At 54.4% G+C, this 57,671-nt stretch carries 46 protein-coding genes and 1 pseudogene (2 of these 47 running past the window's edge); 16 read left to right on the top strand and 31 right to left on the bottom strand.

The annotated features are described in order from the left end of the window. The 3 genes from ACP4CD_RS09100 to ACP4CD_RS09090 all read right to left on the bottom strand — a co-directional run. Positions 1–43, bottom strand: partial view of a PASTA domain-containing protein gene (locus ACP4CD_RS09100; protein WP_426994320.1) — the 5' end (the start) only. 2,207 nt of this gene lie to the left of the window's left edge; only the first 43 of its 2,250 coding nucleotides appear in the window; the start codon lies at positions 41–43; its stop codon lies off the left edge, out of view. 1,332 nt (positions 44–1,375) lie between these two features. Next, entirely contained in the window at positions 1,376–1,585 is a 210-nt protein-coding gene (locus ACP4CD_RS09095) for a type II toxin-antitoxin system RelE/ParE family toxin (RefSeq protein ID WP_313728495.1), read from the bottom strand. Continuing rightward, on the bottom strand, positions 1,582–1,767 hold the full coding sequence (locus ACP4CD_RS09090) for a hypothetical protein (RefSeq protein WP_426994319.1): 186 nt from the start codon (positions 1,765–1,767) through the stop codon (positions 1,582–1,584). Before ACP4CD_RS09090 ends, ACP4CD_RS09095 begins: the two co-directional genes overlap by 4 nt. A 374-nt stretch (positions 1,768–2,141) precedes the next feature. Between ACP4CD_RS09090 and ACP4CD_RS09085 the strand changes: the two genes are divergently transcribed. After that, positions 2,142–2,417: a hypothetical protein gene (locus tag ACP4CD_RS09085; RefSeq protein WP_426994318.1), complete on the top strand. Its 276-nt coding sequence runs from the start codon at positions 2,142–2,144 to the stop codon at positions 2,415–2,417. On the opposite strand, the gene ACP4CD_RS09080 is transcribed toward ACP4CD_RS09085, so the two are convergent. After that, positions 2,414–2,683: a hypothetical protein gene (locus tag ACP4CD_RS09080; protein ID WP_426994317.1), complete on the bottom strand. Its 270-nt coding sequence runs from the start codon at positions 2,681–2,683 to the stop codon at positions 2,414–2,416. The genes ACP4CD_RS09085 and ACP4CD_RS09080 overlap by 4 nt on opposite strands. Positions 2,684–2,695: 12 nt before the next feature. Here ACP4CD_RS09080 and ACP4CD_RS09075 point away from each other — a divergent pair, with 12 nt between their 5' ends. The 3 genes from ACP4CD_RS09075 to ACP4CD_RS09065 all read left to right on the top strand — a co-directional run bounded on the left by ACP4CD_RS09075 (position 2,696) and on the right by ACP4CD_RS09065 (position 6,672). After that, the gene (locus tag ACP4CD_RS09075; RefSeq protein WP_426994316.1) at positions 2,696–5,107 is read left to right on the top strand and encodes an RHS repeat domain-containing protein; all 2,412 of its coding nucleotides are present in this window, start codon (positions 2,696–2,698) and stop codon (positions 5,105–5,107) included. A 7-nt stretch (positions 5,108–5,114) separates the two neighbouring features. Beyond that, entirely contained in the window at positions 5,115–5,558 is a 444-nt protein-coding gene (locus ACP4CD_RS09070) for a hypothetical protein (protein WP_426994315.1), read from the top strand. Between the two features lie 604 nt (positions 5,559–6,162). Next, a complete protein-coding gene (locus ACP4CD_RS09065; RefSeq protein ID WP_426994314.1) occupies positions 6,163–6,672 on the top strand; it encodes an REP-associated tyrosine transposase in 510 nt (169 codons plus the stop codon). A gap of 90 nt (positions 6,673–6,762) precedes the next feature. On the opposite strand, the gene ACP4CD_RS09060 is transcribed toward ACP4CD_RS09065, so the two are convergent. The 15 genes from ACP4CD_RS09060 to ACP4CD_RS08990 all read right to left on the bottom strand — a co-directional run bounded on the left by ACP4CD_RS09060 (position 6,763) and on the right by ACP4CD_RS08990 (position 25,037). Further along, on the bottom strand, positions 6,763–7,527 hold the full coding sequence (locus ACP4CD_RS09060) for a hypothetical protein (RefSeq protein ID WP_281022770.1): 765 nt from the start codon (positions 7,525–7,527) through the stop codon (positions 6,763–6,765). Between the two features lie 387 nt (positions 7,528–7,914). Next, entirely contained in the window at positions 7,915–9,504 is a 1,590-nt protein-coding gene (locus tag ACP4CD_RS09055) for an esterase/lipase family protein (RefSeq protein WP_426994313.1), read from the bottom strand. 176 nt (positions 9,505–9,680) lie between these two features. Continuing rightward, the gene (locus tag ACP4CD_RS09050; protein ID WP_426994312.1) at positions 9,681–11,042 is read right to left on the bottom strand and encodes a lipase family protein; all 1,362 of its coding nucleotides are present in this window, start codon (positions 11,040–11,042) and stop codon (positions 9,681–9,683) included. After that, positions 11,026–11,415 (bottom strand): hypothetical protein, encoded by a 390-nt coding sequence (locus ACP4CD_RS09045; protein WP_426994311.1) that lies wholly within the window; start codon positions 11,413–11,415, stop codon positions 11,026–11,028. The genes ACP4CD_RS09050 and ACP4CD_RS09045 overlap by 17 nt, the downstream gene beginning before the upstream one ends. Next, positions 11,334–12,248, bottom strand: a complete 915-nt coding sequence (locus tag ACP4CD_RS09040; protein ID WP_426994310.1) for a hypothetical protein — start codon at positions 12,246–12,248, stop codon at positions 11,334–11,336. Before ACP4CD_RS09040 ends, ACP4CD_RS09045 begins: the two co-directional genes overlap by 82 nt. A gap of 775 nt (positions 12,249–13,023) precedes the next feature. Next, positions 13,024–13,656, bottom strand: a complete 633-nt coding sequence (locus tag ACP4CD_RS09035; RefSeq protein ID WP_426994309.1) for a glycoside hydrolase family 19 protein — start codon at positions 13,654–13,656, stop codon at positions 13,024–13,026. Between the two features lie 35 nt (positions 13,657–13,691). Beyond that, positions 13,692–15,317, bottom strand: coding sequence for a DUF2235 domain-containing protein (locus ACP4CD_RS09030; protein WP_426994308.1), 1,626 nt, complete (start codon positions 15,315–15,317; stop codon positions 13,692–13,694). A 523-nt stretch (positions 15,318–15,840) separates the two neighbouring features. After that, positions 15,841–16,653, bottom strand: a complete 813-nt coding sequence (locus ACP4CD_RS09025) for a lipase family protein (RefSeq protein WP_426994307.1) — start codon at positions 16,651–16,653, stop codon at positions 15,841–15,843. A gap of 174 nt (positions 16,654–16,827) precedes the next feature. Beyond that, entirely contained in the window at positions 16,828–18,900 is a 2,073-nt protein-coding gene (locus ACP4CD_RS09020; RefSeq protein ID WP_426994306.1) for a S8 family serine peptidase, read from the bottom strand. Between the two features lie 198 nt (positions 18,901–19,098). Further along, complete coding sequence (locus tag ACP4CD_RS09015; protein ID WP_426994305.1) at positions 19,099–19,980, bottom strand: hypothetical protein; 882 nt, start codon at positions 19,978–19,980, stop codon at positions 19,099–19,101. Between the two features lie 21 nt (positions 19,981–20,001). Further along, complete coding sequence (locus tag ACP4CD_RS09010) at positions 20,002–20,196, bottom strand: hypothetical protein (protein ID WP_426994304.1); 195 nt, start codon at positions 20,194–20,196, stop codon at positions 20,002–20,004. A gap of 150 nt (positions 20,197–20,346) precedes the next feature. Next, a complete protein-coding gene (locus tag ACP4CD_RS09005; RefSeq protein ID WP_426994303.1) occupies positions 20,347–22,425 on the bottom strand; it encodes a hypothetical protein in 2,079 nt (692 codons plus the stop codon). 289 nt (positions 22,426–22,714) lie between these two features. Further along, positions 22,715–23,467 (bottom strand): hypothetical protein, encoded by a 753-nt coding sequence (locus ACP4CD_RS09000; protein WP_426994302.1) that lies wholly within the window; start codon positions 23,465–23,467, stop codon positions 22,715–22,717. Then, positions 23,401–23,868: a hypothetical protein gene (locus ACP4CD_RS08995; protein WP_426994301.1), complete on the bottom strand. Its 468-nt coding sequence runs from the start codon at positions 23,866–23,868 to the stop codon at positions 23,401–23,403. The genes ACP4CD_RS09000 and ACP4CD_RS08995 overlap by 67 nt, the downstream gene beginning before the upstream one ends. A 371-nt stretch (positions 23,869–24,239) precedes the next feature. Next, the gene (locus tag ACP4CD_RS08990) at positions 24,240–25,037 is read right to left on the bottom strand and encodes a hypothetical protein (protein WP_426994300.1); all 798 of its coding nucleotides are present in this window, start codon (positions 25,035–25,037) and stop codon (positions 24,240–24,242) included. Positions 25,038–25,177: 140 nt separating this feature from the next. Between ACP4CD_RS08990 and ACP4CD_RS08985 the strand changes: the two genes are divergently transcribed. Then, on the top strand, positions 25,178–25,858 hold the full coding sequence (locus tag ACP4CD_RS08985; RefSeq protein WP_426994299.1) for a response regulator: 681 nt from the start codon (positions 25,178–25,180) through the stop codon (positions 25,856–25,858). On the opposite strand, the gene ACP4CD_RS08980 is transcribed toward ACP4CD_RS08985, so the two are convergent. The 7 genes from ACP4CD_RS08980 to ACP4CD_RS08950 all read right to left on the bottom strand — a co-directional run bounded on the left by ACP4CD_RS08980 (position 25,803) and on the right by ACP4CD_RS08950 (position 35,674). After that, a complete protein-coding gene (locus tag ACP4CD_RS08980) occupies positions 25,803–27,695 on the bottom strand; it encodes an ATP-binding response regulator (RefSeq protein WP_426994298.1) in 1,893 nt (630 codons plus the stop codon). The two genes, ACP4CD_RS08985 and ACP4CD_RS08980, sit on opposite strands and share 56 nt — an antisense overlap. 528 nt (positions 27,696–28,223) lie before the next feature. Next, positions 28,224–28,445 (bottom strand): DUF1289 domain-containing protein, encoded by a 222-nt coding sequence (locus ACP4CD_RS08975; protein WP_064029905.1) that lies wholly within the window; start codon positions 28,443–28,445, stop codon positions 28,224–28,226. 254 nt (positions 28,446–28,699) lie between these two features. Continuing rightward, positions 28,700–29,014, bottom strand: a complete 315-nt coding sequence (locus ACP4CD_RS08970) for a DUF190 domain-containing protein (RefSeq protein ID WP_281022783.1) — start codon at positions 29,012–29,014, stop codon at positions 28,700–28,702. After that, the gene (gene crcB / locus ACP4CD_RS08965) at positions 29,002–29,703 is read right to left on the bottom strand and encodes a fluoride efflux transporter CrcB (RefSeq protein ID WP_064029902.1); all 702 of its coding nucleotides are present in this window, start codon (positions 29,701–29,703) and stop codon (positions 29,002–29,004) included. Before crcB ends, ACP4CD_RS08970 begins: the two co-directional genes overlap by 13 nt. 10 nt (positions 29,704–29,713) lie before the next feature. Then, positions 29,714–30,454 (bottom strand): sulfate transporter CysZ, encoded by a 741-nt coding sequence (gene cysZ / locus ACP4CD_RS08960; RefSeq protein ID WP_168033065.1) that lies wholly within the window; start codon positions 30,452–30,454, stop codon positions 29,714–29,716. Then, positions 30,451–31,479: an S-methyl-5-thioribose-1-phosphate isomerase gene (gene mtnA / locus ACP4CD_RS08955; protein WP_426994297.1), complete on the bottom strand. Its 1,029-nt coding sequence runs from the start codon at positions 31,477–31,479 to the stop codon at positions 30,451–30,453. The genes cysZ and mtnA overlap by 4 nt, the downstream gene beginning before the upstream one ends. 343 nt (positions 31,480–31,822) lie before the next feature. Further along, the gene (locus ACP4CD_RS08950) at positions 31,823–35,674 is read right to left on the bottom strand and encodes a PAS domain S-box protein (protein WP_426994296.1); all 3,852 of its coding nucleotides are present in this window, start codon (positions 35,672–35,674) and stop codon (positions 31,823–31,825) included. Positions 35,675–35,887: 213 nt separating this feature from the next. Between ACP4CD_RS08950 and ACP4CD_RS08945 the strand changes: the two genes are divergently transcribed. From ACP4CD_RS08945 to ACP4CD_RS08925, 5 genes and pseudogenes are all read left to right on the top strand, one after another. Beyond that, positions 35,888–37,207 (top strand): TRZ/ATZ family hydrolase, encoded by a 1,320-nt coding sequence (locus ACP4CD_RS08945; protein WP_426994295.1) that lies wholly within the window; start codon positions 35,888–35,890, stop codon positions 37,205–37,207. A 566-nt stretch (positions 37,208–37,773) separates the two neighbouring features. Continuing rightward, positions 37,774–38,511: a class I SAM-dependent methyltransferase gene (locus ACP4CD_RS08940; RefSeq protein ID WP_064029892.1), complete on the top strand. Its 738-nt coding sequence runs from the start codon at positions 37,774–37,776 to the stop codon at positions 38,509–38,511. 84 nt (positions 38,512–38,595) lie between these two features. Further along, a complete protein-coding gene (locus ACP4CD_RS08935) occupies positions 38,596–39,402 on the top strand; it encodes a glycosyltransferase (RefSeq protein ID WP_313728470.1) in 807 nt (268 codons plus the stop codon). A 115-nt stretch (positions 39,403–39,517) separates the two neighbouring features. Further along, entirely contained in the window at positions 39,518–40,975 is a 1,458-nt protein-coding gene (locus ACP4CD_RS08930; RefSeq protein WP_426994294.1) for a glycosyltransferase, read from the top strand. 2 nt (positions 40,976–40,977) lie between these two features. Beyond that, positions 40,978–41,565: pseudogene (locus tag ACP4CD_RS08925) on the top strand (ArnT family glycosyltransferase); the annotation flags it as partial. Here ACP4CD_RS08925 and ACP4CD_RS08920 read toward each other — a convergent pair. Continuing rightward, the gene (locus ACP4CD_RS08920; protein WP_426994731.1) at positions 41,551–41,778 is read right to left on the bottom strand and encodes a hypothetical protein; all 228 of its coding nucleotides are present in this window, start codon (positions 41,776–41,778) and stop codon (positions 41,551–41,553) included. The pseudogene ACP4CD_RS08925 and the gene ACP4CD_RS08920 sit on opposite strands and share 15 nt — an antisense overlap. Positions 41,779–41,943: 165 nt before the next feature. On the opposite strand from ACP4CD_RS08920, the gene ACP4CD_RS08915 reads away from it, so the two are divergent. Continuing rightward, entirely contained in the window at positions 41,944–42,552 is a 609-nt protein-coding gene (locus ACP4CD_RS08915; protein ID WP_426994730.1) for a hypothetical protein, read from the top strand. A gap of 95 nt (positions 42,553–42,647) precedes the next feature. On the opposite strand, the gene recG is transcribed toward ACP4CD_RS08915, so the two are convergent. The 4 genes from recG to ACP4CD_RS08895 all read right to left on the bottom strand — a co-directional run bounded on the left by recG (position 42,648) and on the right by ACP4CD_RS08895 (position 48,926). Beyond that, positions 42,648–44,765: an ATP-dependent DNA helicase RecG gene (recG, locus tag ACP4CD_RS08910; protein ID WP_426994293.1), complete on the bottom strand. Its 2,118-nt coding sequence runs from the start codon at positions 44,763–44,765 to the stop codon at positions 42,648–42,650. A gap of 80 nt (positions 44,766–44,845) precedes the next feature. After that, positions 44,846–45,967: a HupE/UreJ family protein gene (locus ACP4CD_RS08905; RefSeq protein WP_426994292.1), complete on the bottom strand. Its 1,122-nt coding sequence runs from the start codon at positions 45,965–45,967 to the stop codon at positions 44,846–44,848. Beyond that, a complete protein-coding gene (locus ACP4CD_RS08900; RefSeq protein ID WP_426994291.1) occupies positions 45,954–47,177 on the bottom strand; it encodes a hypothetical protein in 1,224 nt (407 codons plus the stop codon). The genes ACP4CD_RS08905 and ACP4CD_RS08900 overlap by 14 nt, the downstream gene beginning before the upstream one ends. An 81-nt stretch (positions 47,178–47,258) precedes the next feature. Next, the gene (locus tag ACP4CD_RS08895; protein ID WP_426994290.1) at positions 47,259–48,926 is read right to left on the bottom strand and encodes a DUF4331 family protein; all 1,668 of its coding nucleotides are present in this window, start codon (positions 48,924–48,926) and stop codon (positions 47,259–47,261) included. Positions 48,927–49,745: 819 nt separating this feature from the next. On the opposite strand from ACP4CD_RS08895, the gene ACP4CD_RS08890 reads away from it, so the two are divergent. The 5 genes from ACP4CD_RS08890 to ACP4CD_RS08870 form a co-directional block, all read left to right on the top strand. Continuing rightward, on the top strand, positions 49,746–52,283 hold the full coding sequence (locus ACP4CD_RS08890; RefSeq protein WP_426994289.1) for a hypothetical protein: 2,538 nt from the start codon (positions 49,746–49,748) through the stop codon (positions 52,281–52,283). Between the two features lie 14 nt (positions 52,284–52,297). Continuing rightward, positions 52,298–54,175 carry a GMC family oxidoreductase gene (locus tag ACP4CD_RS08885; protein WP_426994288.1) on the top strand — a complete coding sequence of 626 codons (1,878 nt, stop codon included), beginning with the start codon at positions 52,298–52,300 and terminating at the stop codon, positions 54,173–54,175. 431 nt (positions 54,176–54,606) lie between these two features. Beyond that, positions 54,607–55,488, top strand: a complete 882-nt coding sequence (locus ACP4CD_RS08880; protein WP_426994287.1) for a hypothetical protein — start codon at positions 54,607–54,609, stop codon at positions 55,486–55,488. Between the two features lie 492 nt (positions 55,489–55,980). After that, entirely contained in the window at positions 55,981–57,441 is a 1,461-nt protein-coding gene (locus ACP4CD_RS08875) for a hypothetical protein (RefSeq protein WP_426994286.1), read from the top strand. Beyond that, on the top strand, positions 57,420–57,671 hold the 5' portion of the coding sequence (locus tag ACP4CD_RS08870) for a hypothetical protein (RefSeq protein ID WP_426994285.1). Its footprint extends 3,207 nt past the window's final position; the window shows 252 of its 3,459 coding nt (coding positions 1–252); its start codon is at positions 57,420–57,422; the stop codon falls past the right edge of the window. Before ACP4CD_RS08875 ends, ACP4CD_RS08870 begins: the two co-directional genes overlap by 22 nt.

The raw sequence follows: 57,671 nt of genomic DNA, 5'->3' as shown, positions 1-57,671 counted from the left end.
GGGTTACGCCCATTCCGACACAATAGCTCGAAAGATTGGCCATCCATGAGACTTCTACGGACTCTCCCCAGACTACGCTAGGCCGAGACAACGTTACCGAGCCGCCGGATAGCCTCAGGCACTCGTTCATGTCGAGGGCTTGGTCGGCGCGGGTTTGCTGCCAGTTTGCGAGTGTACCAATCGCCAAGAGCGTTACTGCGGCGGCACGCCAGGGATTTGGCCTCTTCGTTCTCGAGGTAAACATTTTTATGACGCTCGTCCCGCCGAATTTAAGCTTGCTCAACCGGAAATTATTTCCTTTCACCAGGACTTCTTCAGGTCGATCGGTTGGACAGACTGAATTAACAGGTAGCGGCCACACTCTAACGTAGAGCGGGATAAACCTTGGATGGAAGTAAATCATGACTCCTCCTTCAAAAAAATAGGGGGTAATGCCCTATGCCGCCCGGACCGTTCTAACTAGTCCAGGATTAAAAACTGTCATTCGATATGAAAGGTCGTTTGTTCGCGAGCAAGTCCGGCTGCTAACAGAGCTGTACACAGCTTGTCTAATGTTCGAACACGCTTATTAAAAACGTAGTAGCGGCGGCTTTAAGGCAAGCGCCGTAACTCAGTGTGCTCTAGCTTACACAAGGTGTTGTTTGTTAAATATCCTCTGTGTGGGGGGTATTTAATCGTGGGGCCGGCAAGGGTTTTAGGTATTTGAATGGCCTTTGTCGGCCGATGGGGGAGCAGGAACGCAACATTTCCGACTTGTTTTGTCGCGGAACTAAAAATTCGCTAAAACCGGGGAAATATGTCGATTCAACTCAACGTTGTGGTGAATTTCGGCGGGTAGAAAGGAGCATTACGCCGCAGGTCATGTAGTTGTTGAATTTGATAGCCAAATTACGATTGAAGGTTGCCGGGTGACGCCGCTGAATCGCGATGACGCTCGAATAAGCAAGGGTTCGCACGGCGGTACAGCGGATAAATCGCGCGGTGACGTGTCGTAAGGTGGATTCGCGAAGCAATCCACCATTGATGGCTTTTAATTTGCTTGCGCCCTTGCTATGCGGTTGGCTTGGGTTTTGGCGGATTGTCGCTGCGCTCCGAATCCGCCCCACGCCATTCCCATGGAGTTTTGCATGGCGGTGCACTTCGTGGATTGATTTTGGGAGGGGTTGTGCCGAACTATCGACGGAATTTTGTGGCAGGCGGCTGCTATTTCTTCACGATGAACTTGCTGGAACGCCACGGCCGTACCGTGGATCGATTTTATGGTGAGGTCAGGCGTGGCGGAACGCATCGCGGTTCAGCCGTTACCGCTGTAAATCCTCCGGCTTGAAATGTCGCCGTCTATGAATGACGCCGTGGATGTAGATCGTGTCGCCGATCAATTCATATAGGAATACAAACCGATTTCCCGCACATTCTCTTCGCCGATTTCCGGCACCATCCGGCCTAATTTGGGCAACTCCCGCAGCACTTCGATTTTCTCGGTGATGTCCTGTACCACGCGGGCGGCGCAGTGTTTGGAATCGTGGGCAATATACTGGTGGATCAGACGCAAGTCTTCGCGGGCTGGTTTTGACCATACGATCACCACTGCTCGATCTCGCGTTTCAGTTCCTCGTGGCTGATGACCTCGCCTTTTTCGACGGTCTCGCGGCTCTTGCGCAGTTTGTCGATCACGTAGAGGCGATGCATGATTTCGTCGATGTCGGCATCGTCGGGCAGATGTCGCAGGGACTCCAAGGCTTCCTGTTTAAGCGATTGCGTTTGCATGATCGGTCTCCTCAGTAAGTGGTAGTGGCTGGCTCGTCGGAACAGGCGAGCTGCTGAAAGCGGCTCTTGAAAGTGAAAAATCCAATCAACTCCGAACAACGAAATCCATTTGGAGGAAAGAAGGCGATAAATTCGTCCGATTACATTTTGCTAATCGGGCATAGCTCTAATAACAACGTCATAGAGTTTACGAATAATCCATTGCCGAATGCAAATACGCCATAACCCCAGGGGCGTCCAAGGAAGTGGTTTAGAAGCAAAAATCACTCAACGAATAACACTATCGCCAATGCGCCTGCGGACTGATGTTCCATTTCCAAGTCCCCCGGCCAGACGGCAGGCATGGTGCGCGTGATCGGCCGAACGGCAACGTCATGCAGTTCGAGTATTACGCCAACGGCAAGACCTTCCGCCGCACCGACAGCCAGGGCCATAGCTACACCTTCCGCTACAACAAATTCCGCCGGGAAACCACCACCGTGGATGAGCGCGGGAATAGCCAGACCCATTTATTCAACGAATACGGCCAGCCGCTGCAGCAATTGCAAGGCGACGGTTCGCGGCTGGTCTACGAGTACCAGGATACCGCCAACCCGCTCAGCGAAACCCGGCGCCGCGACGCCCTCGGCCACGCGGTGCAATATACTTAATCGGCACCAGCCTGGCCGGCTTCGATGCCCAGGGCAATTACCGCCTGCTGCAACAACAAGTCGCCGAATACGACAACCTCGACCGGCCCATCACCCAGCGCGACACGGCCGGCAACGCCACCCGCACCGTCTACGACGCCACCGGCAACGTGGTCAAAATCACCAACCCCGACGGCTACAGTGTCGGTTTCGAATACGACGCCGCGAATCGGCCGACCCGCGCCTTCGACGCCCAAGGCAACGCCGTCGCCACCGAATACGACCAAGCCGGCCGCCCGGTGAAAACCACCGACCCCAACGGCCTTGTCACCCAATACGCTTATTACGATAAAACCGGTAACGGCCGTCTGCGACGCCTCACCACCCCCGATCGCCGTTACACCGACTTTTACTACGACCATAACGGCAATGTCACCCGTAGCGTCGATAACGGCGGCCGCGAAACCCTGACCGACTACGACGCCCTGGGCCGCCCGGTTAAAACCGTCGGCCCCGTCCACGATGCCTTAGGGTTGGCCGGTATTCGCCAGGTCACCGAAACCCAATACACCGCCCTGGGCGATGTCCAAAAAATCCGCGCCGGCTATCGCAGCGCCACCGGCGTCGAAACCCTGACCGATCAGGCCATCTACGCCTACGACGACTTCGGCCGGGTTATCGAACAAACCGACGCTCTCGGCCACACCACCCGCTGGGTCTACGACGCCCACGGCCAGCCCGTCCGCCGCGAGTCCGCCAACGGCCATATCGTCGAATGGGAGTATGACCATAGCCGCAACGGCCTGTTGACCCGGCAAACCGCCAAGCTCAACGCCACCGACCCCGCGCCCCACGTCACCGACTACCGCTACGACGAACTCGGCCAAGTCACCGGCGTCGACGCCCCCGAAGTCAGCTACGACTACAGCTACGACAACGCGCAGCGTCTGGCATCGGTCACCGACAGCCGCGGCGGCAAGACCATTACCTATCGCCACAGCCCCGGCGGCTTGCTCGACAGCCTGGAAGACAACGAAGGCGGGCGGCAAGACTACCTCTACGACGCCGTCGGCCGCCTCAGCGCCATCCAAAGTGCCGGCGAGCGCATCGATTTCCTGTTCGACGCCGGCGGCCGGCTCCAGGAAACCGCCATGGCCAACGGCTACCGTAGTCTTTACCGTTATAGCGCTGACGGCAACCTCCAAGAACTCATCAACCGCACCGCCGGCGACAACCCCGTCAGCCGCCACCAGTACGGCTACGACAGCCTGGGCCGGCGCAATAGCCACCTGGAAACTATCGCCGGCACGGTCACCGACTACCGCTACCAGTACGATACCCTGGACCGGCTACGCACCGTCTCCACTCAAAACGGTACCACCCTGACGCAGGTCGAAGCCTACGCCTACGACGCCTACGGCAACCGCCGCCAGCGTACCGCCCAGGACAGCAGCGTCCGTCGTTACCTGTACGACACCGCCCAGCAGCTGACCCAAGTTCGCAGCGGTAGCGACACCGGCACGTTGCTGACCAGCTATAGCTACGACAACGCCGGCAACCAAACCCAACGCAGCGGCGGCGTCAATCTCACCCTGGCCTACGACGCGCTGGACCGCCTGGCCTCCGCCAGCGGTGCCGGCCTCGCCGAAAGCTACCGCTACGACCACCAGGGCCGGCGCATCGAAACCGTCAGCAACGGCACCCCGACCCGCTTCGTCTACAGCGGTCGGGACATCCTCAGCGAATACGGCGCCAACTGGAACGCCGCCCAGGCCCACTACGCCTACGCCGGCCTCGACCAGCCGCTATTGAGAAACACGCCCAGCGGCAACGCCTACTACCATGCCGACGGCTTGGGTTCGGTGGTCGCCACCAGCAACGCCGCGGGCGCCGTGACCGCCAGTGCGCGATACGACGCCTTCGGCCAGACGATCAACAAAACCGGCACGATTCCCCGCTACGGCTACGCCGGCCGCGAACCGGACGCAACGGGTCTGATCCACTACCGCGCCAGAAGCTACGACCCCAGCCTCGGCCGCTTCGGCCAACGCGACCCGGCGGGCTTTGCCGATGGGATTAATCCTTATGCGTATGTGGGGAATAATCCGATTAGTTTTAGTGATCCGTTGGGGTTGATGAAGTCGGTGCCGAGTATTTGGACTGCGCCGTCGTATCCGGGGAGTGGTCAGGTTGTTAGCGTGAATGCACCATCGGGATTAAGTTCAACGAAAGCAGGCGGGATTGCCGGTTCAGGTTCGGCGCTTGCTATTGCGGGGGCAATTGCTAGATCACCCACAAGTGGGCCTGGTGATTATCTGCTTGCGGGAGGTGTAGCGGCTTATGGCGTATATAACGCTGCAATGAATAATTCGGCGTTAATGGATAAAATGGCGAAGGAAGTAGAGAAGATTACGCAACGTCCAACAGGGCCGGATACAGAGCAATATTCGCTACGAGCTGTCTTTTCGGGTAGTTATCCCAACGTTCGTGGAGGCACCGTATATTTAAATGCTGGTGATGTTTGGAAATATGGACAAACATCTAATCCAGAAAGTAGATATCCTGCAAAGCAGTTAGCTAAAGCTGGATTGGAGTATGTTCCTGAGTTCCGTGGCAGCAAAGTTACTGCGTTAATTCAAGAGAAATTGAAAATATACAGTTATGCGATTGAAAATGGCGAATTGCCGCCCGGGAATAAGATATTTAGGTGATTTTAAGATGAATGTTGGATTGGCTATTGAAAGAGATGCATCGTTAGAAAACTATGCTCACTTAATTAGGGAATTTTATTCAAAAATAAAAGAATATTTTTCTGATAAAGACTACGGGGAAGATTTAAAAGACTTGGCGATAGGTCTTGTTCTTACAGGGCCTGGCTCTGAAAGGCTTCATCCCGTTCGGCTATTTAAATATGAAAAGGAATCATCTTATAAAGATTTATTTACGAATAAACGGGTCACAATAAGAAATGCCGCCTCCTACGATATTAAGCCGGATTTCGACAAATTTTCTCAAATGACCTTAGAAGATGCACAAAATTACTTGGCAAAACTTCTATATGAATCAACTGAGGTTTTAGAATGCCATCATGAAAAATTCCCAAATTTTGATGTTAAACAATTTCGTGAGGATTTTGCCGTTTGTGTGAACTATCGGCTATAAGCCAAGTAGGGCACGCACGCCGACGACCCAGCGCCCCACGTCACCGACTATGCCTACGACGCCCCGGAATGGCCGTATGGCGGATACGGCCGTACAGCGGATAAATCGCGCGGTGACGTGTCGTAAGGTGGATTCGCGAAGCAATCCACCATTTTGATGGCTTTTAATTTGCTCGCGCCCTTGCTATGCGGTTGGCTTGGGTTTTGGCGGATTGTCGCTGCGCTCCGAATCCGCCCTACGCCATTCCCATGGAGTTGCATGGCGGTGCACTTCATGGATTGATTTTGGGAGGGGGCGTGCCGAACTATCGACGGAATTTTGTGGCAGGCGGCTGCTATTTCTTCACGGTGAACCTGAGCGGGACGGGGTTTGCACCCCGTCCTGAACGTTTCGACAATGTGGACAGGCAGGATGAAACGTTAGGAGCGGGTTTCCCCTCGTTCCCACGCGCCGTGTTGGAACGCCGGGCTTGACCGCGCGGCGGTCATTATCATAACGAGCCAACGGCCGTATGGCGGGTCATTTTTTCTGGGCGTAAGGTGGATTCGCCGATAGGCAATCCACCATCGATTGCTTCCCTACGACGATAGCCTGTCCTATTGCGATGATTTTTGGGTCGTGGGCGGGGTGTTTGGCGGATTGTCGCTGCGCTCCGAATCCGCCCTACGCCATTCCCATGGCGTTGCATGGCGGTGCACTTCATGGATTGATTTTGGGAGGGGGCGTGCCGAACTATCGACGGAATTTTGTGGCAGGCGGCTGCTATTTCTTCACGGTGAACTTGCTGGAACGCCAACGGACGTTGTTAACCGATCACATCGATTTGCTACGCGACGCGGTGCGTAGGGTCAAAAGGCGGTATCCGTTTCATATCGACGCCTGGGTGGTGCTTCCGGACCATATGACCTTGCCGCCCGATACCGACGATTTTCCCGTGCGTTTGCGCTTGATGAAATTGTTGTTTGCCAAAGGATTGCCGCGCACCGAACGTCTATCGGCCACGCGCCGTAAACGTCGCGAGCGCGGTGTTTGGCAAAGACGCTATTGGGAACATACCGTCATCGACGAATTGGACTATGTCCGGCATATTGATTACGTGCACGTCAACGCATAAGGCGGAACACAACATGGTTTCGCCGGATGCCGGCTTCGATTGCGAATGACGGTTGAATTGGCCGGCTTTCGCGTCGGTTTGGCGGAACGCCTACCGGCTACGCGGGCTAAAACGGCGCACAACACCACCCCAGGCTAAGCCGCTTAACAAAAGCAACCACGCTGCGGGCGCGGGAACCGGCATCACACCGTAAGTGATGCGAGACACATCCCAACCCGACCATGCCTTCACGGTGCCGCCCATGTATCTATTACCTCCGGTCAAAGTTACGCTGGAAAAGGGGGTGTCCGAAACCAAGCCCAGAAATGCGCGTTGGTTCGAGCCGGTCAAATCTCCATACGAATTTATGCCATTTGTCGAAGCGGAAACACCGGCCACATCAGTGCTGATATTGAAGGTTGAATTCAAGGCAATTACTACACTGACTCCGAATGAATTAATCGGGGTTGAAAATGTGAGTGTGACGGAATCGTTGCGTTGAGTTAAGCCGCCCGGTTGGAATGCCGTGCCGTCGCCTGGAGGGGTCAATACAGGGTTGAAACCCGACCAGGCATTGTTGACAACCTGCCCCGTCGTATCGTTTGGCAAGTTAGGATTGGCACGATTAAAAATACTAAAGGCATAGGTAATGCCATTGATGATGTCACCTGAATGAATAGTGCCAACCGGCATATTGGCTAATTCATTGACGACCATGGTTTGATTGGCGGTGGCATCGGTGAATCTGGCGCTGACGGGTAGGTAAGGATTATTAGAGACTATGTTGTAGTTTGAGAACGTTGTCACTGCTGCCGTTGCGGTATCACTAATGGCAACAACCGCGACTGCCATTGAAAATAAAATTCCTGTTTTCATAAATTCTCCTAGCGTTGATTTTCAGGCGTTAAATCCGTATTTAGCCTATCAATTGCCCTGATCTCTTAGCTTCACATTAGATTAGGAAGGCATTGATGAAGCAATTTGTGATCCACTTTGCCCTGTCGGCGGTGCTAGATTTCGAAGTTTGAATATTCATGTTTCATTGACCTCGCAAGCACATTTCCAAGCATAAATTTGCTGGAAAGTGCTTGAACGGTATCAAAGAAATGTAAATTTAAGCTTAAAGTACCTTACTCTTTACGAGGTAATTTTTCGATGGCAAGTAACCCTTGGATCAATCGCAAACCCGATGTCGGTTTAATATCAATTTTTGGACATAAGCAAAACTGGAGGAGGTGTTACCGATGGGCCGGAATCCTCTCTTCACCGCCACCCCGAAACCACAAACCGTAATTTCCCGGTAATACCCGGCGCTTTTTTGGCGACGGTGGGAATCGGGATTTCGACGGTCAGCGAGCCGCCGGTCTCGACAGCTTCGTGTTCGTCTTGGGTGATAAGCCGAACGTCGGTCGGTTTGGATTTGGCTTGGCTCCAGTGCCATTCGATTTGTTTGGCGGGAGTGATGGCGATGATCGCGGTGTCGCTGAACAGGCGGGCGCCTTCGACGTGGGAGTCGAACAGCCAGCCGTCCACCAGGTATTCCTGCACGCCGATGCCCAGTGTGACGGCATAGGTCAGCGTGTTGTCGGTTTGATCGACCTTGGCCCAGTTGGCCAGGAACACGCTAGACAGATACACGCTACGTTTCTGGTGTTTGACGATCTCGCGGTGGCCGCGAATTGCCGCCGAATCCTCCTCGGCGGTGCGGCGGGTCAGCAGGCCGCGCATTTTACGCGGGGCGGCTTGCAGTTCGAAGTAGTAGTCGGCCTCGACTTTATCCGCCTGACCTTGCAAGGATTCGGGCAGCGTGACGCCGGCGACGTCGAACCAGATATCGACCCGCAGATTGCCGAACAGGAAGCGGGTGAGGTTTTGAAACGCTTCCTCGGAATTGACGATGCCGAAATAGCCGGAATGCGAGCGGTAGGTGTAGGCCTTGGGGCAGGGCAAGGTTTGGCCGGCGCGGTCTTGACCGGTCAACACCGCGTTGGCGACCTTGACCAGGCCGTCGCTGCCGTGGCCGGAAAACATCCGCGACAAGCCGGCGGCGACGTTGTAATCGGCGCGGTTGCTGCCGACCATGCAGAAAAAGCGGTCCGGCGGAAAGTGCCGGAGCAGATCGACGCGTTCTTCAGCCAGGTACTCGCTATCCTTGTCGAGATTGAGATATTCGGCCATGCGCGGACGGCTGAAATTGTTCATGTCCGCCGTTTTCAACCAGTCGGGTACGTTGACGCCGGCCAGTTCGATGCCGTTGTGCGGGGTAGCGTAGGTGAAGACTTTATCCACCCAGGCGCGGGTTTGGGCATCGCCCAGCGCCGGATTCTGCAAGAAGGCCCGGCACACCAGACCGCCCATCGAGTGGGCAACCAAATAGCATTTGAAGTCGGTGTCCGCGATCGCTTGGCCGGCTTCGTCGCGCGCCAGGTCTCGGACGCGCTGGATCAGTTTCCCCAGGCCCTCGGCATAGGTTTCGATCGGCGAGGATTTACCGCTACCCAGCAGGCTGGAGCCGTCGTCGTAGTAGCGGTACACCACTACCGAGCGGTAGGGGATGGTTTTGTCTTTCGGCCAGTCCCGGTCCATGATGTCCAAGCCTTCGTCGTAGACGTCGGCGTAACCAAAATCCGAAATCAAGCGGACCACCGGCGATTCGAAAATGAATTTCCGGGCCTTGGTATCTTTATCGCCAGTACCGGCGCGGACCACGGTGGAGCCGGCGTTGAAACCGCAAAACGGATCGGCGGCGGTTTCGTCGCGTTCGGATTCGGACATCGCATAGCCGCGCACATAGATGATCGGATGGGCGGCGGGGGCGACGGCTTGTTGCAGGGCTTTGGCGGTGTCGGACATGGTTGAGGCTCCGTGATTCAATGTCGGGTGGTGGTCGTTGGCTTCGAGTTTCGGTTTATTGTTCCCTCGCCCCTCCGAGGCTGTCGTATTAGTCAAAATACAACCCTCTCCTCGCGGGAGAGGGCAGGGTGAGGAATTAAAACAATGCGTTACCGGGCAGACCGGCTTTCCTGGCCTCAGTGCCCGCCGGCACAGTCGTCGCGCTTGCCCAACAACTGCATCGCTATCAATTTGCGGTAGCTGGTGGCGTGGTGTTGCAACAGGATGTCCGGGCGGTCGCCGATGGTGTAACAATCGCCGCCCTTGGTCAGGCCGAACACCGGGATCAGTTGGCCAGCCAGCGTGTAGTTCAGCGACTTGGGTTTTAGATCCGGCAGCTCGATCGCGGTATCGCCAAAGTAGCGCTCAACGGAGGCGGCGATGCCGGTTTCCTCGAAATCGTCGGCCAGGTGGCCGGTAAACACTTCGGCTATCGATCCGCGGATGGCGTTTTTGGCGCTGGTGACGGCATCGATGACATGGTCCAGCGGCCCGCCGACGCTGACGTTGTCTTCTTCGACGAATTCGGCGACTTCCGAGACAGTTTCCAGACTGAGAGGCACTTGCGGGACCGGGTCTCTGTCGTTGTTGATGACATAAGCGGTTTCGGCGGCGATACGGGCGAAATCCTGGGCAAACTGCAGATTGCCGGGCTTGGGCTGGGCAAACAGATAGGATTTCAGTGCCGGCTTGGCAGTGAACGCCAGTTGGTAGGGATTGCGCTCGTCGTTGGTGGCGTAATACAAAAAGGCGTGAATCAGCGTGGCGACCGCCGCGCCCTGACTGTGGCCGGTCACCGTGATTTTGGTAATCGCTTGTTGCGCCAGTCGCTGTTGTAGTTGCGTCAGGATACCTCGCTCGGGATCGAACAACAGCGAAAACGCGGCGTAACCGAAACCCAGGTGAACTTCGGCGTCCGGGGTGGCGGCGAACACGATGGGTAGTGGTTTATTCTCGGGGTACTCGACGCCGGCGTAGGCGGGGATGGTCGTCGCGTAAGCGTCCGCCAAGATGCTGCGCCGTTCGCCGACCGTGCCGCGTATCGCAATCGCGATATGGCCGGGATCGCTGGTCGATTGCGCCAACAGCCAAGCGTTGTTCAACGGTTTCAGACCGTTGGTCTTGATGTCGTTGGGGTTGTCGCCGTGCCCGTCCCACGGCCAGATCCGGTTCCATTCGGTGTTGCCGGGCTGGCGGCTGTCGTAGGCCAGTTGCCAGCCGGCCGGCTTGGCTTGGTATTGATGGTTGGGGTCGGGCAAATTGGGATTGTTGCGGTCGTCCTGGTTGTTCAGTTCTATGCAAAGCTCCAGCAACGAAGCGGCTTCGGTGGCGTCGAAGCCGCCCCAGGCCGGCCTTACCGGCGGCAGGCCGCTGTCTCGGAGTTGTTGATAGGCTTCTAGCGAATAATTTGTCGGCATCGTCGTGCATCCGGTAATGATGAATGGAATCAGGGCCAAACCCAGCTTGTGGGCAGTGCAGGCGTTATGGCGTCGTGGCATGGGCTTCTCCGGCTTGGGCTTTTACGCACCATTGGGCGCGCTCGGTGACGTGGCGGGCGACGACGCCGGCGGCGGTTTCCACCAGTTTGGCGACCGCTTCGTTGTTCAACGCGCCCCAGGACCCGCCGCGAATGGCCTTGCCGACCGCGCCGGCCACACTGGCTTCGGCTTTACGGGCATGGGCCTCGATTTCTTGGAAGCCGGCTTCGTCGATGCTGACGTCGGCGGATGTACCGGCGCGGCGGTCGTAAACCCAGTGCACCGGTTTGCTGAAATCAATGACGTAATCGGTCAAGCTGGCGGCGGCGTTGGTATTCGGCAGAACCGGTAACGGCGCGTAATGGTCGCGGACGGCTTCCAGGGCGATGCGCAAGGTGTCGGCGGCGACTTGGCTGTGGTCGATGCTGACGTGTGTGCCGGTTTCGACGATGCCCGGAAAGCCGTATTGGGTGCCGTCGCGACCGACGAAGCCGGGACTTTTTTGGCCAGTTTGCTCGCGGCTTTGCCGAGTTGCTTGTCGAACAAAACCAGCACTTGCTCCAGCTTGGGGTCGTCGGCTTTCAGCTTCAACAGCGACGCGGCTTGCCGCTGCAATTCGGTTTGCTCGGCGGGGTCTTGGATGATTTGCGAAACCAGTTGCGCGCCGCCTTTTTTAAAATAGGCCTTTAGATATTCTTCTTCGAGCTTCAGGGCTTGCCGGGTGTCGGCTTTCAGAAATTCCTTTTCTGTATTGACCCGCTGTTTAAAGTGTTTGCGATGTTCGGCCAGATCGTCCTTGATTTTTTGGGCCAGACCGGCCGGGCCTTCCAGGTGCGGCGAGGTCGTCAGCTTGTCCAGCAGATCGGCTATCAGCGATTGCTTGCCCAGCAGATTGCGGTCGTCCAAGCCGCCCAGTGTGTCGAGTTTGGTTTTGAGTTCGTCGGTTTTGTCTTCAACTTCGCCGAGTACCTTGGCCAAGCCGGGTTCGAGGCGCGACGTCAACGGCGCCATGCAGCCCACGAAGCGGGCGGCGTCGATATTGAATTCCGGCTTGGGCAGCGTCAGGTTCAAGGCCTCTAGTTTGTCCTTGATTTTCTCGAACGCCGGCAATTGGCCTAACGTGGTCAGTGGCGCCTTCGGCGCATCGGCACAGCCGGCGATCAGGCCGGTGGACAGGGCCAGCAGCCAGGGTAGCAGTCGTGAAGCGTTGATGTTTGAGTGGTCCATGGTTTGTCCTCATTGGCGTGAGTCATTTTTATGTTCGGCAACCGTTCAGGCCGTTGCCGTGTCCGTTCCGGCGCGCTTGCACCTTGTGTCATCAACCGCGCCACGTCCCGATTCCGCGCGGATCGAGTATAGAAGCAATATCAAAAACTGTTAGGTGGCTCACATTTAAATTGGTGCGCCGGTCAGAGTCGCGGCTCATCGGGAAGCGCCACCACCAAGCTGGAGTCGCAAACCTAGGTTTGCACTCCGGAGCGAGCCTTACAGGCGCTTTCCCTGGTCTGGCTGTTGCCTAGGGTGCATGTTGCCGAGACTCTTTTGTCGCAATTCCGGCGCCGGACACCTTTGATTGCACCTGCTATAAGCGCCGAAAGTAGGTGCTTCTCCGGCAAACTGGAGTTGCAAACCTAGGTTTGCACTCCGGCGCGTGCGTTACAGGCGCTCCCAGACCTGTTTCGATTAAACCCGCGTTGGTGGGCGCCGTCGCTTAAATCCATGGTGGGAGGCGCTTTAGCGGAGGCTGCAAGCATATGCTCCGCCGGAAGCCCTCGATCGAGATGGAAGCCGCCTATAGTCGCTGATGTAACAAGTGTTGGCCGAGACTGGGTGAAAACCGAGATTTAACCTCACCAACCGTTCGCTGAGCGAAGCCGAAGCGGATTTTGGTTTCGCTCGGTCCACCGGCTCATGGCTGCGATGCCGACCGGGGTTTGCCGCCGAAGGCATCGAACAGCCCGGCTCGCCGAGTGGGCGAGCCACGCGCCATGCAATTTTTCGCCTATTGCACCAACGGCTTGATGGTCCGATACAACGCCAGGCGATCTTGCAAGCCGGCGGTGCCGCCGTTGATTTTCTTGGTGATCGCGGTGAAGTCCTCGATGTCGTTGTCGTCGGTTTGGTCGTCGGCCAAGGCATTTAAACCGTGACCGAACCAAAAGTAGGCGGCGCTCAAAGCCGCCCATTTCGGTTCGATCAACAATTCCGGTTGCGCGAGCAAATCCACGCCCAAGGCCTTGCCGACATCGGCGTAATTGCTGCGGCCGGTGATTTGAATCAAGCCCCGGCCGCGAAACCGGTAGCCGTCGCCGGAGCTTTCCGGGCCGTTGCCGATCCGGTTGGCGTAAATGTAATTGGCTAGCTTTTCTTCGTTGGCGACATAGGGCGCGGCGACGGCTTCGGTCGGAAAGCGCTTGGGCCACACTGCTACCAGCCGCGCGGCGGTTTTGTAGAACAGGCCTTCCGTCAAGCGGTTGAATTGACCGGATTCGTGGCCGGTCTGGGCCAGAAAGCAGGCGATGCGGCCGGGATTGTTGATTTGAAATTGCTCCATCGCCGGGTTCAACGCCGCCGCCCAGATATCGGGCGACTTACATTGCGGCAGCGCGGATTTGATTAGGTTGGCATCTATCATGGGTCACCTCCGTACGAGTATTCTTGGCTGGGACTTCACGGTTGAGCGCTGTTTTTTTGCGCCGTGAGGACGAGTTTTATCAAGGTCGCCATGTCCTGGCAGGTTTGATCCAGTTTATTGAGCAAGGAATTGCGCCGGTAATACAGCGCCGCCAACGTGCCGAGCATCAGCAGAGAAATCCAGCCGTGGACTTCCACCACGTAGCGGATAAAGTTTTCGAAGAATACCGGTGTCAGATAACGCAGCAAATCCGAAATCGAGCCGCTGAAGCCGCCGCTGGTCAGGTTGGTTACCGAATCGGGCGGATAGACCCACATAAACCACGACGCTAGGATGATCGCCATCGTCAGTTCCGAGAACCAGACGTACAAGTGTTTTCTGGCGTTAATGACGGCGTCGGCCTCGGCGCTAAGTTGCTGCCAAGCGGCGGATTTTGCCGAGGTATCCACGGTCAGTACCACCTTGGAGGCCGCCGCCGCAGGCGGATTGTTTGCGTCGAACTTGTGGTCTACCACATTGAATTTAGGCGGCAGGCCATCGGGTGCATAGGCCTCGCTGACTTCCAGGATTTTTCGGAACGCACTGCGGTGAATGGCAATGTCGGCGTCGTTTTTAAGCAGCCACTTGCCGGTTTTGGAATCTTTGGATAACTCGGCCAAATTGCGCGGTCCGTAGCGGTAATACATCGCCAAGCCGTCGCGCGAATCGTAGAGTTTGTCGTAAATGTTGGCGCCGTCCCGATAGCTTGCCAACACGTCGTCGTAGATAACCAAGCCGTGGGCCATGGCTTTTTCCAGCATCCAGACCAAGGCCACGTCGGACATGCCGGTGCGCGGGTAGCCGCCGCCGACGTTGGAATGCACTCCGGCAAACCAGACTTGCTCGACGTAATGGTCGTAGTCGCGCTCGTCCCAAACCAAGGGATGAAAGGTTTCCCGATCGTCGTCGATGGCGATCGCGTGATAGGCGTTTTGGATGGCGTTATTCAGTTTGTAATCGTAAAAGCTATGCTTCCACCACGGGCTATGATCGGTTAACCAGTCCATGCTTCGACCGAAGCCTTGCAGCAGAACGCTGAAGTCCTTGGGAAAGCCCAACGCCGACACGGTATCCCAAACGCCGACGAAATGGATCTTCAGGTTGCCGTCGGGTGCGTGGTTTGGATCTTGGAACGCGAATTGTTTTTTGAACTGCTGGTGTTGGTTCGGATTACCGGTGCCGTAGCAGGTCATGGCTTGCTTGACCAAGCCCGATAGCACCGCGGAATCGATCGAGCCGTCGGTCTTTAAGAAGTGTTTGGGATCGATCAAGCCGCAAGCGTTTAAAAATCCGGCAAAGGCGCGCACGGTCGCCGCGCCGCGGCTGAAACCGAATAAAAAGATGTTGTCGCCGGGTACGTAGCATCTGGCCAGGAAGTGGTACAGATGGAGCACGTTTTTTTGAAAACCGAAACCGAATGCGCCGGACATCGCGGTCCAGTATTTGTTTTTGCTGGTGTCGCTCTTGTCGGTGCCGACCCCTTGGTCGTAAAACGTGAATTGATGAGCCTTGCCGCTGGTGACGTCCACGGCCTTATAGGTTTTGTACACGTTGCTGTCGCTACCATACCCGCCTTTGTTGCCAGTGCCGTCCGAGCACAGCACGATATTTTTATTGCTCATGGAATACCTCTCTTGAAATTGGCGAAGAGTTTGTTCTTATTATTTAAACACCGAGATAAATGGCTCTCGGCCCTAACGCTTGTTACCTCGGCAGTTTAGTTCAGCGCGGAAAAAACGCCTTGTCGGGCCGATGATCGGAATGCCGATTTTTCATTCGGCCGCAACGTAAGCCGACAGCTATTTTTTAAGTTCAAGGTTTATTTAGGGTTATCACTTCTACTTTGTCAGATTTACGCAACGCCGTCATGCCCGCCGGGAAGCGGGCATCCAGTGCCATGGATGGCAAGCTTCGATCCGTCCGTGGAGTCTGGATTTCGGCAATCCCTGCCGAAATGACGAGCACTACCGATTATCTGGCAAGGTAGAATTAACCCGGCCCTTGAATAGCGTTCGCCCTGAGTCCTTCGGCTGCGCTCAGGAGAGCCCTGTCGAAGGGCATGCCAGCCTGGGCTTAGCCGAGCTCGGCCCGAACGGATTACCAGTGATAAATAGCGCCGGGTTAATAACGCCGACCGGCCCCGCCTTATAAATTCTTCTCGATGTTTTGAATATAGTGATCGATAAAATGATGCTCGATAAAGGATGGAATTAAATCCAGTTTCTGGTTTAGCGAGCCTTTAATCCGCTCCATGAATTTAAACCAGTAACCGACATCCTCGTGTAATTTGCCTTCCGAATCGAAGAAGCGAATGCTGCCGCCTTCCTGGTATTGGTTGAGCCGGTCCGGCACGCGCGGCACGATGTCGTTATCGTTAACGAAGCGGAAATAGCGCGGCTTCAAGGCTTGGTCAAGCTCGCCGACAAAGCGGCGATCGCCGACCCGAGGTTGGCCGAAGGTGTACAAGCCGTTGATGGATTTGTAGATGCGCCGGTCGATGTCCAGCGTCAGACGCGCCGCCGCCAGCACCGCCAACGCGCCGCCCAGGCTATGCCCGGTCAGCCATAGCGATTGCCCGTACTGGTGCACGTTTTCCAGCGTTTCGATCAAGGTATCCCAAATCACGTCGAGGGCATCGTCGAAGCCGGTGTGAATGTGGCCGTGCGGCGTCACGCGAAACGCCATCTTGGCGTCGGTACACCAGTCGTCCGGCACTTTCTCGGTGCCGCGAAACGCGATCACGATCGCACTGCCGCTGTGGGCGATAAAAGCTTGCGTATCCTGGTGCGAACCGGGAATCTTGCTGCCGTCGATGAAGCGGCCGTTAAAGCCTTGTACCGACAGTTTGTTCAAGACTTCGGCTTCGCCGGCATAGGCCAGCTTCGACGCCAGGGCCAGAGCATAGGCGTTCGGCAGCGAAAATTGGGTGTTGTTGGGTTCGATGCTGAGTTGTTTCATCTGATGTCCTCCGTTTGATTACAAAAAAGCCAGTGGCCTTGTCGGCGTGAGCTATTGGGTACCGACGCTGGCCGGGAGGCGGGTGGCTGAACTGGGCATCCTGCCCTTTATTCGCGCTACCCCAAGCCGTTGCAGCTAGGATAAAGCGTCGTCGCGCGAGCCAAAGTGACCAAATCAACTTGATTTTCCCTTAACGCGCTTGGATTTACCGGCCGGGCCAGCCGCCGCGATTGCCGACAAGTTCCGACTCGGGTGCGCGAATACTAGCTCAATGCCAAACGACACCAGTGTGCCGATGTCTCGGGGCGCCTTGTCCTCGATGTGCAAGGTCCAATTTCCCGAGCAATCCTTGCCTAACAACTTGGCCAGATCCGGAGCGGTGCTTCTGTCGTAGGTCTTCTTTAGATTTTTTGCCGCGCCGCCGGCTCGATTGTGCAACACGATCGGTTTCACGCCGGTGCCGGCCGGCGGCAGCACCGCGACTAGCAGATCGCCGATGTAGCTATGCTTGATGTCCACCGATACCGCGATGGCTTCCACCGGCAAGTTGTCGGCGACCGCCAGCGTGAACTCAACCGTTCGCAGGTCCGGTATCGGCGCGTCGAAGACTCGGCTGACCTTGACGCTATTACGGGGTTGCGGCTTCGCCAGATTGACGGCGGTCAGCGCGTTCAAGCGGCCGTAGCCGTATTTCGGACTATGGCCGTTGGCGTCGTAGTTGCCTTGTTGCGGATCGATCCGGTCGCAGGCGCGTTTGAACAACTCCTTGACCTCGAACCACTTTAGATTGGGATTGACCGCCAGTACCAAAGCCGCGACGCCGGCCGCACCGGGGCAGGCGCTGGAAGTACCGCCGAAGCTGTTGGTGAAACTGCCGCCGGCATCGCCGTCCGCGACGTTGCCGGCGTTGTAACCTTTGGCGCCGAGCCGGTCGGTGGTCCAAATGCCCGGCGTCAGCGGTTCCGGATGGCTTAATTGCGCCAGCCCCAAGTCGCTGCTCGGGAAAGCGCACCACACCGCGTTGCCGAAATCGCTGTAAACGCTGCGTTTGCCTTGGTCGTTGCAGGCCGCGACGGCCATCAGTTTGTCGTAACTGGCATAACCGTCGTTATCGACCGACTCGTTGCCGTTGCCGGCGGCGAACAGAATCACGCAGCCCTTGCCGCCGCGGCCGTTGGTCACGGCGTAGTCGATCGCCAATTTGGTACTGGCCGGCAGGCGAGTGATTTGCTGGTGCGCCGGATCGCCGAGGTTCCACCACTCGCCGTCGGCCGGTCCCCAACTGCAAGAAATCACGTCCGCGCCGTGATCGGCGGCCCATTTGAAGGCGTTGGCCTCCTCGATCGAGCCCAGGCCGGACGCCAGCCGAATCGGCATCAACCGGGCGTTGGGGGCAACGCCCGACGCGCCGAGCGTGCCGTTCGCGCAGGCGACGCCGGCGCAGGCGGTGCCGTGGTCGTCCGGAAAGCCCTTGTCCTTGGGCCTGGGGTCGCCGGTCTTGCTGGTGACATCCCTGGGCGCCACCACTTTACCGGTGCCGGAAAACTCCGGGTGGTCAATGTCCACGCCGTCGTCGATCAGGGCAATTGTCACGCCGTCGCCGAGGGTCATGGCATGAGCGGCCTCGACATTGGCATGGGCGTCGATGCCGACGCCATTCACCACGGTTTTCTTTAAATGCCACTGCTGCGGGAAAATACTCTTGCGGGTGCGCGGCCGGATCAGTTCCGGATGGCAATATTCGACATCGTCGCGTTGCAACAGCTCGTTGGCAATATCGAATACCTTCTGCCCGGTGCCTTCGACAGCGCCGACGAAGTAGGCGTTGGTGGCGTAGCTGACTTGTTCCTTGATCCGCAAACCGAGGCCGGTCAAAAGCGCGCTACAGTCGTCCGGGTCGGCGCTATCGACGAATTTGACGAACAAGTTTTCGGTGTACAACACCGGCTCGCGGGTGCCGGGATCGATCAACACCCCACCGGCGAAGCGCACGTCCGGCGCCGCGCGCAGGGCGGCTTTCCGCTCGCCGAGCGAGCGCGTCGGCGGCACTCGATACACCTCGACGCCGACGTCGGGGTAGGCCGCCACCAACACGCCATCATTCAACTGAGCCGAATTGGGGTTGGGCACGGCGCCTCTGCTTTGAGTGATCGATCGGCCGCTCCGGGTCCGCACCGCGATTAAATCGTCGCCGGCTTCCAGATCGAATCCGGGCTCGTTTTTACTGCCGAAGTGGATGGTAGGCATGATGGACTCCTCGAAAAGAAGTTTGCGTTAACGTATTGCTACGGCTGACACCGAGAGAATTTTTGATTGCTTATCGAAACGCAGCCTTTGGAAAGGTAAAGCGGGCGGCGATGGGCGTTCCGCCGGTTCATCAATCGAATCGCGCGGTGGAAACGGTAGCCGCTGAAGTATTCCGTTTTGCCAGAGCTGGTTTTTTTGTTACTTCGACACAAACTCCACCGTGTTCAGATCAACTTGTATCCTAATCTGATTATTGACCTGCTCCAGCACCTGACTGAGCCGGCTCTTGAGTCGGCCGCCGTGGCTGATATGAGCAATTAACTGGTCGTCCTCTCTCGGTAACTCCGCCAGAAAATCGTCAAGGTCGCGGCCCGGCTCGAATTCGCCGCCGGCCCAGCGCAAGGCGTCTACGCAGCGCCGGAAAATCTTCGGATAAACCAAACTGCCTTGCTCGGGCTCCAGATCATCCAGACGGGTAACGGTAAACCGCTTGGTTCGGTCCAATTTCCAGAGCCCTAATTTGGCAGTCTTGGCTTTCTTATAAGTGGCGATCAACTTGGACTGAATATCGAACGATAGTCCGCCCGAATACAGACCCAAGTATGTAAGTCCGGTTTTGACGGCGTGATAGTTGTAGGTTTTGCCGAGCAGGGCTTCGGTGAGTTTTATATCGGCGCCGTCATCGTCGTCCAGTTCACGCAGCACGAAGGCGATAGGTCTGCCGTGGCCTTCGAAGCCGTCGCACAGTATGGCCGCCTCGGTTTCCCACGCGAAGCCGCTGGGCGCGACACTCCAGTTCCATTCCGCTGGATCGACACCCAGCCACCTCAAAAGCCCGTTGCGGCTCTCGATGCCATGCGGTTGCGCCGCACCGCCGTAATGCAGCTCCGGCGTATCGATGGCCTGAAAACGGAGTTGATAACTCTCCTCGCCGCCGGCCACACTGGGCGGCGAGAAGTGCGGCAGTCCCTCGAACAGCGACATGTCGTTGGCAATAAAACGCATGCTGTCCCCATCCGGCGACTGCCGCTGCCGAACAACCAGAAGGCCTTTGATTAAACGATAGAAACCTAATGACATGATGAGCCTCTTTGTAGTTGGTTAGCATGGCCGTAGGGCGGATACCGACAGGCGGTCCGCTAATGTGTGGAACGTATCGTTTGGTGGAACCGCTGACGCGTTCCGTCTTACGGGTTGCGTAATGGGCCCGTTGCGGGTGCGCACTGCAATCAGATAGTCGCTGGCTTCCAGATCGAATCCGGTTTCGTTTTTGGTGCCGTAACGGATGGTGGGCATGGTGGACTCCAAAATGAGAGTTTAATAATGCTGAGAATAACCGGTTTTGGTGAAAGTTAACATAAATGAGTATTTAATTATAAAATCTTGAATAAAATAAGGGGGAAGGTCGTGAAAATATTATTATGATTGCTCGGTTTTTAGTATGTTTCAAATGCCATCTAAAAAATTCGATTTCGTAAAATTTAGAAGAAAATTAAATGTATAGTCTCTTTTTTCTAGTTTAGGCTCATTCCAACAGTTACCCTCATTAGGGAAAACAACATCTCTCAGGTCACTATGAGCCCCAACAGGTGGCATTGTAGAATCATAGACCTTACTAGCATCAAAAGAATAAAACTTATCCTTGTAACTGATCAGCTTGTCAGGCGATGTGTCGGTAATTAAATTTAATGGTGCTGAACTCAATTGACAAAACTTATCTGCGTTAATGTTGATTGCAGTTTTGTTGTCGTCGTTGTAATCTGCTAATCCCCATAGATTAAGAGCTTCAATGCGTCCCTCGGTTAAATGATTCAAACCGGTTTTACCCAAACCAGGCCTGTTTAATCTGAATAAGCCCTGTTGGGCTTCATCACGTTGAAAAACCAAAGGTGAGTTCAGGCTGAAACCTTGGCTAGGATTTCCAAATGCTCGTGTCAGTTTTATAGGTAAAAAATAATCCATCCCGTTGAAAAATCCTTTGAATATAGGATCGGTCGAATCATCAGTCCAACCATCAAGTTTCCCAGTCTTAACATGATGTATAAAGTCGAAAGGGATATTAATTACGGATGAAACAGCGTAACCTACTAGACTAAGAGCGGATGCATATCCCAAACTTCCGGCACCAGAACTAGCTTGTACTAATTGTTTTGGTCCATATCTTCCAATTGGAGTTAACATCTCATTATCAAATAGTGTGGAAATTTCGTTTCCGATTGATTGATAGTATTGGCTAAGCTGACCGTTTAGTATTGTATCCCTGATACCATAGAGAGCGCCATTTGCATAGTCTGAATTGCTATAAACAATCGCTTTTCTGGGAATAAATCTAAGTGTATAGGCAGGTGCGGTAGTTAGACCCTCAACAGGATAAGATAATTCGCCAGGACTAAAGGCAGGGTTAAATAAAACCAATGAATCAATTAGAGATTGATTTTGTTGTTTTTTACCCCAATCAGCTAGCAAAGTTTGTTTGTTTTTTTGAAAAAATAATAACAATTCTCCAAAAGGGGGTAGATGGCCGGTTTCCAAAGATGTAGACAAACATTCAAGATAGCTGGCTTTGCCCTTGTCTGTAAGATTGCCATCGACAATGTAATCTTTTTTTAGGCAATTATCATCTCTTATATCAGCATTTGAATAAGAATCGACAATTCCATTTAACATCCAGCGCCGCAAGGCTTCCATGCCCGATAACGCTACCAGTTTCGCGCCATAACTATGCCCAACAAGGTGAATTTTGGTATTGGTTAGTGGTACGCAGGCATCATCCTCGGCACTCAACGGATCGGCTACAACGCATTCTTTTTTCGGTCTGAGTTTTTGTTGAATTAACTTATAAATCAATCCTGATACCGGCAAGTCTTCTCCCATTGTAGCGTCGTCATCTACGATTGGATTTGTGCCTAAATAGCCATAAGGTGTTTCACTCCAGTCTTTTAATAGGTAATAATTAGGGTTATGAGCCCCAAGTGCGTTATGGGCAGCGTTAAGGCTTTGTTTCCAAGCTGTTAAAATATGTAGGGGCACTTTATCAATTGTTTGTGTAAGTGGCTCTATTGCTGTGTCAATACCGAAAGGCAAAACTGCCTTGGTTAAATCAGAAGTTGGCCGTGTAGTCGATGTCCAGGTGATAAAAATAAAATATGGCTGGAAGTATTTCTTATCTGTTTGTTTGCTCATGAAAGTATCGACTCGTTCCATATAATTATGGTAATTAGCGATAGCCACCGGTAATGTGTAATTCCAACCATGAGAAACCACGTATATATCTGTAATGTCATCTTTTATTGCATTCTTTCGATATTTCATTTCAGAGAGCAGATCTTCAATCGGATGAGTTAGCAAATTATGTTCGCCGTTATAAACTGCAAAACTATAATTATGTCCGCGTATCGTGTAGGATTTTTCTTTGTGCGGCATATAGTCGTGTTTTATGGTAATATCATCTTTTGCGCAACCCGTAACTAGGCTAAGGAATCCTAGCATATAAATTAAGACTATATATTGATAAATTATTTTCATTATGATTGTCCGTTAATTTACAAGTTTAGGGTTTTAGGGTTTTAGGGTTTTAGGGTTTTAGGTTTTAGGGTTTTAGGTTTTAGGGTTTTAGGTTTTAGGGTTTTAGGGTTTTAGGGTTTTAGGTTTTAGGGTTTTAGGGTTTTAGGGTTTTAGGGTTTTAGGGTTTTAGGGTTTTAGGGTGAATGGGATGTCAATAAGTGATTCACCAATTCGTAGAGAATATTATGACTGCTTATGGCTTATGGCTTATGGCTTTTAAACATTTTCAAAAATTTCCGGTTTTTTGCTATTATTTTGGTGTCAGTGCATCAAGCCTTTTTTTGTATTGTTCAAACCCTATCTCGTAATTCATTATCTTGCTCACATGCTCTACACCTTTCGCTATTGTGCATGCACCGTGATATCGAATGGCATCGGCGATTGCTTTTTCTATAGGATAGGCAAGATAATTTGTTCCACCATCAACGCCTCTACCGGCATCGCCTTCAATTTCATTAATAATAGATTTACGTGCATCAGTAATACCGGTAAGGATAATGTTTACAGTTTGATTATAAAAATAATCTTGATTAACTTCAGCCTGAGTGCCGCTGAGTACTGCGGCGGCACCAGAAAGAGCTCGAGCTGCCATTGCTCCCGAGACTATGGAACCTGCTCCACCAGCTGCAGTGGTCAAAAAACCCAGCATGAAATTAGTATCAGAGTAGCTTATCTGTAAATAATTGAGATATGCATTGCAGCGTTGGTTTGAGGCTGCAATAATTTTATTTTGAATGGCGTTGCGTTCTAATAATAGATTCAATGTCGAACCATATACATTTTTCTTGGATGATAATAGTGTTGCTTTTGCTTGATCTAGGTCGAATTTTTTGGTGTTAACTTTTAAATCGGCGCTATCTTTGTCGGCTTGTGCTTTATCTAAGTTATTTTTATTTTCACCGGTTTTGCTTTTTTTATAAATAGTTTTCGCGTTTTCTAGTTGTTTTTCAATATTGCTCTGATCTTCAATAGATTTGTCGTATTCAGCTTTAGCTTCAGACACTTTTTTTCTTCATCTCGCATATCCAGCATTGCGACTGATGCTGTTCCCGTTTGTTGGGTCATTACTTTCTTTGAATTGAAATAATGTAATGCGATATCAATTTTACAGCCATCGATGATTTCGCGGCTGCGTGACGTTATTCCATTCGATTTTTCATCGCACATTTCGTACGAATTGGCGTTAATATTTTCCGGATCGAGTAAACTTACCAAATCTATTTTCTCGAAACCAGGGTCTATTAGTTGAACAGCGCCAGCAGAGCTAACTCGATTTGAGCCGCCTATTCCCCAGGAAGATTCTGGGTTAACGTTGATTGGGTTAAGTGTCGCACAGCCGGAAATAACTGAGAATAGCGTCGCAGTGACGGTTAAGTAATTTGTGTTAGATGTTTTTTTATGCATGTCGTTAAAAGGTTTCGTTATGGTTTTTTGATTTATCAATGATTTTTTATATATGATTCATATTCACTGCATAATTATTTTACTTTTAAGGAACCTCTGATTAATTCGTGTCTTCAAATTTCATATCGAATTAAATCAATGGCTTATGCATAAACTTATCTTGAAAAACTGAATTAATCAGAGGTTCCTTAGGGTTATGGCAATGTCAAATTATTTCTTATCTGCATTTCATATATATGATGATGTACCATGTTGTTCTAGGGTTGGCGAGTGTATGCGAATTGCAATCCGCTAATTGCGTGGTTCATAATTTGAGGGAATTGGCGATTTATTCGTTGAGGATTTAGTATTTCTATTTAAACGAACGAAAATTATGGCCAAGCTAATCTCGACATATGTATAACGCAACAAGCCATAACCATTTTCATCCAAGTTTCTCCCCAGGAGTTTCTAATTAATAATGCGCCTTTGGTTTTGCCGATTTTCTTGGCGTCGTCGTAGCCGATGTCGACGACGGCGTGGCCGCCGACGACTTTGTCGCCGGGGCCGGGATAGGGGATTTCGCCGGGTTTATTGGTCGCGTCGTAAATCGCGCTGTACACGGTAAAGCCAAATATGGACGGCAGGTTGGCCGCCAGATTGGTTTTGATGATGTTCAGGCGTTTGGATAGCGGGGTGCCGGGCGGATCGAGCCGGTAATATTGCACGGCTTTATAGCGTTGGGCGAAGGCGTAACAAAATGCCGAGGGTTCCTGGTCGAATTGGGCGATGTCGTACGGGTGATATTGTTCTGGCGTTACGCCGAATAACATCAGGGCTTTCATGGTGTCGCGCAGTTGGGAGCCGCTGTTGCCTTTGTCGCCGGCTAGAGCGCGGCTAGCTTTGTTTAGAAATACGCGGGAGGTATTCAGACGCTTGCCTAAGTCAAGGAGCTCGAAGTGTTTGATAGCGCCGACACTGGCATTGTCGGTATCGAAATCCTGACGGCTATGATTCCAGTCGGGAGTAGGACGGAGGCCCGGAATGAAGGGCTTGAGCTTTTGCTTGGCGATGATGTTTAGTTGCCGCGATGCGCGCGGCTGAGCTGTAGCCGCGTCTCCTGATTCCAAAGAATCGCGCGCAACGATTACATCCCGTCGCCTGCCGAGTTGAGTTTTTGAAGTCGCCATGTTTGTCTTCTAATCGGGTCTGCACGGATTCTGCCGTAACGCCATTGCCCCTACCACTTGTTTTCCGTACTAGTACAAATGTACTGGGTCTATTGCGTGTTGTCCGGGGTTACAATCGGCCAATCAGGCTTGCCATGGGGATGAAGACTGTGAATATTTTGTTGATCGACGACCACTTTTGCGCGCGCGAAGGGGTGGCGTGTTTGTTGAAGCAGATTTATCCGGACGTGCAAGTGTTCGAGGCGGAGAGTTTCGCGGCTGGCCTAACCATCGCCAACGCCCAGCCGTTGAATTTGGTGTTGTTGGATTTGCAACTGCCGGATTGCAGCGGTTTGGAGGGCTTGGCGAAGCTGAAGGCGGATTTTCCGGAGCTGTGCGTGGTGATGTTTTCCGGAGTCGGCGATCGGGATTTGGTGTTTCAGGCTTTAAAGGCCGGAGCGATGGGCTTCGTGGTCAAGACGATTTCCCGGCAGGGGTTTGTCGAAGCCTTGCGCGATTTGTTGTCCGGCCGAGTGTATCTGCCGGCGACGGTGACCGGCGAGGTGCCGGCCGGCGATGTGCAAACGGCCAACGGCCTGGCGACGGTGACCGATCCGGCCAGCCTAGGTCTGACGCCACGCGAATTCGATATTTTGCGCTGGATCGCGCGCGGCTACAGCAATAAGCAAATCGCGCTGCAATTGGCGATTCAGGAGCAAACCGTCCGCAACCACCTGCGGCCGATTTTTTTGAAGTTCGGCGTGACTCGGCGCACCGAGTTGCTGGTCAAGCTGTTTGTGCGAGGGATTGTGTTTGGTAAGCCGGGAGTGGGCAATAGCTAGGTTGATTCGGCGTCTCGCCCATCGTGCGCAGCATGGCTTCCATCAGCATCTTGGGACTGGCCGGTTTGCGCAACAAGCCGGTACGGGCCGGCCACAGTGCCTTGTCTTGCTCGGAGATACCGTCGGCCGAGAGCACCAGAACCGGCACCGGGCCGCAGTCGGCGTGGACGGCGGCGATGACGTCGTGAGCAGTTTCGTGTTGTTTCAAGTAAAAGTCGGTAATTAGCAGGTCCGGAATCGCCAGATTGTCGGCCAGTGTCATGCGGGTGTCGGCCAACGACAAGGCGGTTTGCACTTCACAACCCCAACTTTGCAACTGGCAGGCCAGGCCGTCCAGGGCTTTGGCGTCGTCGTCCACGATCAAGACGTAGCGGCCGCTGAAGTCGCCGGTGACGGCCGGCTCGCCGGTGCTGGCGTCTTGTTGGTGCGCGATCGGTAGATAGACTTGAAAGTCGCTGCCCCGGCCTGGGCGCGAATCGAGGTTCATCGTGTGGTTGGGCAAGTGTTGTACCATCGTTGACGCATAGTACAAGCCGATGCCCAGGCCCGGCGTCGTGGCGTCGGTTTCGCGTCCGAGTTTACCGCGCACCGCGTCTTCGAAGATTTTGTCGCGCAGTTCGGCCGGAATTCCGGCGCCGCTGTCGCGGATGTGCAGTTTTAGCCGGCCGGCGCCGATGTTGACCGCCGCCACGCTGATCCAGCCCGAGCGGGTGTATTTGATGGCGTTGTCGATCAGATTGCCGACGATTTGCGCCAAGATGCTGGGATCGGTATGTACGTTGTAAGGCGGTTTGCGGCGCAAGCGGACCTTTAGGCGCAGGCCGCGCGCGGCGGTTTGCGGGGCGAATTGGGTTTCCAGACTCGCCAGAAACACATTGATATCGACGTTGGCGAGTTGCGGGATTTGCTTGCCGTTTTCGACGTTGGCGATCTGAAAGATATGGTTGATGGTGCGGCTTAGTTCGTCGATGGCCAAACCCATGCGGTTGGCCAGCGGTTTTAAATGTGCCTGAGTCGGCTCGCCGCAGGCGGTTTCCATCACCGAGGCGTAACAATTCAAGGCTTGTAGAGGTTGGCGCAAGTTGTGACCGATTTGTGCTAGGAAGCGCGCCTTGTCGTCGGCGTTTTGCTGGGCATTGCGTTTTTCCCGGAAGGATTTGCGGGCGTAGGCTTCAAGTTGGCAACGGGTGCAGACGCCGAACAGGTTGACGATGGTCAGATTAATCATCGACGAGATCAGGTCCGCCGCGCCGACACCTAAGGCATGGCCGGCCAACGGCATCGCGATCGACGTGGCCCAGCCGAAGCCGATCGTCGCGCGCAAGGACATGAACATTTGTCCGTAACTAAAAAAGTACATCGGCAGTAAACAGGGCCAGGTCGATGGGTAATCGGCCGCTTTGCCGTCGATGACGAACAGGATAAGCAAATTTGCGGCCGACAGGCCGGCGCTCCATTTAGCGATGGTATTAATCTGGCGGACGGCATCCCCATGAGTTTGCAAATATGCGAACAAGCCGACCAGTACCGCGATGATGGGCATTCGCGGCAGGGCATTGCCGATCGAGTCGGCGCCAGTGTGTAAATCCAGCAGGATGTAGGCCAGGAAGGCGCCGGCACCGAGTAATAACGCCCATTTCAGAGGAGCCAGCAATACTTGGTAACGTTCCCGCCAAAACGCCTGTTCGGACGCGGCGTCGAATTTGGGTATCGCGAATAAATGACCGGGACTTATAGCGTCGCAACAGGCCTTGAAGACCGCGGAAAAATCGGGTTTGGCCGGCGCTCTGAAAAAAGCGAGGTTGGCTAGATTGGCGTAAGGACTGAAGTTTTGCATGCCGCGATATCCGAGTGCTCGGCGGCATTTGCTGACGAATGAGGAAGCCGGCTAGCCGCGCTGATTGTTATTTTTCATGCGAGCGGCATTGTCCCTAGTCCGGACGGATTTGGCAATTGTGAAAATCTAACAGGGAAACTATAGCATTCCTCGGCTACACTTAACGGCTGGCTTTTGCAGCGCGACACCGATGTCGCCGGTAAACGTGGTGTGCTGGCTGACGGACGAGGGGACGCGCGCGGATCGTGGTTGCCGAAACGTGCCTCGGGTGGGCGACAACGACTTTCTCACCCCCGCAAAAAACCTAACGTAACGGTTCAATGTTACTCTCGTAACACGAACCTCACCGCCCGCAATCGCGGCTGAAGCCGTTCCGACAATCGCCAAAGCGTTTTTCCGAGCCAACGCGCCGAATGTGGATTGAATTTTCAAAGGTGCCTGTCAGAGCGGCTCGTACCGCTCCAACACTACCAATTTTCTACAGCACGTCGGCGGCCGTCAAAAATTACAGCGGCCGAACTTGCCGCGTCAGCCGGCGTTTTCCTCGGCGGCCTTGGCAAGTTTCTTCAGTACGCTTTTGCCTATCTTAGCCACGAAGTCTTCCGGATTGTCGTATTGCTGTTGTTGCACGAATTCGACAATGGATTTGACCAGTTTCTTGGTGTCGGCGATTTCCTGGTGCGAACGGCCGCAGCCTTGGCAATGGCTGCCGTCGCTGGTGCATTGGTCGATACAAGGGCTGTATTTCATGGTCTGTCCTGTTCAAAGAGTGAAGGTTGGTGAATCGAGTTCCGGGATTAGGGTACTTTTACGGCGCTCGGGGTCGCGTCCGTGGCGGTTATCGAGCACGCGTTCATACGAACAAAGGCGGTCCGCGATCGCTACCAAGCAAGGCGTCCCCCGAAATCCGGTGTGAAAGCGCTGTCGATCGCGGCTAAAGTCGCTCCGATGCGGTTGACGTTCATTGGCTGGGCGGAGGCAACCGTTTCATGATCGTTAGGGTGTTAACGCGCGTCGGCTTCCGGTGTATGCAAAGTGACCGGCCAACTGACGATGTGCGCCAAGCCGCCTTGAATTTCCAAGTGGGCTAGGATAGCGCCAACCCGCTCGGGGCGGTCGTAAAACTCGACCACCAGCGGCAGGTCCAGCGCCAGATCGGCCAGTGCGGCGGTGCGGATTTCCCGGTCGGCGCCGAAGCCGGCGATGCCGCGCAGCACCGTGACGCCGCGCACGCGTTCGTCGCGTAAAGTATCCAACAACCGGGCCAGCAGATGCTCGCCCTCGCGCAGATAAATCCGCGCCAACGTTACGGTTTCCATTGCCATAGCCAATTCCCCAAGCGCGAACCCAACCAGACCGTCGCGACGCCGAGCATCGCATTGACGACAAACAAACTCAACAAGCCCTGGAACTCCAGGCGAATCTCAGGCAATCCCAACGTCAGCCTCAGCGTCGAGACCACGGTCAATAGCCCTAGCAGCACGACGTAAATAGAGGCTCGCCATTCGGCCGAATATGCGCCCCTTTGCAACAACCATTCGGTGGCGGCGGCGATCAGCAAGGCCAACAAAAGCGCCAGCGCCATTTCGCCGTAGCGCAGACCGTGGCCGAGCCAGGGGTATAAGGTGTCGGCGAACAAGGTGCGGCCCCAAATCAGTCCCACCCAGCAGGCCACCAGGCATAACACCGTGCTCAGTAAAATATTCAAAAAAGCCTTCAGTAAACTGCCGGCCTCGAACAGATACAGGGTTTCGATGGCGAAGGTCGAAAACGTGGTGTAGGCACCCAGGAATCCGACCAGGATGGCCGCCCGCCATTCCACCGCCAGCGCAAAACGTTGCAGCATCAATTCGGTCAGAAACCCCATCAAAAACGAGCCGGACACGTTGATGAACAAGGTGCCGTGCGGAAAGCCGCGCCCGAGCAGCGCGTAGATCGCGTTCGCCAGTAAAAACCGGCTGACCGCGCCGATCGATCCGCCCAGGGCAATGGCCAGGATTTGCTGCATCGCCGCGCCGTCAGTTCGCTTCGTCGCCGCCGGCCGGCGGTAACACCCGGTCCACGTACACGGTCGCGGCGATCACCGCGGTCTGGCCCATCACCAGATTGACGATGGGCAGCGTCAGGCCCAGGCCGGTCAGCGCGCCGAAGCTCAACATGCTCCAGCGCCGCTGTTGCATGAAGCGCTTTTGCGCGTCGAAGGTTTGGCCGCGCATTTCCAGCGGATAGGCGATGAATTCCATCGCGATGCCCCAGGCCGCGAACGCCGCCCACAGCACCGGCGCGATCAGATTCACCACCGGAATCAGAAACAGCACCAATAGCGGCAGCACCCGCAGCAACAGATAGCCAATGCGCTTCAGTTCGCCGAAAAACACCCGGTCCCAGCCGGCGTCGGCAGCGACCGGCGCGTGGCCGTGCAACAGAGACAAGGTTTTGGCGGCCAGGCGGCTGTAATAGGGCGCGGCGATCAAATTGGCGACCAGCGTGAATGTGAAGAAGCCGATCAGCAAGAAGCTGATAAAAAACAATGGCCATAGTATCCAGCTCAACCAGGATAGCCAGTCGGGAATCGCTTGGTGGATCAGCGCGGACACCGAGTGATAGCCGAGGATGAAGGCGCCGGTATACAGCACCGTATTAATCAACAGCGGAATCAGCAAATACTGGCGCAGTTCGGCGCGGGTTAGTAATTTCAGGCCGTCCAGCAAACAGCCGACGGCCAGCAGCGGGCTGTTAGCGTCACGGATAGCGTTCATGGCGCCAAACTCCTTACCCCGTGCAGGCTGGGATCGACGACGACACCGCGTTCGGTGACGATGGCGGTGATCAATTCGGCCGGCGTTACGTCGAATACCGGATTCCAGGCGCCGACTAGCGAATCGCCACCCAAATAGCAATCGGCCAGCAATTCGTTGGGATTGCGTTCTTCGATTTCGATGGCGTCGCCGGTTGCCAGACTCAGGTCCAGCGTGGAGGAGGGCGCGGCCACCATCAACTTGACGCCGTGGCGTTTGGCCAGCACCGCCAGCGAATAGGTGCCGATTTTGTTGGCGACGTCGCCGTTGGCGGTGATCCGGTCGGCGCCGACCACAATCCAGTCGATTTTGCCTGACTTCATCAACCAGGCCGCCGCCGAGTCGGCGATCAGCGTGGCCGGGATGCCGTCCTGGGCCAGTTCCCAAACCGTCAACCGGGCGCCTTGCAGCCAGGGGCGGGTTTCGTCGGCGTAGACTTTGTTAATCTGACCGCGCCGGTGCAGGCTACGGATCACGCCCAGCGCGGTGCCGTAACCGCCGGTGGCCAACGCGCCGGCATTGCAATGGGTCAGTACCGAGCAAGCCCCGCCGATTAAATCGGCGCCGCGTTCGCCCATCGCATAATTGGCGGCGATGTCGTCGGCATGGATGGCTTCGGCTTTGGCGGCGAGCGCCGCGAGCGGGTCGGCGGGTGCGGCGGCCAGCACGTCGCGCATTTGCGCCAGCGCCCAGAACAGATTGACGGCGGTCGGCCGCGATGCGGCCAGCAGGTCGATGTCGCGGGCGACTTTGTCTTGCCAGGTCGGGTCCGGGTAGTGATATTTGGCCGACAGTACGACGCCGTAGGCGGCGGCGATGCCGATGGCCGGCGCGCCGCGTACCCGCATCGACACGATCGCGTCGGCCACGCCGGCGGCATCGCGGTATTCGTCGTAACGGATATGCGCCGGTAAGGCCCGTTGATCCAAGACGTTCAGACTGGAGCCGGTCCACTGTAGGGCTTGTACCGATAATTGAGAGCTCATGCGTAAGATGTATGTTGTCGGAAAAGGGGCTTGGCTTAGATCTACTTCGTCAGATTATTCAATAAGCATTGTCATTCCGGCATGGATTGCCGGACGCGTTAGAGCGCGGAGCGAACCCGGACTCCATGAATGGATTTAAGCCTACCCTCCATGTCACTGGATGCCCGTTTCCCGGCGGGCATGACGGTGTTGAACAAATCCGACAAAGCAGAATTTAGTCGCTGTCGTCAGGCAACGGTTCGGGAAGTCGAAGATTTTACCTGAGCGTTTCGACTATTTTAAGCCGATTCCGGCCCGCTTCGATAGGCCGGCGTTCGGCTTGACCGGGCGCGGAGGGCCCACTTTAACCGCTTTCGTCGTCCAGGCCGGGATATTGCGCTATTAAACCTCGTAAATAGTGCAAGGCCCGCGGCAGGTCGTATTTTTCGACCAATGGGTCCATGGTTTGGATTGCTTCGGCCGCGACCACGCGGGCCAGCGCCGGCTTGAGGTCGCGCCAAGCGTCGGCGGCTTTCAAATTGCCGCCCGCCAGCAATATCGCCAGTTCCCGCAGCCGCTCGCGTAAGGTGTCGAGCGAAATCGGCGCGGCCGCCGCCGGCGGATCGATGTCGCGGGCGCTGGTGCCGGCGGCGGGAATCCAGCGCCGCAACACATCGAACAACAGGTCCGGATCGAAGGGCTTGGCCAGAAAATCGTTCATGCCGGCGTCGCGGCAGGCTTGGCGGTCTTCCTCGAAGGCGTTGGCGGTCATCGCCACGATGGGTAGCTCGCGGCCGTGGTCGGTGTTCCGAATCAAGCGGGTGGCTTGCAGGCCGTCCATAACCGGCATCTGCATGTCCATTAAAATAAGGTCGTAGCGGCGTAGCTCGACCATTTCCAATGCTTGTTGGCCGTGCTCGGCCACGTCGACTCGCAAGCCGACGCTTTCCAGCAAGGCCTTGGCGACTTCTTGGTTGATATCGTTGTCCTCGACCAACAAAATCTCGGCCGAGCGACGGAAATCGGGCGCCGGCACTTGGGCGATCGGCGCGGCCGGGTTTAGCTCGCGTTGCAGCGGGACGTCGAACCAAAAGGTGCTGCCCAGGCCCGGCTGGCTGTCGACGCCGACGTTGCCGGCCATCATCCGCGCCAAGTGGCGGCTGATGGCCAAGCCCAAGCCGCTGCCGCCGTAGCGGCGGGTGGTCGAGGATTGGCCCTGCTCGAAAGCGTTGAACACCCGCGCGCACTGTTCCGGCGTCATGCCGATACCGCTGTCCTCGACTTCGAAACGCACCCAGCATTGGTGCTCGTCGCACGATTGTAGGCGGCTGCGCAGCACGATCCGGCCCTGTTCGGTGAATTTGACGGCATTACTCAGATAGTTGATTAAGATCTGGCAGATGCGCAGCGGATCGCCGAGCAGAATCAAGGTGTTCAGCGGCGGATCGGTTTCGTGGGTCAAGCTCAGGCGCTTGGCGGCGGCGCGCTCGCCGACGATGCTGCAGGCGTGATCGGCGATGGCGGCGATATTCAGCGAGGTTTTCTCCAAGGTCATGCGTTCGGCCTCGATTTTCGACAGATCGAGGATATCGTTGATCAAACCGAGCAAGTGCTTGCCGGCCACGCTGATTTTTTCCAGCTTATCGCGTTGGCTGGGTTGGGTTATCTCCATGCGCAGCAAGTGAGCCATGCCCAGAATCGCGTTCATCGGGGTACGGATTTCGTGGCTCATATTGGCCAGGAAAGCGCTCTTGGCGCGATTGGCGCTTTCGGCTTCCTCGCGGGCGAGTTCCAGTTCGGCGGTACGCGAACGCACCAAGTCGGCCAGATGATCGCGGTAATTACGCAGCTCGGTTTCGGCCCGCTTGAGTTCGCCGATGTCGGTAATCACCACGACTCGACAGCTATGGTGGGCGAAGATGATGTCGTGCGAACTGACCACGACCGGTACCGCGCTGCCGTCCTTGCGCAGATGTTGCCATTCGCCGGTATTGGCGAACCCGCGCAGTTTGGCGGCCAGCTCGATGATCTTGGGTCTCTGCGTGGCGTCGAACAAGTCGGTCAGCAGCAGGTGTTGCGCTTCGTCGGCTCGGTAGCCGTACAGCGCGGTGAAGGCGTCGTTGACCGCCACCAGCTTTAACGTGCCGCGCTCGTAAATCAGCATCGGCGCCGGGTTGTGCTCGAACAAATTGCGAAATTGCGCTTCTATCGATTTGCGTTCGGTAATGTCCGACCAGATCAGCGATAACATCGGCCGATTTTCGATTTGAATCGCTTGGACGCTGACGTGAACATCGCGCGGACTGCCGTCCTTGCAACGGCTGAGCGTGTCGAATTGCCGGGCGTCCCGGCCCTCGGTCGGGGCTAGCCTTTCCAGCATTGGCGCGGCGTCGGCTTGGATATCCGGCAGGCGCAGTTTGGCGAATTCGTCGCGGCTGTAACCGAGGTTTTCGCAGGCGGCGTCGTTGAATTCGACGAAAGCCAGCGTCTCGGCATCGATCAGCATGATGGCGTCCGAGGCTTGCGAAACGATGGCCCGAAAGATTTTCTCGCGCTTACGCGATTTTTCCTCGATTTGGCGGCGTTCTATCGTCGAAGCGAGCCGCTCGGCGACCGCATTCAGCAACTGTTGCTCTTCGGCCAGCATCGCCGGGGCGTCGGCCGGGGTGGGCGGCGGTATCGCATAGGCGACGCTAACTTCGCCGTCGTTCAACGTCCCGACGCGGATCGGGGCGCTGATCCAAGCTGCGTCGGCCGAGCACTCGCCACTGCGAAACGTGAGATCTCGCCAGCGTATCGCCGCGACCGCGAAATCGGGGTAAGGCCAACCGGCCGGTAGTTCCTGGACAGCCGCTTGCAGCACGTCCGGCAAAGGCAGGTTCAAATTTTCGGTGGCGCGAAACACCGCGTGTAAGCAGGCTTGCTCTTGAATGCGCCGGTCCAGGGCCCGTTGCGCTTGGTACAACTGAGTGATGTCGCGCGCCATGCCCAATACGCCGAGCAGCTTGCCGTCGGCGGTCGTCACCGGGGTTTTGATGGTTTCGTATAGCCCGGTGTGGCTGGCGTCGGCCAGGGTCAGCCATTCCTGGTTGATCATCGGTTTGCCGGCGGCGACGGCTTTGAAGTCGTGTTCCCGAAAAAAGTCGGCGAGTTCGACGTCGACGAAATCGTAGTCGGTCTTGCCGACGATGCTGGCTTCGTCGGCGCCGAATAGGGCTTCGAAACTGGCGTTGCAGAGTAGATAGGTGCCGTTGGGGTCCTTGAACCAGACTTTGTCCGGCATGGCCCTGAGTAGGGTGCGCAGTAGTTCGCGGTGTTCGGCCAAGGCATCGAGCACCCGTTGGCGTTCGGAAAAATAACTGGCCAAGGCCATGCCGATCACCGACAGTACCGACATGAACAGCCAGTAATTGATTTCCGGTTGGCCGATCGGCCGGTTTTGGTAAATTTCCCAATGGTGTCCGTTCATGCCGACCATGGCTTGCATCGCGATGACCGCGAGAATCAGGGTCGTGGTTCTCGGTCCGACCCTGACCGCCGCCCAACTAACCAACAAGTAAATCCACGGCGTTTTGGCGTATTCGCCCAAGTTGTCCTGAAACCAGTTTAAAAATACGATTTGGCCGGCCAGCGCGCTCAAGCCCAGAATCAGGCAGGCTTCGGCGACCGGCTTGAAGCGGCGCGGTAGGCGAAGACCGTCCCGCCAGACCAGAATCAGCGGCGCGACCAGTATCGTGCCTAGTGTGTCGCCCAACCACCAGTGCAACAACGCGATCCGGAAACCGGCCGTATCGACTACGCCGTTGATCAATAGGCAGCTAGCGCCGACTAGCGCCGACAGCGTACACGCCAGTCCGCCGAAGCCGATCAATAACAAATAATCGGCGAGGTTGAGGATGCGGCGGTCGAATCCGTCGATTCGCCGCGGCAGATAAGCGCCCAAGCCGGCGCTGGCAATGCTACCGGCCGAGATGGCCAGCGCGATAGCCGGCGGTTGGCCTTGCCACAGATTTAAACTCAGCGCACCGAGCCCGAGCGCCCACAAATAACGGTGGCCGCCGAGAAGTATCGTCGCCAGCGCCAGACCGCTGGGCAAAAACAGCACGCTGGCGACGCTGACGGTGGAGAAATACAGCAGGGACAGTCGGCCGCTCAACGCATAAAGCCCCGCGATGCCGAAACCGATCAAACAGTCCGACAGCCTTACCGCTTTCATATCCCACTCACCAGAGCGCCGAGTGGATTGCGGCGCGGCCAGGTTTCGCCGCGCCCGGCCGGGAATATCCGAGGCGGGACGGCGCTAGAGAAACCGATTGGCTGCGAGGAAATGGGGTCTGACATGTTGTTTGACGCTTCTCGATTGGCGGGGACTGGTCTCGGCCCTACGGCGGCGCGGTATAATCATCGCCTTTTCAGCTCGGGAGTACCCATGCAGGTCGACCTTTTGATACAGGCCCGATGGATTATACCGGTGGAACCGGCCTCGGTAGTTTACGATAACTATAGTCTAGCGATAGACGGCGGCAGAATTGTCGATTTGTTGCCTAGCGACCTTGCCCTGCGAAAGTATCGTCCCAGGGTGCTGGAGATACGCGACCGGCATGCGCTAATTCCGGGATTGATCAATTGCCATACGCATGCGGCGATGACTTTGCTGCGCGGCTTTGCCGACGATCTGCCGTTAATGGATTGGTTACAGAACCACATTTGGCCCGCCGAACAGCAATGGGCTAGCGAGGCCTTTGTGCGCGACGGTACCGATTTAGCCATCGCTGAAATGTTGCGTGGCGGTACTACCTGTTTCAACGATATGTATTTCTTTCCGGAAATCACCGCGCAACAAGCGCTGCAACACGGAATTCGCGCCAATATCGGCTTGATCGTGTTCGATTTTCCGACTCTGTGGGCTGAAAACGCCGACGCTTATCTGGCCAAGGGTTTGGCCCTGCACGAACAATTGCGCCACGAAAGCCTGCTCAGCCTGTCGTTCGCGCCGCACGCGCCGTATACGGTGTCCGACGCGCCGCTGAGCCGGGCGCTGACCTATGCCGACGAGATGAATTTGACGCTGCATATGCATGTGCACGAGACGGCCCACGAGGTCGAACAACAATTGGCCAACACCGGCCAGACCCCGTTGCAACGTTTGCGCGATCTGGGTTTGCTGACTTCCTCGTTCATTGCCGTGCACATGACCCAGATGTCCGCCGAGCAAATCGCCGAATTCGCCGAGACCGGCGCGCATATTGTCCATTGCCCGGAATCCAACTTGAAACTGGCCAGCGGATTCTGTCCGGTGGCGGACTGCTTGGCGGCCGGTATCAACGTGGCGTTGGGGACAGACGGCGCCGCGAGCAATAACGATCTGGATATGCTGGGCGAAATGCGCACCGCGGCCTTATTGGCCAAGGGCGTCGCCGGCGACGCCAGTGTGGTGTCGGCCTGGACGGCGCTGGAGATGGCGACGATCAACGGCGCGAAAGCGCTGGGCTTGGACACCGAGATCGGTTCGCTGGTGCTCGGCAAGGCAGCCGATGTCGTGGCCATCGATTTAAGCGCCCCGGAAACTCAGCCGTGCTTTCATCCGGTCGCACAAATCGTCTACGCGGCCGGCCGGCATCAAGTCAGCGACGCGTGGGTAGCCGGCAAGCCCTTACTAAGTCAACGCCGTCTGACGACGCTAGATCTCGACGAACTGACGCAACGCGTCGAGCAGTGGCGCCAAAGGATGAACGCCGGGCCGAGCTAGAAGGAATATTGCCAGCGGTCGGCGCCGAAGGAAACACGGTGTTGATGGTCCTGACCGGTTGGCTACCTGCCGAGCCTCGATAGCGCGCCGGACAAGTTTTTGTTGAGGGCGCGCGTTGGCTGAAACGAAGTCATGGCTTCGGCTTCGCTGCTCTCAAGTTTCCCGCCCCAGCGCTCACCGCTTGGCTGCCGAGAACCAGAACGGCGCTTACCGGTCGCCGGGCGTAGGGATGTTCCGCCAAATCAAGACGGCACGCTTACAGTTTCAAATTATCCAAGGCCGTAACAGAGACGGCATCTCCTAAAATTGTCTATAGAAAACTTCTGCAATAGGCTATATTTCAACCGGAACTGAAAAGTCTAAGCGGGAAAGCTAGCTTATCCGAGGTGTTGAAATCAGCTGGCGGGCCGCTTTAGATGGAATGGGTATATTTATTTAAAATTAAGCCTGATATTTTTTAAATTAAAAATATTCAATTGCATATTCGAATTCATATTCGAATTTCGGCAGGGCTCTGTCGATGTTTGAACTTAGCTTCCAGGCACTATAGAGTAACTGAGCGTTTTATGAGTCAATCGGATTTCGAAGAGTATTCCCAAAAATCGATACATTTTTTTAGTCGCCACGTTCCGCCGTTATTGGTAAAAGCGCTGAGTTTAATTCAATCAAATCCCACCGTGGTGGATGTGGGTTGCGGCGATGGGCATTTGGTTTGGTCGTTGTCCGAGAATAGTCATATCGCTGTCAATAGCCGAGTAATCGGCGTCGATATGTCGCCTATTCGCGTTCGACGATTCAGCGAATTAACCGGCTATCCTGGCATTGTGGCCGAAGGACACCATATTCCGGGATTGGCCGACGAAAGTGTCGATCTGACGATCAGTACCATGGTTTTGGAGCACGTACCGGACGAACTCGAATATCTGGCCGAATTGGCGAGAATCACCCGTCGGGGCGGTTGGTTGTATCTCAGTACCGTCATTAGAAAATCGGGCGCATGGTATTTTCGCAAGGCGCCGGACGGGCGGCGCGTACTCGATTCCACGCATCTTCGAGAATATCCTTCGGTGGATTCGGTGGTTAAATTATTAGAAGCCAGTGGTTTTACCGTAAATGATCAATGCCTTACCCGTTTGATTTTTCCGATTGCTCATCCTGTCGTCAGGCTTTTGCATGCCTGGAGACCGATTAAAGAGGTTCAGAGAATTTTCCTAAACCCGGCGTATGCGTGGATAGAGAAACTTGCGTTGCCAATTCCGCGTTATCGTTCGATTGAGCTTTTAGCGACGCGTCGCGATATCTGAGGCTCTCAAGATTCGAATGCTGTTTGATTCAGTCAACAAAATAATAAGGTTTTAGTAAAAATACCCATTGTAGGAAATCAGTTAGTGACATCTGAAAATATCGAGTTATCCCGTATTTTGATTGTGATACCAACCTTAGGCGAGCGGCTTGACACGCTGCGAAGAACGCTGTCGTCTATTAAAGACCAGGCAGGTGTTTTAGTGGATACCGTGTTGGTATCTACCGCTCAAACACCGGAGCTTTCAGAGATTGCAACTGCTTTTGGTGCAAGAGTCCTGGTGCATCCAGGAAAAATTTCAGCGGCGGTGAACGCCGGATTCTCGGAAGCGTTGCCGGTGCATCGCTATGCGGGCTGGCTGGGCGACGACGATATGCTGCGTCCTGGGGCGCTGGCCACCGCGAGCGCTTTGCTGGGCAGCGATGCTTCCGCCGTCGTTGCTTATGGCGCTTGCGATTATGTTGATAGCAGCGGGAGTTTGCTTTTTACCCGCCGTCCGCCGTTCGCGGCGCCGTTTTTATTGCAGTTTGTTCCTGGTTTGATTAAGCAAGAAGCCTGCCTGTTTCGGCGTAGCGCGTTAACCGAGGTTGGCGGATTGGATGAAACATTAAAGTACACGATGGACTTGGACCTGCTGCTGAAATTACGGCGAGTAGGTGCGTTCGTTAAAACAGAACAGGTCTTGGCGGCGTTTTGTTGGCATGCCGGGTCGTTAACGATAGCCAACCGCCGGGCGTCGCTAGACGAAGCACAAGCCGTCCAGTGTCGGCATGTTCGCGGAATTTTCAAAATCTTCAGCCCGGTTTGGATGTATCCCGTCAGGTATCTTATTTTCTTGCTGAATTGGAAAATCAACAAAGGATTAGCAAGCGCTCGTGAACAGCAATCATAAAATCTTATCCGTGTTATAGGATGTGGGTTTGTCGGCTGGCCTAATACAATTTTCAGCTTAATCAGAGCTGCAAATAATAAAATAAAATTCATTCTAAAAATTTCAGCGTTGAGCTATGACAAAGCGAAAAAAGTACAATCAGACTCGTCAGCTTGAAAATTCAACTCAAGCGGATCTGAATAAAAGGAGTTCGGGTGCTGGCCGCTCATTCAAGCTATTTAATGCACAGTTTTTTCGTTTCTTAGTTGTTGGTACGATCAATACCGGGTTCAGCTACTCCGTTTATGCTCTACTATTATTCTTTGGATTAAACTATAAGTTAGCCAATTTGGCGGCTTTGATTCTTGGTATTATCTTCAGCTTTATTACTCAGGGGCGTTTCGTATTTCGGAATACGAATGGCAAGTTATTTTTCCGTTTCGCATTTTGTTGGGCCTTGCTTTATATTTTTAACATTCGTCTGATCGAGTTTTTTATTAACCAAGGCTTCGATGCCTACCAAGCGGGCGCTATCGCGGTGCCACCAATGACGGTGCTTTCTTACTTTATTCAAAAAATAGTCATTTTTAGGAAACGCGCGGTTCAACCCGAGACGTCAACGATAGAAAATATCGTTAAGCCTAAACTATCTTTTAAGAATACTAAATTGTCGATAGTGCTGCCTTGTTACAACGAAGAAGAAGTATTACCCGAAACGAATAGCCGGTTGCTTGAGTTAATGAAGGAGATGCAAGAGCTTGGCTTGGTGTCGCAGGATAGCTTTATCTATTACGTTGATGACGGTAGCAAAGATAAAACCTGGGAACTGATTTCGAAATTTAATCAACAGAATGCGTGTATTCGAGGGATTAAGTTGTCTAGAAATCGCGGTCATCAGAATGCATTAATTGCCGGACTTTTTAATGCGGATGGCGAAGCAATTGTATCGATCGATGCGGACCTGCAGGACGATATTCAGGTTATTAAAGAAATGATTTATAAATTTAACGAAGGTTGCGAAATCGTGTATGGCGTCCGATCCTCGCGAGAGACCGATAGTTTCTTTAAGCGAATGACCGCGCAACTTTATTACAAGTTGTTGAAAACGATGGGTGTCGATATTATTTATAACCATGCCGATTATCGATTAATGAGCAAACGAGTGATCGATTGCTTAAAAGACTTCAACGAAGTTAACTTGTTTTTGCGAGGCATCATTCCACAGCTCGGGTTTAACACCGCGACAGTCTATTACGAACGCGGCGAACGGTTTGCCGGCGAGTCCAAGTATCCGCTAAGTAAAATGTTGGCACTGGCGGCCGACGGCGTCACTTCGTTCAGCGTGGTGCCGTTGCGGATGATTACTTGGATTGGTCTTGGCGTCAGTTTGGCGAGTTTAGCGATGGTCGTTTGGATTTTTGTGGCTAAATTCGCTCTGGAAGCGACAATTCCAGGTTGGGCCTCTACTGTTTTGCCCATTTATTTTATCGGTGGAATACAGTTGTTGAGCATAGGCATCTTAGGTGAATATTTATCCAAGGTTTACATGGAAACCAAGCAACGGCCAAGATTCTTTATCGAAGAGATTCGTTGATAATGATTGCAAACTTTCCCATCGCTTATTTGGACCGGCGATACCGCTTTTCTCTATACCTGTTTATTATCCTGTCGATTGCGTTGACGACAAGGTTGGTGTTTTTTAACGGGCCTTTCGGTTCCGACGATCTGGTTTATCTCCGCCGCTCGCTTGATGTTACCTACGGCGAATGGGCTAGCGCGAATTACAACGGCGCATTACGCTACGGTTACAATATTCCGTCCGGTTTCATTCTCTATCTGTTTGGAGTGAATCTTTTTACAGCCAATTTATGGCCTCTGCTATGTTCGTTAATTGAGATAGCTTTGGTATTTCGATTTGTTTGGAACGGGATCAACCACAAAACGGCGATTTATTCGGCACTTTTTCTGGCGTTGATGCCCTTGCATGTGGCCGTTTCTACACGGCTACATGCCGATCCCGTGGTGTCGATGTTTTTGACCTCTAGCTTCATTGCGTTTTTTAAGGCCGAAACAACCGGGAATAAATTGGCTTATTTTCTGACCGGTATCGCGTTAGGTTGTGTATTTTGGGTCAAGGAGTTGGCGGTATTAACTTTTAGTGCATTTCTTTTATACCCGCTGATTTTTCGTTGTTGGAAGTTTGGCTGGATTTATTTGGTTTTTGGCGGACTGGTGATGCTGTTGGCTCACTTTGCGCTGATGACAATGATTGCGGGCGATCCGCTGCACGCTTTTAAAACCGTCATCGGTCAGCTTAATCGTAGCTTTATTGGCGGAAACCAAGGCGAAGATAGTCCCTGGTACTATTTTTATTATTTGTTTTTCGATATTAAACATACCTGGTTAATACCGGTATTGGCGTTGTACGGTATCTGCGCGACTATCAAAACAATATTTTCCGAACGGTCCGTTAGCGCCGTTGCGTATGCCGCTTATTGGCTAGTTTCCTTGTTATTGGTGCTCTCGTTTTTTCCGGTGTCGTTGGCACCGCTAAAGTTTGCAATGAAACAATCCAATTATTTAACTTTGTTTCTAGCGCCGATCGCGGTTTTCGCCGGTATCGCGATTCAGCGTTTGCCACGCAAACTGGGCCATTTCTTGGTTTTTTTAGCATTGGCCGGGGGCATCGGTTTGTCGTTTTTGGAACAGCAGGCTTACCAAGTGTTTACCGCGAATAGTCGAGCGCTGGTGGCGTTCGCGGAACAACATCCCCAAAGGCTTGTTTTAGGTTCGGTCAATAATCGGAACATCGCCTGCGTCTACGCATTGTTGGGCGGCGACACCTGTGATCGACTGCGAATAAACGATTTCGCCGATATTACCGCCGAACTCACATCCTCGAATTCCGAGGAAGCCTACGCAGTTATTGATCGCGAAACCTTGGGATGGAGTCCCAGGGATATTAAACTGGACAAAGCCCCCAACTGTTGGCGGGACGGAACGCTTTTAAGCCCGGCGGATAGCGGAAATAGTCAAGCTTTACTCACGCTCGTTTTAAATTCGGCGACATTCTTGCCGGCAAGCCTGAAGAATAAATTGCAGAGTTTGCAGACACCACAGCCCGCAACACTTTACCGGGTCGATTTGAACAATCTCTGGTGCGAAGGCTAACACCGGACTTGGCGAGGTTTTCGTAGAACTCGGCGCTGTTAAAAACCCAAGCCTGTGTCCATCTTGGTCCACGCACAGGCCGACGGACGCATCCGTCACGGCGCGTGCATCAAACCTATTTCGCCGGTTTCGTTGCGACTTATCCAGCGTTCGATCAGCGGCGCGATCGCTTCCGGCGCCAGCTTTTGCAATTCCGCGGCCGTGGGCGCCACCAAATCCAGCAAATGGCGGTCGCGGCCCAGATCGGCGATTTTGAATTGGATCTGGCCGGTTTGACGGCTGCCCATCACTTCGCCGGGACCGCGCAATTCCAGGTCTTTTTCGGCAATCACGAAGCCGTCGTGGCTTTCCTTCAAAATGCCTAGGCGCTGCTTACCCAGTAGCGATAACGGAGCTTGATACATCAAGACGCAGAAGCTTTCCTGGTCGCCGCGGCCGACTCGGCCGCGCAATTGATGCAATTGCGATAGACCCAAGCGCTCGGCATTTTCGATGATCATCAAGCCGGCGTTGGGTACGTCCACGCCGACTTCGATGACCGTGGTCGCCACCAACAAGTCGCATTCGTGACGCTTGAAGGCCTGCATCGCGGCGTCCTTGTCCGCCGTTTTCATGCGGCCGTGTACCAAGGCGATGCGTACGGCCGGCAGCGCTTGTGTCAATAACACCGCGGTTTTCTCGGCGGCTTCGCATTGCATTTGCTCGGATTCTTCGATCAAGGTGCACACCCAATAGGCTTGGCGGCCCTGAACGACCCAGTGACCGATGCGGGCGATGATTTGCTCGCGCCGCTCGGCGGGTAGGACGCTAGTCGTCACCGGCCGGCGGCCGGGTGGCAGCTCGTCGATGATCGAAATATCCAGATCGGAGTATTGCAGCATCGCCAACGTGCGCGGAATCGGCGTCGCGGTCATCACTAATTGGTGAGGCCGCATGCCGGTGTTGCTGCCTTTTTCCCGCAGGGCCAAGCGCTGATGCACGCCGAAACGGTGCTGTTCGTCGATGACGATCAGTCCCAGTTTGTGAAATTGCACCTGGTCCTGAAACAGCGCGTGGGTGCCGACCGCGATGCCGGCGCCGCCGTCGGCCAGCGCTTGCAGGGTGGCTTGTCTGGCCTTGCCCTTGAGCTGGCCGGTCAAGAAATGCACTGGATAGCCGGTGTCGGCAAACCAGGTCGAGAAATTGCGGAAATGCTGCTCTGCCAGCAACTCGGTTGGCGCCATCACCGCGACCTGATAGCCGCTGTGCAGCGCCATCAAGGCCGCCAGCGCGGCAACCACGGTCTTGCCAGAGCCGACGTCGCCTTGTACCAGCCGCAGCATCGGTTGGGCCTGCTCGCAGTCGGCCTGAATTTCCGCGCTAACCCGTTGCTGGGCGCCGGTCAGCCGAAACGGCAGTCGTTCGATAAAGGCTTGCTTGGCTGAGTTTTCGAAATGAAATTCCGGCGCTTGCCAGCGTTTAAAGCTTTGTTTGCCTTGTAGGAGCGCTAGGTGATGAGCCAGAAATTCTTCGAACGCCAATCGCCTTAGGGCTGGGGATTGACCGTCGCTGAGCTCGGCAATGTTTAAGTGCGGCGGCGGATTGTGTAGGGTTTGCAAGGCCTCGGCTAACGGCGGAAAACCATTACGGCTCAACACGGCGGCCGGCAGCCAGTCGCGGATACCGCCGCCTTCGCTTAAACATAAAGTCAGCGCTTGTTTGACCGCCTTGCGTAGCGTGGTTTGCGGCACGCCTTCAGTCAATGGATAGACCGGTGTCAGCGTCGGTTCGCAAAGTTGCTCCGGGGACTGGACGATCCGGTATTCCGGATGCACCATTTCCAAACCGGAGTAGCCGTAACGCAATTCGCCGTAACAACCGATCAGGGTACCGGGTTTGAGCTGTTGGCTTTGTTGCACCGAGAAATGAAAAAACCGTAACGATAAGCTGCCGCTGGCATCGCCGATCCGGCAAATCAGGCTGGGCCGGCCGCGTTGGATGGCGTCTATAAACTCCACCGTGCCGCAGACTAACGCCGACGTGCCGGGCAATAATTCGCCGATCGGCGTGATTCGGCTGCGGTCCTGATAGCGCAAGGGCAGATGGAATAGCAAATCCTGAAGCGTGCGAATGCCAAGCTTTTCCAGGCGCGCGGCCGATTGCGCGCCGATGCCGCTCAACTTGGTGACCGGTTGTTGGGTGGGTTCCAGCGGAACGGATGATGATTTAAGCATGCCGCCAATTTGGCATGCTTGGTGCGGAATGGCAATGCCCGGCTGTTACAAGTCTTGTTGGTCCCCGCGAACCAAGCTAGTCAGGCCAAAGCGGCGCTGACCGAGTAATAGCAATACAGCAGGCCCGCGATACCGATCAGCAGCGAACCGAGTCGTTGTGAAGTGCTGGGTGCCGGTACCGCCACGCCGCGACTACCAACCAAAGCCAGCCCGTAATATAAAGGTATCACGACACTCAAATGGCCCAGCTCCACGCCCAGGCTGAACGCGGCGACGGCCCAGGCCACTTGCTCGGCCGATAGCGCGGCGATGCTGTCCAACAAGCCGCCGGCAAATCCCAAACCGTGAAACAAGCCGAAGCCGAATGCAATCGCTTGCCTGGGTTTGCCGTGGCTGAGACGGGGCCAGACGATGTTTTGCATCGACACCGCGACGATGCTGAACGCAATCATAGGCTCGACCAATCGCGGCGATACCCGCCACCAATCCAGTACCGCCAGCGTCATCGTCAATCCGTGGGCCAGCGTGAACAGCAACACGATGATCGCCAATTCGCGCAGCGAACCGACCGCCAGCACCAGGCCGGCGACGAACAGCAAGTGGTCGTAGCCGTGCAGGATGTGCAGCCAGCCCTGAACCGTGTAATCCCAGCCCAAGCTACTGTCGAAGCCGGCCGCGTCCAACGATAGTCTCAGTATTTCTTGGTAAGCCAGCAACGCTTGATTAATCAAGTGCCCGTCTCGATAAACGCTCAAGCGGTAGCTGACTTCCCACGGATTGCCCGGCGCAAACTCGATTTCCCGCAGCAGGTTTTGGCCGATCGCCACGACGCCGGGCTTTTCGGCGGGCAGCGGATAGGCTAGCCGATAGACCAACGCCTGGTTGACCGCGGCGGGTGCCGACACGGCTTTCCCGGTCAACGGTACGGAATCGGCGGTAAGGTGCAGGTGGGCCAGCAGATAGTCGCCATGTCGATCCAGCGCTTGAGCGTCGATGCCGCTGTCGGCCGGCGCGCCTCGGTTGGCGATAACGATTTGCTCCAGCGGCACCGTCATCTCCAACAAGATTTGCTCGGTGCCGATATGCAAGGTTGCCGAACCTTGCGCAATCGGATGGGAAAAGCTAGGCCGGCCCGCCAAGCCGCCGGCCACTTGCAGACAGAAGCACAACAAGCAAAGCCGGCAAAGGCTAGCGATGCGCATGGAAATCGTCGTAATGCGGATTGATTTGCCGGGCGCGTTCCAACGCCGCCCGGCCTTCGGCGTCGAATCCGGCCGCCAGCAGAATCATGCCGGCATGGCCGTATAGATGGGCGTCTTCCCAGCGGTAGCTCAGCGCGGCACGGGCGTGAACGACCGCCGCCTGGATTTGTCCGTCGCGGAACAGCGCCCAGGCCAACGCATCGTGGCTCACGGCGTTCGGCCGCTGTTCGAGATCAAGTCGCGCCCAAGCGCTGGCGTTGGTGCCGTCCAGATAAGCGTCGGCGTACAAGGCCGCCAGATGATGGTAGTACTGGGTTTGGCCATTGCGGGTGGCATCCAGGTAAAAATCCAAAGCCTTGTCGTGCCAGTATTTCGCCGGCTCGGATTGGCCCAGGAATTGGTAAAGATCGCCCAGGCTTTGATAAAACTCCGGCTTGCGGGTGCAGAGCGCCAATTGCCGATAAACCGCCACGGCTTCGGCGTAACGCCGTTGCGCCGCCATCCATTCGCCCCAGTAATCGGCGGCCAACCAATAGCCGGAATAGGCGCGTAGCGCCAGCCGGTAATGCGCCTCGGCCGCGCCGGCATCGCCGTGGCTCAATGCCAGGTAGCCGCGCTGCAATTCCAGCCAGGCAAAATCGCGCATTGCCTTGGAGGACAGCAAATCCTCGGCATCTTGATAGGCTCGATCGGCCAGTTCGGTTTGCCCGGTTTTGTCCATCAGCAACGCGTATTGGGCCAACAGCGCCCAGTCGGTTTGCCGCGCCGATTCGTTCAGCAAGTGTTGGGCATCTTCGATGCGGCCTTGCTGCAAGGCGATGTCGATCGCCAAGCCGAGCCGGCTCGGCGCGTCGTCCCAATTGGCCTGTGCGGCCAGTTCGGCCAGATGAACCGCTGCTTCGGCGGGTTTATGGTGGTGAGCGGCCCAGCGGGCCTCCAGCATCCGTAGCGCCGGGCTATCCGGCGCCGCGCGCCGCGCCGCCGTCAAGCGTTGTTCGACGGTGGCGCTGTCGCCGGGGGTGGCGCTCAGCCAGTAGCGTTGGGCGGCCAACATCGCCTGATTGACCGGGCTTTCGCCCGAAGTACCGGCCGCTAAATCGGTCAGCTTCGACCAATCGCGACGATAATCGGTGGTTTCGAAAGCGCCGAACAGTGCCAATGCCAGCCCCGCCCAGGCGGCCAGCATCCAGCCCGCCACCGCGAGAGCCATTCTCGTGGCTGACCGGGTTCGCGAGCGGACGCGGTCGCCACGCGGCGCGCCTGCCGGTCGGTGCATGGCTTCGGTAACGGCTTACCAGGGCTCGGCCAGATACGGGAATTCGGTTAAAAACGGCTTGTCGTTTTTGACCGGATTCGGCGTGGTTTTGGGCTCGATTGGGGCGGAAGCCCATAGCGCCGGGTTGTTCAAGGATTCCACGCTGCAGGGTTTGCCGCCGCAACCGTTTTCCATGTCCAGAAACAAGGACAAAAACCGCGTCGCCACCTGATCTTCCAGACGCCGGCCGAAGGGCCATGAGCCGTTGGTATCCATATCTATCGACGCGACGTTCGGAATAAAGATTTCGAAGGTGCGCGGCGGTTTGATGTCCAGGCCTTTGACGTTCCAGCTGTTGTCCGGCATGTTGACCCGTTGGAAAAAACACTTTTTGGAGCGCTTGAAGGCCTCGATCGCCAGATCGTAGGTCTTGAACACCGAGACCGGCGCGTTGGAATGGTCGAAGCAACTGTTCAGCCCCAGTGCGTTGATCGACGGCCCGAAGCCCCAGCCCAAGTGGGCAAAGCGCTTGACGTAGACCTCGCCGAGTTTGACGTTGTCGGCCAGTTGCTTTTCGTCTTCCCGCAGATTCAGCGCGGCATCCAGGAAGGGTACGCCGTCTACGTCGACTTTTTTGTAATCGCTCAGACGGTTGTTGAAGCCGGCCACCGGCGCCGGCGATTCGTGCGCGCCACCGAGCTTGGCCAGCAACGACCATTGCGAATGTTCCGGAATCGCCTTGGCCTTCGCCGATGCGCGCAGCATCCAACTTTCGCCCCATGTCCGGACAATGCGTTCGGTTTCCGGGGTTTTGGTCAAAAACTTCAGCGGCAGTTCCAGCACAATCGCGTTGACGTTGCCGCCGGCGCGGGCGTCCTGGCCGGTATAAACGAAGCGGAAATTACCGTTGGCATCCTTGTAAAACCGGTCGCCGTTCCAGTTCATTGGCTGCTTCGGTAGGTCTTTTTTGACCGTGATGCCCCAGTCAGGCAGGTTTTTGTCGTAATTGAAAAAGCTGTTGCCTTCCAGTTCAAGCAAGGTCTTAGGAATCCTGGCCTCGGCGGATTTTTTGTCCTTGACCGGCACGTGGTAATACTGCGGCGCGTAGTTGATCGATCGGAAAAAACCGGGCAAATCGTTGAAGAAAGCATCGTCGCGGCCGCCTACGAAGGTCTTGATCGCGAATCCGTTCGGCGTTTTCAGTTCGACGACTTTGTTGGTGTCGATCACCTGCGAGAAATCGCCGTCTGGAAAGCCCAGGAAATCCAGTTTCGCCTGGTTTTGTTGATTGAACGTGACCCTCACCTCGCCGGGTTTGAAATTAATGTATTTCTTGCCGACCGCTTCGGCGTAATTCAGCAGGTTTTTCAAATCGATTTGGTCGCCCATGCCCAGCGCTGCGCGCGGATCGGGATCGAATTGGATCCGGTAGAGCAGGTCGGTATCGAATACCCCGGCCTTGGGAATGGACGCGAAGGTCAAGGCCACGACGACTTGTTCGCCCTGACCTTGGTCGGCACTGGGGTAGCCGAACAAATCGTACAAATCGGCGGCGCTCGGCGGGATGTCGGCGAAAATCGAGTTGATCGCGTTAGGGTCGTTGTGGTCGGCGGCTTGACCGAAGTGCGGAATCAGGCATAGGCCGAGTGTCGCTAGACCGATTCGGCAGGTACGTGCGGTGCGAAACGAACGGAAGATGTGCATGGCTGTGATCCCCTTCTGTAGTTGTTGTAGGGAAAGCGCCGTTCGGCGAGGACGCGGGCCGGACCGGATTCGGCTGGGGCGCGAGTGTCGAAACGGAGTCTGCAAGCTAACTCCAGACCCGAATAAAGTCAACGTTACGAAATGTAGGCTTATTTCATGGAACGGGAGTCGGAACATTTTGCAATGTCCCATAGGCGTAATTGAGTGAAAAAATTCACCGCTTAAAAAAAAATTTTGGTCTACGATTCACATTATTGGCAACCTACTAACGCCTTCCAAGGGGGTAGACCGTGGTGACAGGCGCGAAATCCTTAGCTCTCGCTGGTAACGCACTCCGCGAAACTCCTACCATCTTTACTAAGCCGCCGCTAGGCGCAACGCTTGCTCGCCGTCTGTTTTCGAATCGGCGCACCTCCGAACTTGCCCGCTTACCGACCGGCCTCCGTCCTCCGGCCGGCGGTTTTTTTGCGCCTGGATACGGCAGCAAGGCGAGCCGACTTCGGTTTCGGCCGCGCGGATACCGCTCGCTCGGATTTTTCCGGCCCTAGTTCCGATTATCGATGTCGTCTTGACTCGCCGCCGCTTGGCTGAGCGCGACTTCGATCGAATCCCGTACCGGGCGGCGCCAAGGCGCGGCTCGGTTTAACTCACGGCTTGCCGAGCGGCGCGTCATCGCGCGCCACCGCTCGAGAAGCCGCGCGAAAAACGCAGCGGCGCGGGATGGCCCGCCCAGGCACAAGCCGCTGTCGGCGTTATCGAGCAAATGCCAATAACCATAACAAGGCGTTGCCCGCTGAATCTATCTATCCGGAGGAAATCATGAACTCACAACTACCCAAGTTATTGGCGCTGGTGGCGATACTGGTATCGTCGTCAACGGCGCACGCGACGTTTTGGTCCAAGGCCGGCAAGGTCAAGGACGAAGCCCTGCAAGCCGGCCGCGGCGCGGAAACCCTGAAGGGTGCCGACGACGATTACTTCAAGGACATGGACTACGGCGCCAGCAAGGACCCCGAGGCCTTGGCGCGCGCGCTGAGCCCCTACGTGCCGGGCATTTCCGCCAAGGATGCCCACGACGCGGTGGTACGCGGCCGCAACAACTGGATTGTCTGGACCGCCGGCAACGACCGCTTCTGGAACGACATCGGCAAGACCAGCGTCGGCACGCTGGATTTTTTAAAAATGCTGTCCAGCCACGACACCTTGAAATTCAGCCGCGACAATCGCTGGAATTATTTGGGCTTGGTCAACGAACCCTGCTTTAAAAAACCGAGCGCGCCGCGCCAGGACCGCTACGGCCTGTGGCTGGACGAACGGACCGGCGATTGCCCGGCCGACCCGTTCGAGGACGAAACGAAATATCCCGGCGTTAAAATCGGCGCGCGCGGTAAAACCGTGCCGGTCGGCTCCTACTACGGTTACGCGACCGGCGTGGTCGGCTTGCGTTTGTTTCCGAATCCGGATTTCGACGAGAAAGCCGCCAGGGCGTGGAACCCGGAAAAGTTCTATAACGATCCCAGCTATTACAATAACAAAGACCTGATCCGGCCTTACCGGGTCGGCATGTCTTGCGGCTTTTGCCATGTCGGCCCCAATCCGGCCAATCCGCCGGCCGATCCGGAAAATCCCAAATGGGAGAATCTCAATTCCAATCCCGGCGCTCAGTATTTTTGGATAGACCGGATTTTCTCCTACGAAGCCGATCCATCCAGTTTCCCGTTCCAGTTGTTCCATACCTCGCGGCCCGGCGCGCTGGATACCTCGCTGGTTTCGACCGATTACATCAACAATCCGCGCACGATGAACGCGGTTTATAACTTGGGCGCGCGGATGAAAAACGCGCTGAAATTCGGTCAGGAACGCATCGCCGGCGGCGGTCTGAACAATCGTCAGTTCAACGATTTGAAACTGCCGGCCGAAAGCCCGCTCAACAGCTTTTTCAAACAACCGGATACGGTGTGGACGCCGCGCGTGCTCAAGGACGGTGCCGATTCGGTCGGCGCGCTGGGTGCGTTGAACCGGGTGTTCGTCAACATCGGCCTGTTCAGCGAGGAATGGACCGAACACTTTAGGCCGTTGATCGGCGGCGAAAAAATCTCGCCGTTCCCGATCGCCACCGCTCGGAAAAACTCGTCCTACTGGAATGCCACCGAGCAACAAACCCCCGACTTGGCGCTGTTCTTCCTGGCCACCGCCCAGCCGGACTATCTGAGCAAGGCTCCCGGCGGCGAACAACATCTGAAAGCCTCGGCCGAGGTGTTGACACGCGGCAAGGAGGTGTTCGCCGAAACGTGCGCCCGTTGCCATTCCAGCAAACTGCCGGAAAAAGCCTATAGCTTCTTCCCCAACGGTTGCGTCGGTTCGGATTACCTAAGCTGCTGGAACAACTACTGGAAGTGGAGCAAGACCGACGAGTTCAAAACCGAGATGAAGGCCATCGTCGCCAAGCCGGACTTCCTGCAAGACAACTTCCTGTCCACCGAATTGCGGGTACCGGTGACCTTGCTGCAAACCAACGCCTGCAGCCCGTTGGCCACCAACGGCTTGGCCAACAACATCTGGGATAACTTCACCTCGCAAAGCTACAAGGATCTGCCGTCGGTCGGCAAATACACGGTGCATCATCCGATCACCGGCGCCGCCTACGACTACGACATGCCGGGCGGCGGCCGCGGCTACACCCGGCCGGCCTCGCTGGTCAGTCTGTGGTCGACCGCGCCGTATTTGCTGAACAACTCGGTCGGCAAGTTTTATCCCAGCGGCTCGGTCGAAGACCGGCTCAAATCCTTCGACGACTCGATCCGGCAAATCCTGTGGCCCGAAAAACGCAGCGGCAACCGCGACATTGTGGTGGTCGATTCCGCCAATCCGGCCGAACGCAAGGTCTTGAAAGGCCAAGTCGATGTCACGACCGCCAGCAGCTATCTGCGGGTGCCGAAAGGCTATCTGCCGGACTTGCTGCAACCGCTGGTCGAGCCGTTCAGCCTGTTGAAACCTTGGGCCTTCGATAAGTCCGGCGTGGAACTGGGGCCGATTCCGAAAGGCACGCCGGTCAATCTGGTGTCCAACATGAACCTCGATCCCAGCGATCCCAAGCACGTGTTTCACTTAATCAAAGTGCTGAAGGACGTCAAAAAGGCCTTGAAAGCGATTCCGCAAGGCGCTAGCGACGAAGAGGCGATCAAGGTTTTCGACGACAGAAAAATCGTCGACGACATGTTGAGCGTCAGCAAATGTCCGGACTTTGTCGTCAATCGCGGTCATTACTTTGGTACCGATTATTTGGCCGAGGAAAAAGACCGGGCCTTGAGCGACGCCGACAAGGAAGCCTTGATCGAATTGTTGAAAACCTTCTGATCGGGGAAGCCACTATGAGCGATAGCACAAAATATGACTATATCGTGGTGGGGTCGGGTGCCGGGGGCGGCACCCTGGCCGCTCGATTGGCGGAAAACGGCCGCAAGGTGTTGGTGTTGGAAGCCGGCGGCGATCCGCTAAAGATGCAGGGCGGCAACGCGATTTCCGACGCCAACCGCCTGCCGGAAGACTACCAGGTGCCGGTATTTCACGCCCTGTCCAACGAGAACAAAGCCATGCGTTGGGATTTTTGGGTGCGCCATTGGGGCGATACCCAGTTGCAACGCCGCGACGAGAAATATCGCGATGTGTGGGACGGCGAAAAGGTGGACGGCGTGCTGTATCCGCGCGCCGGCTGCCTGGGCGGCTGTACCGCGCACAATGCGATGATCACCGTGTACCCGCATAACGACGACTGGAATCACATCGCCGATCTGACCGGCGACGCCAGCTGGCACGCCGACAACATGCGCGGTTATTTCGAGAAAATGGAAGACTGCCACCATCGTCTGCCGAGCTACCGCTGGGCCGCCAAATTGGGTATCAATCCGACTCGGCACGGCTTCGGCGGCTGGCTGCAAACCGAAAAAGCCATCCCGTTGGAAGCCCTGGGCGACAAAACCCTGGTGCAAACCCTGAAAGAATCGGTCGAGGAAGTTTGGAAAAACATCGATACCGATCCTATCGAGGGCGCCGAATGGTTCGGCGAAAGCCTGGGCGATCCCAACGACTGGCGGCTGGTCGAGAAAAACGCTACCGGCTTACGTTATCCGCCGTTGATGACCCGTAACCACGCCCGTCTGAGTACCCGCGATCGTTTGTTGGAAGTACAACGACAGCATCCCGACCGGCTGCATATCGAGTTGGACGCGCTGGTGACTCAGGTGTTGTTCGACAATGACAACCGGGCCATCGGCGTTGAATATCAAAAAGGCGAAAAGCTCTACCAAGCCCATTATCAGCCGGCGACGCAATCGGGCGAAACCCACCAAGTATTCGCCGCCAAGGAGGTGATCCTGGCCGGCGGCGCCTTCAACACCCCGCAGTTGCTGATGCTGTCCGGCATCGGCCCGAAAGCGGACCTGGAGCGCTTGCGTATCCAGGTCCGCGTCGATCTACCCGGCGTCGGCAGCAATTTGCAGGACCGCTACGAAGTCGGCGTCGTCAACAAGATGAAACAGGACTGGGAAGTATTGAAGGGCGCCCGCTACGCCAAGGGCGATCCGCAATACACCGAATGGGAAACCCAACGCAAGGGCGTGTACACCACCAACGGCGCGGTGCTGGCGGTGATCAAGCGTTCTCTGAAACAGCGCAAGTTGCCCGATCTGTTCTGTTTTGCGTTGTTGGCCCGCTTTCAGGGTTACTTCCCCAACTTCTCGCAATGGATACCGGAGTTGAATTACCTGACCTGGGCGGTATTGAAGGCGCACACCAACAATCGGGGCGGCGAAGTGAAATTGAAATCGGCCGATCCGCGCGAGCGGCCGTACATCAATTTCAAGTATTTCGAGGAAGGCACGCCGGACGGCGGCGAAGACCTGGAGTCGGTGGTGGCCGGCGTCAAATTCGTGCGTAGCCTGACCGCGCCGCTAATCGCCAAGGGCATCATCGAGGAAGAAGCTTTTCCGGGCGCGGCGGTCCAAACCGACGACGAAATCCGCGACTTCATCCGCTACCAGTCCTGGGGCCACCACGCCTCCTGCACCTGCCCGATCGGCGCCGACGGCGACCCAATGGCGGTGCTGGACAGCCGGTTTCGGGTGCGCGGCGTGAAAGGCTTGCGGGTCGTGGACGCCTCGGTCTTCCCGAGGATTCCGGGTTTCTTCATCGTCTGTGCGATTTACATGATCGCCGAAAAAGCCGCCGATGTCATTCTGTCGGAGGCTTGATTCGCAAACCGTCACCCGGCGAGTAACCGCTAGTTTGCGGCTACTCGCCGGCTTATTGAGCCTGCTTTTCTAGGGTTTAACCGTAAGTGCTCCGGCGAACGGACATTAAAGCGGTAATTTACCTTCTAAGGATGGAACGAAAGCCGCTGCGATTTGATGGTGAGTCCGGTTATTTGGGATTTTAGTTCTTGGAAAATTCTCTGTTTGGTAGGGCTAGATATGATTGTATTGTCCCGACCCCTAGCTGCCATTAAGCCCAAGCGCCCATCAATGTATTATGATCGTCATTAAAAAGTCATATGAATTTAAATTTGCTGTAGATTGTCCCGTGCCGTTCAGGAAATTAAATTCCTTCAATAATTCTGAATCGGATAGTAAGCTTTAACTGTTCGAATCGTTCAAAAAAATCTAAATATTATAAGGAGCATAGGATGACGATGCATGAATCCAATTTTGGTCAACAACGCACTGCCATCCCTTTCGGTAAATTCGATAATCGATCAGAAGACATATTTCCCTGCAACGAATCAATGATAGGTCGTGAAGGGGCAAGAGCAAAACTCATTGACTTTCTCACAAATGCCGGTACTCGCAAGGCAATATTAATCACTGGACGCAGAGGCATGGGTAAAACCAGCTTCGTCAATTATTGCTTAAATGAATACGAACAGGCCAGAATCGAACGTTATTGGCGTAGCGACATCGGCAGAACTATGTTTTCCTTAGTTTGGTTGCTATTTCTCAGCATTTTAGGAGGATTGGCTTTTGTATGTGGCAGCGAATTACTACAAACATTGTTGCACAACGCGATAGATCGAGGAAAAAATTTTTATTGGCTACCGATATTATTGCTAATGTTTTTCTTGTGTTATCCGATACTTCATGCGTACAAGATCATCTGCGCTGCGTTGACGAATAGGTTTCCAGCGCAAGCTATTTTCGGAGTGCTTACGATTATTACATTTGTCTGCATTTTTTTAAACACAGGTGGAAACGGCTCACCTAATCTCATATTAAGCCGAATGGCTATCGGTGTCGCAACAGCTTATTTGGTTGGAGAATGGATTTATTTAGCTTTAAAATGGCTCCCACTACATAAACCAAGAAAAACAATTCTAAATAAAATATATATAGCTATAATAATATGTACAAGCTACGTAACAAGTAGTTTTGATTTCGGCGTAATCAATTATCTCGGCAATAGTGAAAAAGCCATTAGTTCACAATACAACAACCTTCTGATTGGCGTTATAATATTTTCTATAGCACTCATAAATACTGCCATACGTTTAGAAAAAAACCAGTCCATATAGGTATATATCAGATTTATATATCTATGAATAGGGCGAAGCATATATATATATGTATCGGATTTCTCATTCTTGCCTCGCACTGGGTGATTGCATTTTTATCTTGGTGGAATTACAAATTAATCATATATTCATTATTGTGCATGGTTTTAGTGTTAATAATTGTTTACTTGAGTGAAAATAAATTAGAAATAGATAGTAAGAATAGCAATCTGTCCATATTATGTTTTGCTATATTAGCTATCCTGGCGCTGTATATTTTATTGCAGAAAATCGAGGCTTACCTTGACGATAATTCCAAAAATCAAGCAGTATGGCCAATTATATTGGCGTTATTTCTGCTAGTAACAGCCGTACGATTTATTTTTCAGTCTAAAGAAACGAAAAAAAGATCCTGATAATGATGACTATGAAAAACATAATGCATTTCCAAGTGCGTTACTCGCTATAAAGGCTTTCATATTAGTTATAATAAGCCTTTATGCAATACATCCGTTGGTTTCTCGTTTCGATGCCGATTTATGCAAAAGTGAGTGGACAAACACGGAATGTGAACAGGCATTCTCGGAAAAGCACAACCTCAACAAAGACCGTTCTTATACTTCCAACCTGCTAAACGCATTCAACAATCTGTTCGAAAACCATATTTTAGAAAAACCTACACCTGTAAATGAAAAAAAGAAAAATAGCTATATTTCATTAGACTCGCAGAGTGAATCAAAACTATCATATGTGGTAATACTTGCTGTAATCGCAGCAATGATTTTTTGGATTGAGTACGAATGGATTATTCGTCCGGATCAATTTCACAGGCATGATAAGTCTTTAAGTCCACGCCACAACAAACCTGGCTATTACAATTTTTTTGAGCCGGAGCAATACAAGTTTGATAGATTTGTAGTAAAACATAAAGACGATAACGACAGAAAACGTATTCGCCGGGAAATTCAGGAATATTTGTTAACTTGTGCGCAGGATAGAGAGCGTAGGCGAGAGTTCGAAAAACTAACGTTTCTAGGTTATTTTAACAGCTTTCATCTTTCTACATTAATTAGCACTATAAACCTTGGCTTTGAAGAATTAAATCACCGGGGCGTCATTCATGCTATGTTGCTGGATATCCGACAACAATACTACGACAAATTCGTTTCTTTACGCAGTCCGTGTGTTGTAATGCGCTCGGTTTTCGGTGTAATAATTGCGATGTTACTGGTTACTGCTATATGTAGGGAACACTTTAATATCGTCGATCAAAAACGCACATTATCCTCATCGGTATCAAATAATGGTCATCGTGAAGTATCTAGATATACTGTTGATATTTCCCCTGTCGATGATATTGAAATATCTGTGGATGGCCTTAGTTTTAAAGAAAATGGCAAGCAGAATATAGAAGTCAAGCAACCGATCAACCGCTTACTGGGTGACAAATATTGTCAGCGCGACCAAAACTCCAAGTTCGATAGCCTGCCAACATTTCCCAAATTAGCCTGTGAATTAGGCGGGTTTTATGCGGAAAAGCTATTGCCATTGTTATATTTTGAAATATTGTCAATTGAGTCGCCTCAGCATACATCTTCCCAATCACTTCTGTTATATTGGCTGTTTGACGCCAGAAAGCCTTATTATTGTCACGCGGACGACTCCCAGTGCAATATAAATATTGCATTTTGCATTTATCATCTTCTGTTATTTGCATTGGTTCTTTACACTTATCGTCGATTAAACAAGCTTCTAGAATTATCGCCGTATCCAATTAATTTGGAGCGGATAGATAATTTATTAAACGACTTGACCTCCAGCTCAACAACCAAAAATGCTAAGGAAATATTGCCTATTTCACGCATAGGCGCAGGACTATCTGGGCTTTATCAAGAGCGAGAAAAAGTTTACATCGCGACAGATTGGATTCGCGCCAAGTTGAGTTATTATTCATGCAAATATTGGACAAAATAAGCCATTCCCATCCCATTTATTTCAAGCCTCTACAATCGGGAAAGCGTTCACCTTCAATAGAAATCACCTTCGTATTTGACGAATTGGATAAATTAGCGACGGATATTAGTACTCAGCTAGAAAAAGGCAATCCCGACGGTAACGATAACGAATTGCATCGCCTCAATTTAATGAAGGGCTTGCTATCTAACATGAAGCGGATCATTACATCTTCCGAAGCCCGTTTTATT

Origin of the sequence: Methylomonas stagni, from assembly GCF_050154735.1 — a bacterium.
Taxonomy (GTDB): domain Bacteria; phylum Pseudomonadota; class Gammaproteobacteria; order Methylococcales; family Methylomonadaceae; genus Methylomonas; species Methylomonas koyamae_A.
This window is presented reverse-complemented; position numbering and strand designations above follow the sequence as displayed.

Coding starts and splice junctions, on each gene's coding strand:
- ACP4CD_RS09090 (WP_426994319.1), bottom strand. CDS start 1,767: ATGCAAACGCAATCGCTTAAACAGGAAGCCTTGGAGTCCCTGCGACAT.
- ACP4CD_RS09065 (WP_426994314.1), top strand. CDS start 6,163: ATGATTTTTGGGTCGTGGGCGGGGTGTTTGGCGGATTGTCGCTGCGCT.
- ACP4CD_RS09050 (WP_426994312.1), bottom strand. CDS start 11,042: ATGCCACGACGCCATAACGCCTGCACTGCCCACAAGCTGGGTTTGGCC.
- ACP4CD_RS09060 (WP_281022770.1), bottom strand. CDS start 7,527: ATGAAAACAGGAATTTTATTTTCAATGGCAGTCGCGGTTGTTGCCATT.
- ACP4CD_RS08880 (WP_426994287.1), top strand. CDS start 54,607: ATGACGATGCATGAATCCAATTTTGGTCAACAACGCACTGCCATCCCT.
- ACP4CD_RS08920 (WP_426994731.1), bottom strand. CDS start 41,778: ATGTTTAATATCGAAAAACAAATAATAAAAATAGTACCAGGGACTATC.
- ACP4CD_RS08940 (WP_064029892.1), top strand. CDS start 37,774: ATGAGTCAATCGGATTTCGAAGAGTATTCCCAAAAATCGATACATTTT.
- ACP4CD_RS09025 (WP_426994307.1), bottom strand. CDS start 16,653: ATGAAACAACTCAGCATCGAACCCAACAACACCCAATTTTCGCTGCCG.
- ACP4CD_RS09005 (WP_426994303.1), bottom strand. CDS start 22,425: ATGAAAATAATTTATCAATATATAGTCTTAATTTATATGCTAGGATTC.
- ACP4CD_RS08980 (WP_426994298.1), bottom strand. CDS start 27,695: ATGCAAAACTTCAGTCCTTACGCCAATCTAGCCAACCTCGCTTTTTTC.
- ACP4CD_RS09030 (WP_426994308.1), bottom strand. CDS start 15,317: ATGAGCAATAAAAATATCGTGCTGTGCTCGGACGGCACTGGCAACAAA.
- ACP4CD_RS08900 (WP_426994291.1), bottom strand. CDS start 47,177: ATGGCTCTCGCGGTGGCGGGCTGGATGCTGGCCGCCTGGGCGGGGCTG.
- ACP4CD_RS08950 (WP_426994296.1), bottom strand. CDS start 35,674: ATGAAAGCGGTAAGGCTGTCGGACTGTTTGATCGGTTTCGGCATCGCG.
- cysZ (WP_168033065.1), bottom strand. CDS start 30,454: ATGAACGCTATCCGTGACGCTAACAGCCCGCTGCTGGCCGTCGGCTGT.
- ACP4CD_RS08890 (WP_426994289.1), top strand. CDS start 49,746: ATGAACTCACAACTACCCAAGTTATTGGCGCTGGTGGCGATACTGGTA.
- ACP4CD_RS09085 (WP_426994318.1), top strand. CDS start 2,142: ATGCAGTTCGAGTATTACGCCAACGGCAAGACCTTCCGCCGCACCGAC.
- ACP4CD_RS08975 (WP_064029905.1), bottom strand. CDS start 28,445: ATGAAATACAGCCCTTGTATCGACCAATGCACCAGCGACGGCAGCCAT.
- ACP4CD_RS08990 (WP_426994300.1), bottom strand. CDS start 25,037: ATGGCGACTTCAAAAACTCAACTCGGCAGGCGACGGGATGTAATCGTT.
- ACP4CD_RS08905 (WP_426994292.1), bottom strand. CDS start 45,967: ATGCGCATCGCTAGCCTTTGCCGGCTTTGCTTGTTGTGCTTCTGTCTG.
- crcB (WP_064029902.1), bottom strand. CDS start 29,703: ATGCAGCAAATCCTGGCCATTGCCCTGGGCGGATCGATCGGCGCGGTC.
- mtnA (WP_426994297.1), bottom strand. CDS start 31,479: ATGAGCTCTCAATTATCGGTACAAGCCCTACAGTGGACCGGCTCCAGT.
- ACP4CD_RS08895 (WP_426994290.1), bottom strand. CDS start 48,926: ATGCACATCTTCCGTTCGTTTCGCACCGCACGTACCTGCCGAATCGGT.
- ACP4CD_RS09020 (WP_426994306.1), bottom strand. CDS start 18,900: ATGCCTACCATCCACTTCGGCAGTAAAAACGAGCCCGGATTCGATCTG.
- recG (WP_426994293.1), bottom strand. CDS start 44,765: ATGCTTAAATCATCATCCGTTCCGCTGGAACCCACCCAACAACCGGTC.
- ACP4CD_RS09040 (WP_426994310.1), bottom strand. CDS start 12,248: ATGGACCACTCAAACATCAACGCTTCACGACTGCTACCCTGGCTGCTG.
- ACP4CD_RS08885 (WP_426994288.1), top strand. CDS start 52,298: ATGAGCGATAGCACAAAATATGACTATATCGTGGTGGGGTCGGGTGCC.
- ACP4CD_RS09010 (WP_426994304.1), bottom strand. CDS start 20,196: ATGCCCACCATCCGTTACGGCACCAAAAACGAAACCGGATTCGATCTG.
- ACP4CD_RS08930 (WP_426994294.1), top strand. CDS start 39,518: ATGACAAAGCGAAAAAAGTACAATCAGACTCGTCAGCTTGAAAATTCA.
- ACP4CD_RS09035 (WP_426994309.1), bottom strand. CDS start 13,656: ATGATAGATGCCAACCTAATCAAATCCGCGCTGCCGCAATGTAAGTCG.
- ACP4CD_RS08970 (WP_281022783.1), bottom strand. CDS start 29,014: ATGGAAACCGTAACGTTGGCGCGGATTTATCTGCGCGAGGGCGAGCAT.
- ACP4CD_RS09070 (WP_426994315.1), top strand. CDS start 5,115: ATGAATGTTGGATTGGCTATTGAAAGAGATGCATCGTTAGAAAACTAT.
- ACP4CD_RS08995 (WP_426994301.1), bottom strand. CDS start 23,868: ATGCATAAAAAAACATCTAACACAAATTACTTAACCGTCACTGCGACG.
- ACP4CD_RS09015 (WP_426994305.1), bottom strand. CDS start 19,980: ATGTCATTAGGTTTCTATCGTTTAATCAAAGGCCTTCTGGTTGTTCGG.
- ACP4CD_RS08945 (WP_426994295.1), top strand. CDS start 35,888: ATGCAGGTCGACCTTTTGATACAGGCCCGATGGATTATACCGGTGGAA.
- ACP4CD_RS08985 (WP_426994299.1), top strand. CDS start 25,178: ATGAAGACTGTGAATATTTTGTTGATCGACGACCACTTTTGCGCGCGC.
- ACP4CD_RS08915 (WP_426994730.1), top strand. CDS start 41,944: ATGAAACAATCCAATTATTTAACTTTGTTTCTAGCGCCGATCGCGGTT.
- ACP4CD_RS09055 (WP_426994313.1), bottom strand. CDS start 9,504: ATGTCCGACACCGCCAAAGCCCTGCAACAAGCCGTCGCCCCCGCCGCC.